Raw genomic sequence first — 55,025 nt, forward strand, 5'->3', positions numbered from 1 at the left:
CACTCGATCAAGGAAGCAAGCTCCCTCTCTCTCGTTCGACTTGCATGTGTTAGGCGCGCCGCCAGCGTTCGTCCTGAGCCAGGATCAAACTCTTTATAAATGATATTTAATCACTTTAAAGTGCTTAAATCTTGTTCGCTCAGCACGCAATCGCTTGCGTCCTGTGTGAATTACTTTGTTTGGAATTGTTTAAAGTGTTTTTCCAACACTCAATAGGTTCCGTTACAAGTTTTTCGATATTGTTCAATTTTCAAGGTCCTGTCAGCGCCTCAGCCGACCGGCTGACGACTTGATTATTTTACCACAGAAGTGATTTTTTGTCAAGCTCTTTTTTAGAAGCTTTTGAACGTTCTGAACTTGGATGTTTCAAAATCTCTCAAATCTCTTTGGGATTTCTTAACGTCTATTGGTTCTTTTCAAGGGCTTCTCGCTGAGGCTTTGGAAGTCATTCTTTTGCCTCAGCACTTGGCGCTCAAGTATAATACCACACACCCGCACCTTTGTCAACACTTTTCTGCTGCTTTTTTCATATTTCTTTTCAACTCTTCTTTTTATGAAAAGAGAACCAGCCCTCTGCCCGTGCAACACAGGCCGGAGGACTGGTTTTCCGCTCTATATTCCCTTATTTACTGTTTCTTGGTGTAGACCTCTTTCAGGTGTTCCGACAACTTCATATTCTCACTGTAGTCCACAGGCACCACAATGACACTGGGCACATCCTGCCGGAACGCTTCTTCCAGCGTCGGAATCAGGTCTTCTGCTTTCTCCACACGGTAGCCCTTGCAGTGCATGGCCTCTGCCAACATCTTGAAATCGGGGTTCGTGAAGTCCACATAGCAGTGCTCGCCGCCAAACTGTTCCTGTTCTTTCCATTTGATGAGACCATAGCTGGAGTCCTCCCAGATGAGGGTCACAAACGGCACTTTCTCCCGGACGGCCGTTTCCAGCTCCTGACTGTTCATCATAAAGCCGCCGTCACCGCAGACCGCCAGCACCTTTTTATCCGGGTAGAGGAGCTTTGCGGCAAAGGCACCCGGGATGGAGAAGCCCATGCTGGCAAAGCCGTTGGAGATCAGACAGGTGTTGGGCTCATAGCAGTCGTAGTGGCGGGCGATCCACATTTTGTGGGCACCCACATCACTAACAAGAATATCGCTGCGGCCCATGACCTTGCGCACATCGGCAAGGATGCGGGCAGGCTTCATGGGACAGCTGTCGTCGTTGGCCATGGCTCGTGCTCCGCTTCCATGGTACGGCGCAGCTCCAGTGCGAACTCCGGCTCGGTGCCGCGGCGAGCACAGCGGAGGATCTCGTACACGCTCTCAGAGATATCGCCTACCACTTCCACAGCAGGCTGATACCGCTTGTTGACATCCGCCGGGGCGTTGTCGATGTGGACAATCGTCATATCCGGACGGGCACCCCACTTGGCCGGAGCGCACTCCACAATATCATAGCCGATGGCAATGACCACATCCGCCCGGTCGAACACCTGGTTGACATAGTCTTTCTGGGGGATGCCGATGGTCCACAGGCTGTACCGATCGTCCTTGGGAACAACACCCTTGGCCATCATGGTGTTGACCACCGGGATGTGCAAGCGGTCGGCCATTTCGGTGATGGCGGCCGCCGCATGGGCGCGCACCGCGCCAGTGCCCACCAGAATGACCGGATTTTCAGCTTCACTGATGATCTTGCCTGCCGCCGCGATATGGGTCGGGTCCGCATAGAGGTCATGCACCTGCTGGCGCTTGAGGGGCACTGCATCGGCGGGCATCTTGGCAATGTTCTGGGGCAGGTCGATGTGGGTGGCACCCGGCTTGCCTTTTTCGGCGTGCTTGAACGCCAGCCGGACGATCTCGCCTACCGTGTCCGGACGGATGATCTGTTTGGAACGCTTGGTGATGGGCTCAAACATGGCGGTCAAATCCAGATACTGGTGGCTGGTCAGCTGCATCCGGTCGGTGCCCACCTGCCCCGTGATGGCCACCAGCGGCGCACCATCCAAATAAGCATCTGCCACGCCCGTGACCAGGTTAGTGGCACCGGGGCCCAGCGTGGACAGGCAGACACCGGCTCGCCCGGTCAGACGGCCATAGACATCCGCCATAAAGGCCGCGCCCTGCTCATGACGCACCGGAATAAAACGAATTTTGCTGTCCCGGATGGCGAACATCAGGTCCAGTGTCTCCTCGCCCGGGATGCCGAAGATCACATCGACTCCCTCGGCTTCCAGACAGTCTACCAGCACCTGGGCTGTCGTTCTCATCTTAGTTTCCTCTTTCATCAATACTTCCCCCGATTCAATTCGATCCAAACGCAAAAGGCAGTGCAGCCCTCATCGGGCCACACTGCCTTTTTCTGCGTCCATTGTACTGAATTTTTCCGATTTCCACAAGAGCTATTTTGACCAAAAAGAATCCGCATTTCCGCTTTTTGCCTCGTCAGGCTTGACAAGGGCCGCATATTCCATTTATCATGAGCATGGAGGTAGATCAAAATGCCGAATCTTACATTGCGCGGCTGCTGCATCGGCACTGGCCGCCCCAAAGTCATCATCCCCATTGTCGAGCGCACCGAATCGGCGATTTTGGAAAAGGCCGCCGCATTTTCCACATTGAAAGCGGATTGTGTGGAATGGCGGGCCGACTGGTTCGACGCCGTTTCCGATGTGAATGCTCTGGCGCATTGCCTGCATGGGCTCCGGACTGCCCTGGGCGAAAAGCTGTTGCTGGTCACATTCCGCACCCAGGCTGAGGGCGGCAAAAAGCCGTTGGCCCAAGAAGAATACGCGACATTCTGCACGACGGTCTGCGCTTCTGGCTGTGCCGACCTGCTGGACATTGAGTTCTTCCCGAACCGAGAGGCACTGCCCGCCCTCATTGCGCAGGCCCACGCCGCCGGGATAGCCGTCGTCTGCTCCAGCCACGATTTTGAGAAGACGCCGCCCAAAGAGGAGCTTATCCGCCGGATGACCGCCATGCAGCAGGCCGGAGCTGACCTGCCCAAACTGGCCGTTATGCCCCGCAGCCGCACCGATGTGTTGGAACTGCTGGCCGCCACCGCTGAGATGACCGACCTGCACCCGGAAACGCCCGTCATCACCATGAGCATGGGGGCCTTGGGCGGGGTGAGCCGCCTGTGCGGCGAGGCCTTTGGCTCCGCCATGACCTTTGCCAACCCCGGCACGGCCAGCGCCCCCGGCCAGGTGCCGCTGGACGTGGTCAACGCCGTGCTGGACAGCTTGGCACTCTAATCTGATAGAAAGGAATCAGCAAAAACGCCTGCGGGCTTCACAGTGTTGTGAACAGCCCGCAGGGCGTTGTATGTTATAAAGTCAGAGATCAGCCGCCGCAGCTCTCACAGTGGTCACAATCCTCTTCGATCTTGCCCACGATGGGTTCCGGATCGATGCCCTGACGACGATAGTAGTCGGACAGGGCGGCCTTGACCGCCTGCTCCGCCAGAACAGAGCAGTGGACCTTGATGGGAGGCAGACCTTCCAGAGCCTCGACAACGGCCTTGTTGGTCAGCTTCAGGGCCTCATCCACGGTCTTGCCCTTGATCAGGTCGGTCGCCATGCTGCTGGTTGCGATGGCAGCGCCGCAGCCAAACGTCAGGAACTTGACGTCCACGATGACATTATTCTCAATTTTCAGGTACATGCGCATGATGTCGCCGCACTTGGGGTTGCCCACTTCACCCACGCCGTTGGCGTCGGGCAGCTCGCCGACATTGTGCGGATTTGCGAAATGCTCCATGACCTTTGCACTATACATACTTGCCATTTTTACTGTTCTCCCTTCAGGCTGAACTGACGGGCCGTGTTCTGGCCCTGTAACCACATGCAGCTCATCGCGCGGCGGCGGGGGATGACCTCCTCCAGCACGTCGCACAGATATTTTGCTTCTTCCATCGTGTTCTGCGGGCCAAACGTAAACCGCATGGAGCCGTGGCCGATCTCTTCCGGCACACCGATGCTCAGCAGGACGTGGCTCGGGTCGAGGCTGTCCGAGTTGCAGGCGGAGCCAGTGGAAGCGCAGATGTTGTGCATATCCAGATCCAGCAGGATGGTCTCACCCTCCAGGCCCGGGAAACTGATGTTGACATTGCCGGGCAGGCGGGGGGCGCGGCCGCCGTTCAGGCGGGCCTCGGGGATGTTCTTGAGCACACGGTCAATGACGTAATCGCGCAGCTCCTGCTCGTGGGCCATCCGGGCGTCGAGGTTGGCCGTAGCCATCTCCAGGGCCTTGCCCATGCCGGCGATGCCAGCCACATTCTCAGTGCCTGCGCGGTGGCGGGCTTCCTGGCTGCCGCCGTCGATGAGGTTCTGGGGCCAGATGCCCTTGCGGCAGTACAGAGCGCCCATGCCCTTGGGGCCGTTGAACTTGTGAGCGCTCATGGACAGCATATCCACGCCCAGCTCCTTGACGTCCACCGGGATGGCACCCACAGCCTGGACCGCGTCGGTGTGCATCCAGACGCCATGCTTGTGAGCGACCTCAGCGATTTCCTGAATGGGCTGGATGGTGCCGATCTCGTTGTTGGCCATCATGATGCTGACGAGGGCGGTATCGGGGCGGATGGCAGCCTCCACGTCCTCCGGGCGGATATAGCCCTCCGAGGTGGGCTTGATATAGGTGACTTCAAAGCCCAGGCGCTCCAGAGAAGCCATGCTGTGCATGATGGCGTGGTGCTCAAACGCACTGGTGATGAGGTGCTTCTTGTTCTGGCGTGCCTTGGTAAAGGCAGTGCCCTTGACCGCCCAGTTGTCAGCCTCAGAGCCGCAGCCGGTGAAGAAGATCTCCGCCGGGGAAGCATTGATGGCCTTGGCCACCTGCGCGCGGCCGGTGTCCACAAACTCCTTGGCCTCGTAGCCCACGCTGTAGTGGCTGCTGGGGTTACCGCAGGCACCGCTCAGGGCCTCGACCATGACAGCCAGCACCTCGGGTGCGCAGGCAGTCGTGGCGGCATTGTCGAGATAGACGACCTTTTCAGACGGCTGCACGCCGCCGGAGGTTTTATTTTCCATTTGAAACCCATCCTTTCGTCGGATAAAATCCGGGCCAAACGCCCGGGATACTCTCTTTTGACACTCTCCTGCCGCGGCTGCCAGCCACATGCACACAGAGCGACACTATATTTATACCCTAGTATTCCCACCGTGTCAATATGAATTGCAAAAATTGCGGCATTTCCGGCCCAATTTTGCCGGTCTGTGCAAAAAGTGTGGGCCGCGGCGTGCCGTTTTATTCGGCTTTGCCTTTACCCAGCAGCTTGCCCAGCACCACTTTCCAGCGGGGGTAGCCCCAGCGCGGATCCTCGGCAAAATCGTCCGCCAGCTTCCACGGGAACGGCGAGCCGTCAAAATAGAGGTTGCCTGCCTCATCCACCCGGTCCAGCTTTTGGGGCAGATAGTCCTCATCGTAGTAGCTCTTGCGGCGGTCGGGCAGGTTCCAGTGGAGGGTACCGTCCGGGTCCATTCCGGACGCCCACACGCCAAAGACGAATGTTGCGGCCTCACCGTAGCAGTGCTGCTCCATCCGGATGGCACCATCATAGTAGAACTTGATGACCTCCAGCGTGCCGGACTCTTTTTTGCCGTCCCTGCCCAGAGTGGGACGGTAGTCCTGCTGGTAGCGGCAGCCGCAGTGGCTGCCGCGAACGCTTTTGCCTTGAATGCCATGTTGCCCGACCTCGTTTCTTTTTATTTTTCTGATTTAAAAGTGTCCTTCAAAGTCTCCCTCGATCTCATAGGGCCAGCTCAGGATGCCGCCCAGATCATACAGGTTGCTGTAGCCCAGCGCGTCCAGCTTCTGCACCGCCTCCGCGCTGCGGCGGCCCGTGCGGCAGTAGACCAGCCAGGTCGCTTCTTTCTCCAGCAGCACCTCAGCCGCCCGGCTGTTGACCTCGCCCAGCGGGAGCAGCTTTGCTCCCGGGATGTGTCCCACCGCGTACTCGTCCGGCTCCCGGACGTCCACCGCCACCGCCTTGCCCGCATCCAGCAGGCGGATGGCCGTGCCGGCATCGATCTTCTCGATCATTGTTTCATCTCCTTAATGTCATACTTCCTCTATTATATGATAACAGACATTTTTTGTTTGTACAAGAGAAAACGTGCTTTTCGCTTTTCAAATCCAAACCCTCGTGTTATACTAGGCTAAGACAACCAAGGAGAGAGCACTTATGAAATTTTCCACCAAAAGTCGTTATGCCCTGCGTCTGATGGCCGAGCTGGCACGCTACGCCCCCGGCACCACCGTTTCCCTGAAAGAGATCAGCGAGCGTCAGAACCTGAGCCTGAAATATCTGGAGCAGATCGTCACCCCGCTGGCCCGGATGGGCCTTGTCAAGAGCGAGCGTGGCAGCCAGGGCGGCTACCGCCTGACCAAAACTCCTGCCGATTACACCGCCGGGGAGATCCTGCGCGCCATCGAGGGCAGTGTAGCCCCCATCCCCTGCCTGGGCAGCGAGACCAACGAGTGCCCCATGTCCGAGCAGTGCTTCACCCTGCCTTTCTGGTCCGGCCTGGACGATGTCATCAACCAGTACATCGACAGCGTCACCCTGGAGCAGCTGGCCCAGAGCCTGCCCTCCGCCAACGAGGGCTGCGGCGGCTGCGGCACCAAGGGCTGAGGCCGCACAAAAAATCCCCCGCCGGGATTGACGAACCCCGCAAAAAAAGGTATACTATTGTGGTATTCCCGCCGGGGTGTTGCGCAGTTGGTAGCGCGCCTGCTTTGGGAGCAGGAGGCCGCGAGTTCGAGTCTCGCCACTCCGATATGAATAAAACCCACGATGTAACGCTTGAAATTCAGCGTTTGCCGTGGGTCTTTTTGTTCGATATGAGGGGCAAAATTGCCCGCTTGTGCGTTATTTGTGCGTTATTGCCTTAAAAACTGCCCTGCGCGGCGCTCTGGTCGCCCTGAACACAGGACACAAGAGCGGCATATCTGGCCTTGAAAATGTCCATGAGGACTTGCACCGCTCGGCCCTGCTGCACCGCGTTCCCCTCCTCGGTCGCGTCGTCCACCATCTTGATGCACACAGCAACATCTCCCATTGCAATAACAGCGCTTTCAACATCTACTCGGTTCATTGTGAAAATCTCCCTTCAAAACAAATCCCGGCGGGCTTTCTCTGCGCCGCCGGGTCAGCGGTTCAATATCAGGCGTTCAGGGGCTTCACTTGGGAGGCTCCAAAGAACGATGCTCGGTAGGTCTGGCCGTCGCCCTTGCTGCTGTGGATGAGAACCACTTGGAACAAAGCCTTTGTGCCGTGCAGGACTTCATAGCCTGCGGCTTTCCAACCTGCCCATGTGTTCACCTGCTCGGCCACGCCTGCGGCCTGCTGGGCTTTCTCAATGCGCTGGGCGTTGATAGGTTCGGCCTTTGCGCTGTTCCATGCCCGGTGCAGGCACTCGCCAAAGGCGGCAACGCCTTTCCGGTACAGCTTCCACGCCTTGTGCATGATCTCCGAAAGATTGTATTTTTTCATACTGTCCTCGCTTTACATTGCGGGCCAGCCCTGCTATACTGGGCTTGACCCTGTTGTTGGGTTTGGCTCGGTGTTTCGTTGGTAGCGGTCACCGGGTCATTTTTCATATACAGCGGCGGGAGTGGGTTACTGTCTTAGCTGGCGTTCTGCTCTTGCGCTCCCGGTACATCCTTCGCCCCTTGCCTTCCGGTCGTGCTCCCTTGCTGTGATTATAGTATACTACGGTTTACTGTATATGTCTATTGGCGCATTGTATAAGGTTTACCGTATGTTTCTGGTCAATTTTATACTGTAAACCGTTTTGCTTTTATGGTATACTGTTTACAGAAAAGGAGGAAATACAATGGTTTCTGATGCACAGAAAAAGGCAAGTGCCAAATGGGACAAAGAAAACATGGTCGTTCTGGCCTGCAAGGTCAAGCGGGAGACGGCGGAACAGTTCAAGGCCGCTTGTGCTGCACAGGGAACAACGTCCAATGCGGTCTTGCAGCAGGCCGTGAAAGCCTATTTGGAAGAACACCCCGCGCCGGAACAACCCCACACCGCCGGGAATGCCCCGGACGATGACACAGAGGCCCGGCGGGCCGCACTGCTGGAAAGTATCAAAGGGCTGTAAGGCTGGGAAGGATGTTGAACGATGCCAGACCACGCCAAACAGGTAGGCGTACTGTGCCAGCGCGTAATTGATCTTCTGGGGCTGTCCATGACAGAGGGGCAGAGTATTCTACTCGGTGAATCTAATATAGCCCACATGGTTAGCCGCCACCCGGCGGATTTTGCCCTCTATGGGGAATATATCCCGCTGATTCTGGCCGCGCCGGACTATGTGGCCCTGAATGCAAAGGACGGCTCCATTGAGTACGTCAAGGAAGTACAGGTGAACAGCGTCTTTGTCAAGGTCGCCGTCCGGGTCTCCGCGCGGGGACAGCTCTTTGCCCGGTCGGTCTACCGCCTGAACACGAACCGCGTTCTAAACTTCATCGAAAAAGGCACATTGAAACGATACTAAACGAACCAACATGAATTGACATTTTTTCGTGTTCTGGTATAATAGACTTGCAAAGAGAACCAGAGGGCAGAACAGGCAGCTGCCGCCCATTGTTAGGAGATGCGGGAAACGTCACCCCGCCTGATTCTCGAACAGAAAGAGGCCGTTGCAGAGATGCAGCGGCCTTTTGCTATCACTATGGGGTGAGCCAGACGCACCCCACCGGCAAGGAGGCGGCATTGTATGAGAATCGTGAAAGTTGGAGAAAGCTATATCTGCCCGGTCTGCGGTAAGTACACGTTTGAGTATGCCGGGGATTTTGATATTTGCCCGGTGTGCAACTGGGAGGATGATCTTTGCCAGCTCGAAAACCCGGATGAAGAAGACTGTGCCAACCACATGAGCTTAAATCAGGCCCGCGAGGCGTGGGCGCATGGTCGGCGGGTCGATGAATGGGAAGACGAATGACCCGCCGGGCGGGTACAGTATGGAGGTCGTAACGCTGCGGCCTCCTTTTTGTTTTGCCTGTGCATACTCTCGCAACGTCTGGCAAGCGCCTAGAACAGGCGACATACTGCCCGGTGGGAAAGTTGATGCAGACATAAAGAAAAGCCCTCACGCCTCTGTTTCTGAGGCCGTGGGGGCTTCGTGGGTCATGCGGCGAGTAGGTTACTCACCCACAACGCCGTTGTTGCTGGTTTCGCTGTCTTCGGGCCGTTCCTCTTCCGGGACATACTGCACAACAAGCTGCGGCTTGCCAGCTGCATCAATGACCGGGCTGATGTGGATAGCGTCACCGTGGTTTGAGCCGGTGTTGTCCGTCCAGCCCTCAAAGAATAAGCACAGCCCTTCCCCTGCATCGTTGACGATGTAGCGGACAGCCTTGCCCTTGAGGGTGTTTTCCAGTTCGCGGGTACTGATTTCGGTGAATACGTTCATGTTTTTATTCTCCTTTGCGGTTGAGGTGTATCTTCAGAGATGCCGGATTGCATCCCTTGAACCTGTTTTGTGGGGGCTGTCCGCCGGACGGTCCCGGCGGCTGGTGCACACCCCTGCTTCTTCTGCAAAGCGCTTTTGCAGGAAGTATTTCAGCAGGGTCAGGAAAGTTTTCTCTCTCGTCTCGTCGAATGCCTGCACGGTGTCATAGACGGCGAAAAAGCCGGCTTGCACAAGGTCTTCCGCGGTCGTCATGCCTGCTGTGTGGTTCTTCGCATAGTAAACAGCCTTTTTCTTGACAAAGCCTTTCACCGCGTTCCATAAGTCCAAAAGCGTTTCCTCGTTGCCGTCTCTGGCACGGACAGCAAGCGCATTCAATTCTGCTTTCTTCAGATTATCGCCTCTTTTTTCGGTTATACGCGTCCATGATGGCGTTAAATTCTTCATCGCTCAGGTCTTCCATAAGGTGAACAGCGCCGCGCAACTCCTCATCACTCCAGCCGTCAAACTCATGCCCTGCACCGCTCTGATCGCTGTTTTCTTTCCGGGTACGTTCTACTATCAGCGCCTTTGAAAGAAGTTCGGAGGCTTTCAGGCGGTCAGCCGGTTTTGATGCCTGATCTCTCATTGTGACCGTCCAAAAGCTGTATATCTCCTCAAGGGTGGCCGTGTTCTCGGCGATGATCTGAGCGTTACGCTGGGCCAGATATTCCCGAATGTCAGCAAATGTCAACAACCGCTGGCCGATGCTGCGGGCGCTTTTGGGGCTGTACCCGGCTTTTATTGCCGCCTCCGCTGCGTTCCCACACTTGAGGTAGGCTTCACAAAATGCCCGTTGTCTTTGGTTCATGGTCTGGCTTCCTGTTCTCCGCCCTCGGCTCCTCCCGGCGGTCTTGTGGTGGTGTTCACTGCTTCGCCCTCCCTTCCTGCTTTACAAGTGATCTGTCCCCTTGGCCGCTCGTGTGCTCGCTGCACCGGGCGACTTTTTTCACATTGGCTTCAAGTTCCATCCAGTCAAGAGATATTTTTGCGGCCCGTAAGATTTCAGGCTCGGCATACTGTTCACCCAACAGGCTTCTTATAACGCCAGTCCCAAATCGTCCAGCCCCCACACGTCCACGGGAGGCACATTTCTCTTTGTTGGCGTTTATTAGAGCCGCTGCACGCTTTGCAACGTCTTCTTCATCAGACGTTCCAGCAGGTCTAGTTGATATAAGTCTAGTATCAGTATAGCTAGTATTAGTATAGATGGGGTTCAATTTTTGTACCTTGTTGGGTTCACTTTCTGAACCTAAAAGGTTCAATTTTTGTACCTTGTTGGGTTCACTTTCTGAACCTAAAAGGTTCAATTTTTGTACCTTACTGGGTTCACTTTCTGAACCTAAAGAAGATTCAGAAAGATAGATACTTGATGGTTGCCGGTGCTTCTTCTTCCGCACAATAAGGCCGATTCCTTCTAGCTTGTCGAGTGCCTTTATTGCTGTTGCCTTCTCACACCCGATTGCAAGCATGATAGATTTTATTGTAAAAACAGCAAACGGCTTTCCGTCTTCATCACATTTTCCGGTCGACTTTGAAAGTTCACACCGATCTGCAATAAGTGAATATAAGATTTTTTCGTTTCCTGATAGCCCGGACAAATAAGGTTCTTCCAGCAACCAACGCGGGAACTTTACGAAACCTGTTCCCATATCGGTTTACCCGTGACGGCTTTCCAGTTCCGCCGGGTCGTCGCCCTCGTTGAAGTAGGCGGCAAGGCTGTCCAAATTGACCAACCAGCGGTTGCCAACACAGACAAAGCGCACCTTGCCAGCGCGGCAGAGATTCCGCAAGAAGTATTCAGAGATGCCGAACTTGGCGGCAGCGTCCTTCACCGTTGCCATAGTCGGATATTGCACCGTATTACTCATTGCGTTCACCTCCGTTTAGCTGCTTTTTGCTTTCTCGGTCAAGTTCTTCATTCAGAAGCGGAACATTGACCAAAAATTTCTTTCCGCACCAAATGCCGGGAAGCTTTCCCTGTTTGTGCATTTTTCTCAGCCTCGACTCTGTCAAGAAACCACTCTCGGCTAGTTTTCGTATCGGCACAAACTTTTCTGCTTCAGTCAATTTTTATCATCTCCTGTTGTTGATTTTTGTTTTGTGCTATGCTATTATTGTGTCACAAAATGTGAATTTTGTAAATTGCATCTTTTTTGCAATGTTATCGCAATTAACATAGTTCGAGCTTGCATAGTTGGTCTGAAAGTGGTCGAAAATGAATAAAAAATCTAAAACAGCCGAAAAACCAGATGAATTGTTGTCAAAGAAGCGCGGCAGGCGGGTGAAAATTGCAATAGGCCGCACCGGAAAAAATCAAAAAGATTTTGCTCTTGAAGTTCTCCATACATCACAACAACACCTTTCTTGTATCGTCACCGGAAAGCACAATCTTACAAGGGACAACGCGGAACGCATAGCCACGGCAGCGGATGTTCGCGTTGAATGGTTATGGTGTGAAGATGATTTTATGACCACAGAAGAAATTGAAGAAACCGTAAGAAAAGCTCAGGAAAAGGCAGAATGGAGTGCTTTTGATTTTTCGTCAAAAGTTCTCGCCGTCAATTATGCGCTCGAAACGGCAACATTTCAAAAGCTGGATTTTGAAGCAGGCTGTGCAAGCGTTACTATTTCCTCCGAAAAGCGTTTGTTACTGAAAAAAGAGGTTCAGGACTATGCCGATTATCTGATAAGAAAGCTTATTGAGGAGGCGCTAAAGAATGGCTCAGATCGTGAAGCGAAAGAATAAAAACGGCTCCACTTCCTACCTGTTCCGGGTGTCTACCGGGTATGATCGGAACGGCAAGCAGGTCACAACGTCCCGCACCTTCACCCCTCCGCCCACCTTGACCGGGCGCAAGCTGGAAAAGGAAGTGCGCCGCCGGGCAGATGAGTTTGAACGGGAAGTGCATAACGGTCTTGCTCTCGATGCAGATATGAAGCTGGATGACCTGATAGACCGCTGGTTTTCGGAGTACATCGACAAAAAGTGTAAGCCCAAAACCGGGGTAGAATATCGGTATCTTAGGCCGCGTATCTCTGCGGCGCTGGGTCACATGAGGGTAAACCAGATAAGACCCTCGCACCTGATGGCCTTTTATTCCAGTTTGGAAGAGGCGGGAGCGCGGCGGGATTCTGTATATCTGGCTACGCCTGCCCTCCTCAAAGAGCTGCCACGCGGCAAGCGGCAGGATACCGCAAAGGCTGCGGGTGTAGGTGGGCGCACAATAACCTGTGTTTGCAACGGAACGCCGGTAAGCCGGGCCTCAGCTGAGAAGGTAGCCCGCGCCGCCGGGGTGATCTTCTCCAAAGCATTCACCGAACAGACAAAAGAAGGCGGCAAGCTGAACGGGAACACAGTGCAGCACTATCACCGGATGTTGTCCAGCGTCTTCACAAAGGCTGTGCAATGGGGCATTGTGGAGGATAACCCGGTAAAGCGGGCAGAACCGCCAAAGGGAGAAGCTGTTGAAGTGTCCTATCTGGAAGAGGCCGACGCCGCGCGGCTGCTGGCTGCGCTGCATGATGTTCCGCCACAGTACAGCGCTATGGTGCAGCTTGGCTTGTTCACAGGGATGCGCCGGGGCGAGATTTGCGGCCTGCGCTGGTCTGATATTGATTTCAATGCCTCCACCATCTCCGTAAACCGCACAGTGGAATATATCCCGCATGAGGGGCTTATCTTCACCGCACCAAAAACCAAAGCGTCAAACCGCACGTTCAAGGTGGGCGCAAATTGTATGGATATGCTGCGAGAATACCAGCTCTATCAAAAGGCGGAACGGCTGCGCGTTGGGTCGATGTGGGCGCGTACTGTGCAGGTGGAGAACGGAAAGACGGTGCAAAATGACCTGTTGTTTACCAGCTGGGACGGAACACCCTTTGATCTGGAAAGATTGACAACATGGTTCCCGCACTTCCTGCGGGCGCATGATCTCCCGGCGGTGCACTTCCACAGCCTGCGGCACACTTACGCAAGCCTGATGATAGCCGCCCACGTTCCCATCACAACGGTTTCGGGCCGTCTGGGCCACGCTCAGACCTCCACCACCACGGATATTTACGCGGGGTTCATCCGCACAGCAGACGCGGCAGCGTCGGACGCAATGGAAATTGTTTTTGACAACATCCGCGAAAAGAGCCGGGCATAAAAAGAGCGGGCAAAAGCCGCTGTATAATACCTCTGTCCGCTTTATCGCACTGCTGTTTTGTGCGTTATTTGTGCGTTATTCATCCAAAATGAAACAAAATCAAAGAGAATCGCTTTGAATAAATATGACGGTGATTCAACATAAAATAAGACGATTTGCAACCATTCAATCCGATTTTGGGCATATTTGGGAGCAGGAGGCCGCGAGTTCGAGTCTCGCCACTCCGATAAAGAAAAGTGAGAACCAGAGGACGGAACAGGCAGCCGTCGCCCATTGTCAGGAGATGTGGGGAGTGTCATCCCACCTGATTCTCAGCCAGAAAGGGGCCGCTGTGGTAACGCAGCGGCCCCTTTTTTGATAACACCGGGACAGAGAGCAAAAGCCCCGCGGAATCCCGCAGGGCTTTTGCTCTCTGTTTTGTTATTTTGATATTTTTACTTGGGCTGCTTGCCGATGTAAGCCAGGATGCCGCCGTCGGCGTAGAGGATCTGGCCATTGACGAAGTCAGAAGCATGGGAGGCCAGGAAGACGCAGGGGCCCACCATGTCCTCCGGGTCGCCCCAGCGGCCTGCGGGGGTCTTGGCGCAGATGAACGTATCGAACGGGTGGCGGCTGCCATCGGGCTGGATCTCACGCAGGGGAGCGGTCTGGGCGGTCGCAATGTAGCCGGGGCCCATGCCGTTGCACTGGATGTTGTACTCGCCGTACTCCGAAGCGATGTTCTTGGTGAGCATCTTCAGGGCACCCTTGGCGGCAGCGTAGGCGGAGACCGTCTCACGGCCCAGCTCGCTCATCATGGAGCAGATGTTGATGATCTTGCCCTCGCGCTTTGCGATCATATCCGGCAGCACCGCCTTGGAGCAGTTGAACGCGCCGCCGACGTGGACATCGATGACCCGCAGGAAATCGGTGTGGCTCATCTCGATCATGGGCACCCGCTTCATCAGGCCGGCATTGTTGACCAGGATGTCCACAGGGCCGACCTCTTCCTTGATCTTGGCCACCATGGCGTTCACAGCGGCCTCATCGGTCACGTCAGCCACATAGCCGTGGGCGTCCACGCCAGCCTCTTTGTACGCGGCCAGGCCTTTTTCCAGGCTGCCCTCGTTGGAGCAGTTGAAGCAGACAGTCGCGCCGCAGGAGGCCATGCCCACCGCGATGGAGAAGCCGATGCCGTGGGCACCGCCGGTGATGAGGGCAACTTTGCCTTTCAGATCAAATGCAGAAAGATCCATGTTCAAGTTCTCCTTTCGTGTTTACAGGTCGTTTTTGAAAAAAGCCCCGTACCGAGCTTTCCTTGGTACAGGGCCTTAAAAGGTGCTTTTAGCGCAGGTCGGTGGTAGCGATGTTGTCCATGTCGTCAAACTCCATGTTCTCGCCGCCCATTGCCCAGATGAACGTGTAGTTGGAGGTGCCCACACCGCTGTGGATGCTCCAGGAGGGCTGATGACAGCATCTTCGTTGTGCATCACGATGTGGCGGGTCTGGGTAGGCTCGCCGCACATGTGGAACACGACCTGTCCCTCGGGCAGTTCAAAGTAGGTGTAGATCTCCATCCGGCGCTCATGGGTGTGGCTGGGCATCGTGTTCCAGTTGGAACCCGGCTCCAGCTCGGTCATACCCATGCTCAGCTGGCAGGTCTTCAGCACATCCGGGTGGATGAACTGATTGATGGTGCGCTTATTGCAGGTCTCGACACTGCCCAGAGGACGATGGTTCGCATCGGCCATCTTGATGAGGCGGGTCTCGTAAGAGCAATGTGCCGGAGCGGACACCATGTAGAACTTGGCGGGGTGCTCGGGGTCCGCGGAAGCAAAGGTGACTTCCTTGGTGCCCTTGGTGATGTAGAGGCAGTCCTTGTAGCCCAGCTCGTACTTCACACCGTCGGCCACCACGATGCCCGTGGAGTCCTTGCCAATGTTGAACATGCCGATCTCGCGGCGCTCGAGGAAATAATGGGTGCCAAAGTTGGCCCAGACGTCAATGCCCTTGTCGATGGACACGGTCTCGTGCACCGGCATACAGCCCAGCGTGACCATCCGGTCCACATGGCTGTAAACGGCCACGACCTCATCGGCCTTGTACAGGCCGGTGATGAGCATCTCATCCCGCATTTCCTCGGTGGTGTAGCGCTTGAAGTCCTTCTGGTTGCAGGAGTAGCGGATATCCATGAGGAGGCCCTCCCTTTCCCAGTTTCTTAGCGCTGGATACGGCCGGAACCGTCGCCGCCGGCCAGCTTCTCGACTTCAGAAACGGTCATCATGTTGTAGTCACCCTCGATGGAGTGCTTCAGAGCGGAAGCAGCCACAGCGAACTCAACAGCATCCTGGGTGCTCTTGCCGGTCAGCAGAGCGTAGATCAGGCCGCCGCCGAAAGAGTCACCGCCGCCAACGCGGTCGATGATCTTCAGCTCGTACTTCTTGGAGAAGCAGTACTCGTTGGAAGCAACATCGTACAGCATTGCGCTCCAGCCGTTCTCGGAAGCGTTGTGGCTCTCACGCAGGGTGATCGCGACCTTCTCGAAGTGGAACTTGTCAGCCAGCTGCTTTGCAACGCTCTTGTAGCCCTCAGCGTTCAGCTTGCCGCCGTAGATGTCGGTAGCCTCAGCCTCGATGCCGAAGACGTCCTTTGCGTCCTCCTCGTTGGAGATGCAGACGTCAACGTACTCGCACAGCTTGGTCATGGCCTCACGAGCCTGGTCGCGGGTCCACAGCTTGCCGCGGTAGTTCAGGTCGCAGCTGATCTTCACGCCGCGAGCCTTAGCAGCCTTGCAGGCCTCCAGGCAGATCTCAACGACATTTGCGCCCAGAGCCGGGGTAATGCCGGTGAAGTGGAACCAATCCACACCCTCAAAGATCTTGTCCCAGTTGAAGTCAGCGGGCTGAGCCAGCTGGATGGCGCTGTTGGCACGGTCATAGATGCAGACGGAACCGCGCTGAGAAGCGCCCTTCTCGTTGTAGTAGATGCCAACGCGGTCGCCGCCACGGACGATCATGCTGGTGTCAACGCCATAGCGGCGCAGGCTGTTGATGGCTGCCTGGCCGATCGCGTGTGCGGGGAGCTTGGTGACGAAAGCTGCATCCAGGCCGTAGTTAGCCAGAGAAACAGCAACGTTGGCCTCGCCGCCGCCAAAGGTGAACTCCAGGCTGTTAGCCTGAACGAAACGCTCGTAGTTGAACGGCTGCAGACGGACCATCAGCTCGCCAAAAGTAACAACTTTCATTGTAGTATCTCCTTTTAATTTGAGGGTGTTTTATATGACCCGCCGCAGGGCGCTCCCAGGGCGGCAGGACGTGACAAATTTAAACTCAGGCCTGAACGAGGTGGAATGCGAAGCCGCCGATCTCGTCTGCAAAGTAGCAGGCAATGGTCTTGCCATTCTTGACGACCTTGCTGTCCAGATCGAACTTGGCGCCGCGCTGGGTCAGGTGATAGATGGCGCGGTCCACATTGTTGCAGCCGATGGCGATGTGGCCGTTGGTGCCGCGGCCCGGCTTCTTCATGATCTCGAACTCCTTGTTGCCCACGAAGATGCTGGAGTTGCCCGGGGCGACCTTCATGTTCAGCAGGCTGCCGATGAGGTTGGCGATCTTCATGGCCTCTTCCTCGTTGCCGGTGTTGACGCCGACATGGTGCAGCTTCAGGCCCAGCATGGTGTCAACGGCTTCCTTGCTCTGCGCGGTGATCTTAGCCCAGTCGCCAGCCTTGATGACATCGCTCTTGCACATCCAGGTGCCACCCACAGCGAAGATCTGGTCATAGCCCAGGTAGTCGTTGACGTTCTTGGCATTGACACCGCCGGTGCACATCCAGCGCGCGCCCTTGAGGGCAGCGCCGATGTTCTTCAGCATGCCCACGCCGCCGTTTGCCTCAGCGGGGAAGAACTTCAGAGCCTCGCAGCCCAGGTTCATTGCCTGCTGCATCTCGCCTGCGGAGCAGGTGCCGGGCATCATGATGCCGCCCTTGCTGATGACGTGCTTGCAGACCTCGGGGTCAAAGCCGGGAGCAACGATGAAAGAAGCGCCAGCAGCCATAGCGCGGTCAGCCTGCTCACAGGTCAGGACCGTGCCGGCGCCCAGCAGCATCTCGGGCATCTCCTCGTGGATCTTGCGGATGCACTCCTCAGCACAAGCCGTGCGGAAAGTGACCTCGGCTGCGGGCAGACCGCCCTCGGCCAGAGCCTTGCACAGGGGCAGGGCCTCGTCCACGCTGTTAAAGGCGATAACAGGGATAATGCCGATCTGATAGACCTTTTCTACGATGGGATTCATAACGCATTTCTCCTTTTATTTTAACTCTCTGGGAATGGGGCGCAGGCCTCACAGGCACACTTCGCCCCACCATACGTTCGTATTATTAGTATAAACGACGGCGGGGCGTTTGGTAATGCTCAACAAGCACAATGTTTTGCATAAGACCTTGTATACATTGCACAAAAATGCCGAAGAGCTCCTGTCCTGGTGCTCTCCGGCGGGGAACTTGCTGTTATTTTTGCATTTTCGGACGCTGTTCAGACCGAAAGCCGGGCAAAGATCTCGGCCACGCCGTCATGGTCACAGTCGTTTTCGCTGACCAGGTCCGCCAGCTGTTTCACATGCTCCATCCCATTGGCCATCACAGCGGCCACGCCTGCCTTTTCCAGCATGGCGCGGTCATTGTCGCTGTCGCCCACGGCCAATGTGCATTCATGGGGGATGCCCAGCCGGTCGGCCAGGGCCAGCAGGGCGCTGCCCTTGTCCACTCCTTTGGCCGTGACCTCAATGTTGTCCGGGGAGCCCTGCACCACTTCCACGCCTTCCAGCGCATAGAACCGCGGCAGGGCCGCCTCGGCCGCTTCCGCGTTCTCAAAGAACATGCAGAATTTCTCGATCTCATGGGCGTGGCGGCTCATCCACTCCGCCGTGTCCCGCACGATGTGGAACCGGCCGTCGTTGGGCTGCTTTGCCTCCGTGGAAAGGCTCAGCAGTCTGCGCTGACGCTCTCCCATCCGCTCCTGGGCCAGGTGGTCCCGGATGACCCGGCCATCGCTGAACACGCTCAGGGAGCCCTCAAACTCCTGATACAGGGCAAACACCTCCCGGGCCTTTTCCACCGGGAAGAGCCGCCGGACAAGGCAGGCGGGCTCACAGGTCCGGCGGACCGCAGCATCAGAATAGCGGCTGTACACCGCCGCCAGCGGGTCGGTACCCAGGTCCCAGACGGCAGCCCCGTTGGAGGTGATGGCATAGCGGACACCGGGCAGTTGGGCCACCAGCGGCGGCAGGTTGGCCAGGGCACGGCCTGTGGCGGGCAGCACCACAACGCCCCGGGCCGCGGCCTCTGCAATGGCCTGCCGGGTGGCGGGGGTAACGGTGTTCTCACGGCTCAGCAGGGTGCCGTCCAGATCCAGGGCGGCAATACGAATCTCAGGCATAGAATCTCCTTTTAAGTGAATGCTCTTCTCTTTTCCCCCCTATTCTATAACAGGAAATGGATTTGCGCAAGCCGACGCTTTGTGGTAAAATAAAGCGTCCATTCATAAAAATTATAGGAGAAAACACATGCGATCCAACCTTTTGCGCACAAAACTGAAGCCGCACCTCTGGTTCCAGCTCTACTGGGTGGTTTACCTGGTCTGGTTTTTCTGGCTCGATCTGACCATCAAAAATCCCAAATACATCATCCACGCCCCGCTGGACGACCTCATCCCGTTCTGCGAGTGGTTTGTCTTCCCCTACTGCAGCTGGTTCTTCCTGCTGGCGGGCGTCACGGCCCTGCTCTGGTGGTACGACACCGCCAGCTATGACAAGCTCTGCCTGATGATGTTCTCGGGCATGACGTTCTGCCTCATTTTATATATGGTGTTGCCCAACGGCCTGGACATCCGCCCCACGGCGGAGGCCATTGGCCGGGACAACATCGCCATGCGGATCATGCAGCTGCTCTGGAACGCGGACGCTTCCGTCAACGTCTGCCCCTCCATCCACTGCCAGAGCTCCGGCTGCATGGCGCTGGCGTTCTCCCGCAGCAAGCTGGCCCAAGACCGCCCCGGCCTGAAAGTGCTGGCCTGGGGCTGGGCGCTGCTCATCTGCGCCTCCACGGTCTTCACAAAACAGCATTCCATCGTGGACGTGGTCTGCGGTCTGGCGCTGGTGGCCGTGTGGGTACCGGTACTGTACCGGAAGCCCAAAAAAGGAATGTAAAGACTGTGCAACTTTTCCCTGCATTCCTCTTGACGAAGCGTTTCCGCCCGGGTACAATTGAAAAAAGCAAACTGATATATTACCGAGGGGAGAGAAACGCCATGGCAGTACGGAGTGCACGCGAAGTGGCTTACGAGACCATCCGGGGCCGGATCATTACAATGGAGCTCAAACCCGGCGACGAGCTGAACGACCGGGAGCTGGCCCAGGAGCTGGGCATCAGCCGCACCCCCATGCGGGAGGCGCTCATCATGCTCAACATCGCGCACATGGTCACGATCAAACCCCAGAGCGGCACCCATGTGGCCCCCATCGACCTCAAGCTGATGGAGATGGAGCAGTTTTCCCGCTTCACGCTGGAAAAAGAGATGCTCAACCGCATCCGCGGCACCCTGACCCCGGAACAGGAGGAGGCCTACCGCTTTAATATCGAGAGCTACCGCCAGCTGGAGCGGGAGCCCGGGGCCGAGCTCCGGGAGACCCGGATGCTGGATCTGGACAACGCGTTCCACCGGATGGCTTTTACTCTGTGCGGCATGGAGGAACATTTTGACCACATGCTCTCCACGTTCCAGCACATTGAGCGGCTGCGCAAGTTCAGCCTCCAGACCGACGAGAACAAATCCGTCTGCGCCGCCCACACCCGCATCCTGGAAGCCGTGCTCCACGGCTCGGAGGAGGATGTGAGCCGGGCTCTGTCCGACCACCTCAACCGCTACAAGCTCAGTGTGGAGCAGGCCCGTCAGCGCCACCCGGATTACTTCACGGAAGAGTAAAATAACGTTAAAATTTACACAAAGACGACTGAAAATGGATGCAAAATCCATTTCAGTCGTCTTTTTTGTCTAAAGTATACAAGAAAAAACTCTAAAAAAAGTCAAAATGTCAATTGTCAAGTCTCAACTGATATATTAGAATATTGATGAGAATGCACCATGGCGTTCCGCCAAGGGTGTGAGAAAGCAAAGCAACACCGCATAGCCACACAAGGAGGATTCCACTATGCCTATGAAAATGGGTTGGCGCTGGTATGGTGAGGGCAACGATCCCATCACCCTCAGCGACATCAAGCAGATCCCTGGCGTGACCAGCATCGTCTGGGCGCTGCACAACAAGATGCCCGGCGAGATCTGGGAGATCGACGAGATCCAGAAAGTCGCCGATCAGATCCACGCTTACGGCTTTGATATGGACGTTGTTGAGTCTGTCAACGTCCACGACGACATCAAGATCGGCCTGCCCACCCGCGACAAGTACATCGAGAACTACAAGCAGTGCATCCGCAACCTGTCCAAGTTCGGTGTCAAGGTCATCTGCTACAACTTTATGCCCATCTTTGACTGGACCCGTACCGACCTGTTCCACCCCATCGGGGATGGTTCTACGGCCCTGTTCTACCAGAAAGACATGATCCAGGATGACTACAAGGCCATGGCCGATTACATCCTCGGCTTCACCGAGAAGTACCACATGACGTTCCCCGGCTGGGAGCCGGAGCGTATGGCCAAGCTGGACGATCTGTTCAAGGCTTACGCTCCTGTCACCAAGGAGAAGCTGTGGGAGAACCTGAAGTACTTCCTGGAAGCACTGATGCCCACCTGCCGCGAGTGCGACATCAAAATGGCCATCCACATGGACGATCCCCCTTGGGATATCTTCGGCCTGCCCCGCCTGCTGGTGGATGCTGAGAGCATCGACCGCTTCCTGAGCATGGTGGACGACGAGTACAACTGCCTGACCCTGTGCTCCGGCAGCCTGAACGCCAACCCCAACAACAACGTGGCGGAGATCGTGCGCAAGCACTGCGACCGCATCGCGTTTGCTCACATCCGCAACATCCACCACTTCCCCAACGGCGATTTCTCCGAGGCTGCTCACCGCGACTGCTGCGGCGAGACCGGCATCATCGAGATCCTGCGCGCCTACCATGACTGCGGCTTTGAGGGCTACATCCGCCCCGACCACGGCCGTCAGCTGTGGGAAGAGGGCCCCGGCAACTGCCGCCCCGGCTACGGCAAGTATGACCGTGCCCTGGGCATCCAGTACATGCTGGGCGTCTGGGATCTGCTGGACCGTCTGGATGAAGAGAAAAAGAAAGGCTGATTACAATGAAGCTGTCTGATATTAAGAACGGCAATCTGTCCGCTGAGTGGGCGGAAAAAGGCTACGAGCTGCCCAAGTTTGATGTCGAGGCTGTCAAGGCCAAGACCCATGCAGAACCCACCTGGGTGCACTTTGGTGCCGGCAACATCTTCCGCGCTTTCCCGGCTGCCATCCTCAACGAGGCTCTGAACAGCGGCAAGTATGACCGCGGCGTCATCGTGGCCGAGAGCTTTGACTACGAGATCATCGACAAGGCTTACCAGCCCTACGATAACCTCAGCCTGCTGGTCTGCCTGAAGTCTACCGGCGACATCGAGAAGAAAGTCATCGCTTCCGTCACCGAGAGCCTGAAAGCCGATTACTCTTTCGGCGCTGACTGGGCGCGTCTGGTGGAGATCTTCCAGAACCCCAGCCTGCAGATGATCTCTTTCACCATCACCGAAAAGGGCTACGGCGTTGCTCCGGCTGACCTGGAGCGCGGCCTGACCCCCGTGCTGGCCATGGGCAAGGTCACCGCTCTGCTGTATGAGCGCTTCAAGGCTGGCAAGCTGCCCCTGACCGTCCAGAGCATGGACAACTGCTCTCACAACGGCGACAAGGTCAAGAACGCGGTTCTGGCTTACGCTTCCAAGTGGGCAGAGCAGGGCCTGGTGCCCGCTGAGTTCCTGGCTTATGTGCAGGACGAGACCAAGATCACGTTCCCCTGGAGCATGATCGATAAGATCACCCCGCGCCCGGATGCCAAGGTGCAGAAGATGCTGGCAGACGACGGCTTTGAGGACAACTACACCATCGTCACCGAGAAGCACACCTTTACCGCTCCCTTTGTCAACGCCGAGGAGACCCAGTACCTCTGCATCGAGGATCACTACACCAATGGTCGTCCCCCGCTGGAGCTGGGCGGCGTGCTGTACTGCGACCGTGAGACGGTGGACAAGATCGAGAAGATGAAAGTCTGCACCTGCCTCAACCCGCTGCACACTGCCATGTCCATCTATGGCTGCATGCTGGATTACACCCTCATCTCTGCTGAGATGGCGGACGAGGACCTGCGCAGCTTCATCCAGAAGATCGGCTACATCGAGGCAATGCCCGTCGTCGTCGATCCGGGTGTCCTGAACCCCTATGAGTTCATCGGCGCTGTCATCAACCGCCGTCTGCCCAACCCGTTCATGCCGGACGCTCCCCAGCGTATCGCAACCGATACCTCTCAGAAGCTGGCCATCCGCTTTGGCGAGACCATCAAGGCTTACGAGGCCCGCGGTCTGGACAAGAGCAATCTGGTGCTGATCCCGCTGGTGCTGGCTGGTTACGCCCGCTACCTCAAGGGTGTGGACGACAACGGCAAGCCGTTTGAGATCTCTCCCGATCCGCTGCTGGCAGAGCTGCAGGCCATCGTCGCTCCTCTGGAAGTCAAAGAGGGCGAGCAGGACTTCAGCTGCCTGAAGAAGCTGTACAGCCGTGCCGATGTCTTCGGCGTGGACCTGTACGCTGTCGGCCTGGGCGAGAAGATCGAGGGCATGGTCAAGGAGCTGTACGCTGGCAACGGCGCAGTCCGCAAGACCCTGCACAAGTATGTGGTCGCCCGCTAAAATTTAAAACGCTATCCACGTTCCCGCGCTGCGCTTTGCTTTGCCGCAGTGCGGGCTTTTTATTTGTTGACCTTTTCCCCTTTTTCTGCCATAATGGAATCAACATCAGATTGGGGGCAGCAGATATGAAAGTTATGGTCTTTGATGTAGGCGGTACCGAGATCAAATACTCCGTCATGGATGAGCAGTTCCACCGGGAAGACGCGGGCAGCGTCCCCACCCCGGACGACACGCAGGAGCACTTTCTCGCCACGCTGGAGGCGCTCTATCGCCCCCACGCGGCGGAGGTGGACGGCATTGCCATGAGCCTGCCCGGCTTCATTGATGCCGAGCATGGCGTCGTGCGGGGCGGCGGGGCACCCTCCCTTCTCTACAACATCGGCACTCCTGTAGGGCCCCGGCTGGCCCAGCGCTGCGGCTGCCGTGTCTTCCTGGAAAACGACGGCAAGGCTGCCGCCATTGCAGAACTGCAGCAGGGCGCCCTGAAAGGCTGCACCAACGGGGCGGTTTTCATCATCGGCACCGGCGTGGGCGGCGGCCTGGTCATCAACGGTCAGCTGGTGCGGGGCATCCACTGCACGGCTGGAGAGTACAGCTACCTCCACACCAATGCAGATGACTGGCGCAACGGCGATAAGACAGTGGCGCTGCAGTGCAGCGTGACCAACCTGCTGCGTTGGTACCGCGCCCGTAAAAATTTGCCGGAGGACGCCCCGCTCAACGGCCGGATCTTTTTTGAAGCCGCCAACGCCGGGGAACCGGAGGCACTGGAAGTGCTCCACCGCCTCTGCAAAGCCATTGATATCCAGATCTACAATCTGACCGTCCTGCTGGATCTGGAAGTAGTCGCCATCGGCGGCGGCATCAGCCGCCAGCCCCTGCTGCTCCGGATGCTGAACGACATCTACGAGCAGGAAATTATCATCGGCCACCCCTACAGCGAGGAGCAGGCCCGCAGCCTGCCCCGCCCGGCCATCGTCCCCTGCCGCTTCCACAACGAAGCCAATCAGGTGGGAGCGCTGCTGGGTTATCGAAAGAGTTGCTAAACAACAACCCCCTTTCGAGGTTAACTCGAAAGGGGGTTGTTGTTTTATTTATTTTTTCAGCCGGGGTACTTGCTTACTTCCAGCAGTTCCTCTGCCCGCTTGACCTGTTCCGCTGTGGGCGGGACCGCATCGGGCAGGGGGTACGGGATGCCGAGCTTTTCCCATTTGAAAAGCCCCAGCGTGTGGTAGGGCAGCACCTCCACCCGCTGCACGGTCTTGAGGGACGCGATGAAGTCCGCGGTCCTGCGCAGACCCTCTTCGTCGTCGGTCAGGCCGGGCACCAGCACATGGCGGATCCAGAGCGGGACGCCCAAGTCCGAGACATGCCTTGCCATGGCAAGGATGTTGGCATTGTCTTTGCCCGTGAGCTGGCGGTGCTTTTCGGGGTCGATCTCTTTCAGGTCTAATATCACCAGACTGGTGGAGGCCATCAGGGTGTCGAACGCGGCGAGATACTCCGGGTCCTCGGGGCGGAACGGCTGCCCGGCGGTGTCCAGCGCGGTGTGGACGCCCTTTTTGCGGGCCAGCTGAAAGAACGCGGTCAGAAACTCCATCTGGCGCAGCGGCTCGCCGCCGCTGACGGTCACGCCGCCTTTTTTGCCCCAGTAGTTCCGGTAGCGGTATACTTTCTGGAATAATTCTTCCGGAGTATACTCTTCGCCTCCCTCACAGGCCCAGGTCTCGGGGTTGTGGCAGTATTTGCAGCGGAGCGCGCAGCCCTGCAAAAACACCACGAACCGCACACCAGGCCCGTCCACCGAGCCGAAAGACTCCAGCGAGTGGACGTGGCCGATCAGGTTACAGAGCGGCATGGCAGGTACGAGAGATGACGTCCATCTGCTGCTCACGGGTCAGGTCAATGAACTTGACCGCATAGCCGGAGACGCGGATGGTGAAGTTTGCATACTCCTCTTTCTCGGGGTGCTCCATGGCGTCCAGCAGCTTCTCCTTGCCAAAGACGTTGACGTTGAGGTGGTGCGCGCCCTGATCGAAGTAGCCGTCCATGACCTGCACCAGGTTCTCCACACGCTCGCCCTCGCTGTGGCCCAGCGCATCGGGGTTGATGGTCTGGGTGTTGGAGATGCCGTCCAGTGCCCAGTGGTAGGGCAGCTTGGCCACGGAGTTCAGAGAGGCCAGCAGGCCGTTCTGCTCCGCACCGTAGCTGGGGTTGGCACCCGGTGCAAACGGGGTAAAGGCGGCACGGCCATCGGGCAGAGCGCCGGTGTACTTGCCGTAGACCACGTTGGAAGTGATGGTCAGGATGGAGGTGGTCGCCTCGGAGTTGCGGTAGGTGTGGCGCTTCTTGATCATCTCGAGGAAAGTCTTCAGCAGCCAGACACCGATTTCGTCCGCACGGTCATCGTCGTTGCCGTACTTGGGGAAGTCGCCTTCCACTTCAAAGCCGGTGGCCAGACCGTTCTCATCACGCACCACCTTGACCTTGGCGTACTTGATGGCGCTCAGAGAGTCGATGACATGGGAGAAGCCCGCAATGCCGGTGGCAAAGGTGCGGCGGACATCGGTGTCGATGAGCGCCATCTCGGCTTCCTCATAGTAATATTTATCGTGCATATACTGGATCAGGTTCAGCACGTTGACGTACAGGCCGGCCAGCCAGTCCAGCATCTGGACATACTTGGGCAGCACCTCGTCATAGTTCAGATACTCGCCGGTGATGGGGGCGTAGTTGGGGCCGCACTGCTCGTGGCTCTTCTCATCCACACCGCCGTTGATGGCGTACAGCAGGCACTTTGCCAGGTTGGCGCGTGCACCAAAGAACTGCATCTCCTTGCCGGTCTGGGTGGCGGACACGCAGCAGCAGATGGAGTAGTCATCGCCCCAGACGGGCTTCATGACGTCGTCGTTCTCGTACTGGACCGAGCTGGTGTTGATGGACACCTTGGCGGCGTACTTCTTGAAGTTCTCCGGCAGGGCGGAGGAGTACAGCACGGTCAGGTTGGGCTCCGGAGCGGGGCCCATGTTCTCCAGCGTGTGGAGGAAGCGGTAGCAGTTCTTGGTGACCATGCTGCGGCCATCCATACCGATGCCGCCCACTTCCAGCGTTGCCCAGACGGGGTCGCCGGAGAACAGCTGGTTGTAGCTGGGGATACGGGCAAACTTGACCATCCGGAACTTCATGACCATGTGGTCGATGAGCTCCTGTGCCTGGCTCTCGGTCAGGGTGCCGTTGTCCAGATCGCGCTGGATATAGATATCCAGGAACGTGGAGATGCGGCCCACGCTCATAGCTGCGCCGTTCTGAGTCTTAATGGCGGCCAGGTAGCCGAAGTACAGCCACTGGCAGGCCTCTTTTGCGTTCTTGGCGGGCTGGGAGATGTCGTAGCCGTAGGCTCGGCCATCTTCTTCATCCCCTTGAGGGCGCTGATCTGGCGGGCGATCTCCTCCCGCAGGCGGATGACGTCATCGGTCATGGTGCCGTCGCCGCAGTTGTCAAAATCTTCCTGCTTGAACCGGATCAGGGCGTCGATGCCATACAGGGCCACACGGCGGTAGTCGCCCACGATACGGCGCGGCCGTAGGTGTCGGGCAGGCCGGTGATGATGTGGGTGTGGCGTGCTTTCTTCATCTCCGGGGTGTAAGCGTCAAAGACAGCCTGGTTGTGGGTGCGGGTGTAATCGGTAAAGATCTTGTGCAGCTCCTCGCTGGGCTGGTAGCCGTAGGTGGTGCAGGCCTGCTCTGCCATCTTGATGCCGCCGTAGGGCATAAAGGCGCGCTTCAGAGGCTTGTCGGTCTGCAGGCCGACGATCTGCTCCAGGTCTTTCAGGCTCTCATCGATGTAGCCAGGGCCGTAAGCGGTCAGGCTGCTGACCACTTCCGTCTCCATATCCAGCACGCCGCCCTTGGCGCGCTCTTCTTTTTGCAGCTTCTGCAGGGTACCCCACAGCTTATTGGTAGCCTCCGTGGGGCCAGCTAGGAAAGACTCGTCGCCATCGTACGGGGTGTAGTTCTTCTGGATAAAGTCGCGGACGTTGACTTCCTCTTTCCAGATACGGCCCTCAAAGCCTTCCCACTCTTCAAAATTGATCATTGGAACCTCCTTGCTCCTTCCATTGGTTAGCATCATCTAACTATTCTGCCTTGAAAAAACCGCACTTTCTCTGCGGCTTTCGGGGGCATGTTCTGGGGGAGGCGCCCATCTTCTGCGGCGCCTTTTGTGTGGCTGTCAAAACGCAGGACAATGCGTCTGCTCCCGGCAGCCTGGTACTATAATAGCAAGCATTCTTATAAAAAGCAAGAGGAAAATCGAGGATTTTCTGCCCTCAAAAATTTTCCGAAAAAATTTCAAATCAGGGGTTGACAGTCATGACAAACTATGATATCCTTTTGTCACGGCAAGGTTAGTTAAATCTAACCAAGGCTGCGGTGGCCCCCTGCAAGGCCCCCGAAAAGGAAGCAAATTCCTCCATTCCATTCTCTCTTTTTCTGGATGCATACAGCTTTTATGGTTTGCTCTGTATGCTCCGCGCGGCGAGGTGCGCTTTTGGTACGGCGCTCTTTGCAAAAGCAAGAAAACAAAAACGGGACACATCGCTTGACCACCGATGCGTCCCGCTTTTTGTTTTACCCAGTTTTACAGCAAAAGAGCAACAATTCTTGGCGGATATTACCGTTGCACCTCCCTGGATTTTACGCTATACTCTTACCTTAGTTACTGCTGCCGCATGGGCAGCGGCCCAAATTGCACCAAGACCCAAAGGGGGATTTTGTTACGAAGTATCTGTTTCAATTTGCACGCATCCTTGCATTTTGTTTTCTGGGCGAGATCCTGTACGCCGTTCTGCCGCTGCCCATCCCGGCCAGCGTCTACGGCCTGATCTTACTGCTGCTGGCCCTGCGGCTTGGCATCGTCAAGCTGGAGCAGGTCAAGGAAGTGGGCCTGTTCCTCACGGGCATCTTCCCGCTGCTCTTCGTTCCCGCCGCGGCCGGTGTCATGGAGCTCTGGGCAGAGATGGGCAACATGCTGCTGCCTATCATCATTGCCATCGTGCCCGTCACGGTGCTGGTGCTGGCCTCTGCCGGCCGCACCACCCAGGCTCTGACCAGCCGCCGCAAAAATAAGGAGGCCGCCCATGACTGAGCTTTTAAACGGATTTCTTTCCGGCTCGGCCGCCTGGGGTGTAATGCTCACGCTGGCCGCCTTTGCGCTGGGGACTCTTATCAATAGGGCAACGGGCAAGGCCATTTTCAACCCGCTGCTGCTGGGCAGCATCTTTGTTATCATCCTGCTCAGCGTGCTGAACATCCCTTATGCGGATTACAAGGCCAGCGCTTCCCCGGTCAACTACCTGCTGTTGCCTGCCACCATCAGCCTGGCCATTCCCCTCTATGAAAAGTGGGATCTGCTCAAGGAGAACGCCGCCGCCATCATTGCGGGCATCTCGGTGGGCACGCTGGTCAGCCTGGGCAGTGCACTGGCCCTGGCGCTGGCGCTGGGCTTGACCCGGGAGCAGTACGCCACCCTCCTGCCCAAATCCGTCACCACGGCCATCAGCATGGACGTGGCGGCTGAGCTTGGCGGCATTGCAGCCCTGACGGGTGCCATCGTGATCCTGACGGGCATTGCAGGCAACCTACTGGCCGAGTCCGTCTGCAAGTGGTTCCATATCACCGACCCCATCGCCAAGGGCGTGGGCATCGGCACCTCAGCCCATGCCGTGGGCACCAGCAAGGCCCTCCAGATGGGCGAAGTGGAGGGCGCCATGAGCGGCCTTTCCATCGCCGTGGCCGGTGTCCTCACTGCCGTCCTCTGCCCGCTCTTTGTAGCTGATCCACTAAACCCGGATCGGATCACAGCACATCACCGCGCGTGATGTGCTGTTTGTTGTATAACGCAAACGCCCTCTGTCCATCCAGACAGGGGGCGTTTGCGTTTTGGTTCAGCATCGTTTCATCCGGCGGATGATGTCCGCGGCTTCCTTGGACAGCGGCGGCGGGATCGCTGCCGGGCGGGCCAGACAGTAGCCCTGCAGCAGGTCCACGCCCAGCTCCAGCACCTTGCGCAGCTCGGCCGTGGTCTCCACACCCTCGGCCAGCACCAGAATGTTCCGGGGCCGCGCGTAGTCCACCAGGCTGGTGAGGAACTGCTGCTTGTCCGTGTTGGTATCAATGCTGCGGATAATGGAGATATCCACCTTGACATAGCGGGGGGCTATGGTCAGCAGGCTGCTGCCGTTGCTGTAGCCGCTGCCGTAATCGTCCAGCGCAAAGGTCCCGGACGCCCCGAGTACCGTGCGCTTCCGTTCCAGCTGGGCAGTGTCCAGTTCCTCTTCCTCGGTGATCTCCACCACCAGCTTCCGGGCCAGTTCCGAGAAACGGCCGCGGTAATCCCGCCAGTCGGTGTCGTTCAGGCTGACACTGGCAATGGAGTTGATAAAGAGCAGGCTGTCTTCCCGGATGAGGCCGCGCTCTTTCAGCTTTTCAAAGGCGCTGGAGGCCTTGAACAGGGTAATGTGCTCGATGTCGTACAGGCGGTTCAGCTCCCGCGCCAGCTTCATCACGGTAAGGGGCGAGCGCAGGGTGGGCATCTCCGGCCGCATCAGGGCCTCATAGGCGATGGCCCGGCCATTGCGGGCCGAGAAAATCGGCTGGAAATGGTAGCTCACCGCCTGATCCCGCAGCATCTGCTCAAACTCGTTGCGGGTCTGCATGGCGTAGGCTTCCTGATTGTACATGCCGATGTCAAACTCTTTCATCTCGCCCTTGCGGGAATGCTTGACCTGATACATGGCAAAATCAGCGTACTTTTTCAGGGTATTGAAATCCGTGCTGTCCTCCGGGTACCAGGCCACACCGCCCGAGATGCTGATATGCAGCTCGCTGCCGCTGGGCAGGATGGAAGCGCTGTCCTGCAGGGCCGCGCGCAGCTTTTCCAGCTCTTCCCGCACGGCGTCCCGGCTGTCGTATCCGTAGAGCAGCAGCATGAACTCATCGCCCGAGAGGCGGGCAGAGAGGGTGCCCGGCGGGGTACTGGCCGCCAGGCAGCGGCCCGTCTGGCGGAGGTACTGGTCGCCCCAGTCGTGGCCATAGGTGTCGTTGATGGTTTTCAGGTTGTCCAGGTCGGTCATAAGCAGGGCGGCGTGGCCCAGCGTTTCCGGCTTGGCAAACAGGTTCTCGCACACCCGCTGGAATGCCTGACGGTTGTACAGGCCCGTCAGGATATCGTAATCGCGCTCGTGCTTGATGCGGCGGCGCTCCAGCGCCGTCACCTCCTCGTTTTCCCGGCTCAGCTGGACGATGGCGCTTGCAAACTGGTCCAGCTCCCGGATGCCCGTGCGGGAGAACTCCGGCACGCTGACATGGTCATTCTGGGCCCGGGCCAGCTCATTGGAGAGCTGCGCCACCGGTTTTGCCAGCTGGCGTGCCACCGCAACACTGCACCCCAGGCCCACCACCGCGGTCAGGAGCGCCGCCATGACCAGCAGGTTGCGGACGGAATGAGAGAACAGATAGAGGTCATTTTGGGCCACGGTCCCGATCAGCAGCCACGCCTCGCCGGAGAACGGTGCGTTCCGGCTGTAAAGCTCCAGCTGCTGGAGCGTCGCGTACTGCTCCTCTCCATCCAGCCAGAACTTCCAGTCCATTCCATCCCGGTGCAGCGTAAGGGTCTGGGGCATATTCTTGTCGGCATCCTCCCCCGTGAGGAATGCGGTTCGGACGTTGATGACGTCATCCCGTTTTAAGTCTGCATCGGTCGTCGCCAGCAGATAGGTGCCGTGATCCATGTTCTGCAGCTCATTGCTGGGCAGCTGGGTGGTCAGGTAGCTGGTCAGCAGCTCCACGCCCACCACACCGTACACGGTGCCGTCGTCCAGGATGAGGGGCTGCACATAGGCCAGCGCGTCCCGGTCGTCCCCTTTCAGGCGGAACGTTGCAGGAGTCCAGCGGCCATAGTCATCCGCAGAAAGCTTGCTCTCGGAGGTATAGGCGATCTGGAACGATTCCTTGTAAAAGCTGGTTTTCCCGCCCGGCTGGTATGGCATGGCCGGAGACCAGCCCTTATCCGTGGAGATGCCCAGCGGGGTAAACGCTGTTGCGGGGCCCCGTTCTGCCAGCAGGTCGGCGTTCCGGTCGGTGGAAAGAGCACTGGGGTCCAGGTCGCGGATGTAAAGGCCGGGCAGATAGCTGTCATCGGCCCGGTAGTTCAGGTCGTGAGTGCTCAGAATGACAAAGATGCCATTGACAGGCTTTGTCCGCAGGGTGCTCACCAGCTCCGGGACAATGGCCTGGAGCAGCGGCAGGGCTTCCTCACTGGAGGTATCCAGCGTGTTCAGAGCCACGATGCCCTGGTCCACCAGTCCCGCGTCACGCGGTCAATGGTACCGCTGATGGCATTGAGGTCCTGCGCCTGGATCAGGTTCTGGCGCAGGTAATTGGCGCGGTTCTCCACCTGCTTGTCGAGAATATCCTCGGCGTTCTCATTCAGCTGGCTGGTCACCCGGCTGGTGCTGATGGCAAAGATCAGCAGCAGCATTTCTGCCAGAAGCACCAGCAGCAGGGAGCGCAGGATCTTGCAAAAGATCGAGCAGCCCCGCCTTTGATACGCTGTCTCTTTTTTCACCCCTGTTTTCCCCTCCTTTCCGCTCCATGATCGGGCATCAGCCTCGTAAGCACTCAGTTCGGTGCAGAGAGATTGATACCAGTTCTCAAAATACTCGTCAGTCAAGTAGAGAGCCTCGGCTTCGGCAGCGCTCACCCCGGCTGCGATCTGCTCTTCCACCGCCGCGCGGTCCGCGCTGGCCAGGTCCGACATGCTGTATTCCAGCACCTTGCGGGCATCCGTGCCGCCCTCAAAGGGCTTGGGGGTGTAGAGCTCGTGGTTTTCCACCGCGTCAATGGCGTTTGCCAGGATGTCTTTCATGGAGTCGGTCAGATCCAGGCCGCTGTTCTCGATAGCGGTCATGTCGTCGGCCGCGTGGGTCACGGGCAGGTAACCGGAGCCCACGGCAAACTGGATGTTATTTTCCGGCTGGGTGAACCACTTGAGGAATGTGACACAGGCGGCTTCTTCCTCCGGGGTGCTCTTGGTCACCACCATGCCGGCGCCCTGCTGGACAGCCACCTCTTCGCTTCCGGCAAACGCGGGGTTGGGCAGCACTTTCAGGCTGATATCGTGGCTCTCGGTGTCGCTCACCTGCACCTGCTTGGGGAAAAAGGTGGCGCTGGAGTTGGAGCCCACATAGGCCAGCACATTGCCGGTCTTGATGTCGTCACTGCGGAAACGGCCCTCGCCCGCAAACCAGCCCTTGACAAAGGGGACATAGTAGTTCTCCCACAGCTTCCGGGCCACATCCTCGGTCAGGTTCACGGTCATCTTGCCGTTTTCCACGGTAAAGATGGTGCTGCCCAGTTCCTTGGCACCAATGAGCATGTAGTTTGCCATGGCGTCGCGGCCAAACAACGCCTTGCCGTCGTCCGGGACTTCCGTCCGGGCGTCGGTCCAGTCGTAGTATTTTCCGGCGGTGGCTACAAGGCCCTCCATGGTGGAAAGGTCCTCATACTTTGCCCCTGTGGCCGCCGCAAAGGCCTGCCAATCGGTGTCATTGAGGAACAGCAGCTCGGTGGATTTTGCCACCGGGAAAATTTGATGGTGCCGTTGTCGTCAAAGTCGCCCTCGGTGAGATAGCTCTCCGGGAACGCCGCCTTTTCCTCGTCGGTCAGGTAGCCGCTCAGGTCAGCCACAAGGCCCATCTGGTCCACGGCATAGCAGGTGTCGGCATAAGCGGAGAAGATATTGGGCATTTCTGCAGCCCCCACCTTGCCCTCGCTGCGGCCAGCACATTGGTCTCCAGATCGTTGACGCTGCCCTGGCTGGAAGCTTCCACCGTGATGTTCTGCTCCTTGCCCACCGTGGCGTTGAACTCATCCACCAGCTTGCTGAATGTTTCCAGCTGGTCGCCGTTGTAGTAGCTCCATACCGTAATGGTCACCGGCTTGGCGTTCGTCGGTGCCGTGTTCTTCGGTCCGGACACCGCGCTGCCCCCGCAGGCAGCCAGGCTCAACGTCAGTGCCGCGGCGCTGGCCAGTGCAGTGATTCGTTTGAAAAAACGCTTCATTCTGATTTTCTCACAATCTCCCGCGGATTCCATGCGCGGGCTCCTCTGTATCCATAGATATTTTTTATTATACGCCTCTTTGCCGCCAAAAGTAAACAAATTTTCCCAAAATCCGCGGCTTTCCATTATTTTTCCACTTTGTGGCAGGTTCGTCCAGTCTTTCCCACAAAAAGACCCGCTGGCGGGAAAATCAGCGGGTCAGAGAAAAATTGTTCTTCTTTTTCTTACAGTTTGGACAGCTGCGGGCCCTGTGCGGTATCCTTGACCGCCCAGCCCATCTCGGTCAGCCGTGCACGGATGGCGTCAGCGGTCGCCCAGTCCTTGGCTTTCTTGGCGGCAGCACGCTGTTCCACCAGCTCGGTCACCTCTGCGGGCACCTCGTCCTTTTTGCGGTTGTACATCAGGCCCAGCACACCGGTGATCTCATCAAAGGCAGCGGCAGCAGCTTCCAATGCCTTTTTGCTGGAGGCTGCGGACAGGGTGTTGATCTCCTTGACCAGATCAAACACAGCAGCCAGTGCATCGGGAGTGTTCAGGTCGTCGTCCATCGCGGTGCAGAACTTCTTGCGGGCCTCTTCCGCCTTGACAGTCAGGGTCTCGTCGGTACCGAACTCGCTCTTGCTCAGGGCAAAATCCAGATTCTCACGGCAGGTGTACAGGCGCTCCAGGCTGTTCTTGCAGCTCTCAATGAGGTCCACGGTGTAGTTCAGCGGCATCCGGTAGCCGGCCGTCAGCATGAAGTAACGGATGGGCTCGTAGCCATAGAGGTTGGCCACATCCCGCACGGTGAAGAAGTTGTGCAGGCTCTTGGACATCTTCTGGTTGTCCACATTGATGAAGCCATTGTGCATCCAGTAGCGGGCAAAGGTGCAGCCGTTGGCGCACTCGCTCTGGGCGATCTCGTTCTCGTGGTGGGGGAAAATCAGGTCCTGACCGCCGCAGTGGAGGTCAATGGTCTTGCCCAGGTGGGTGCGGCTCATGGCGCTGCACTCAATGTGCCAGCCGGACGGCCCATGCCGTAGGGGCTCTCCCAGGCAGGCTCACCGGGCTTGGCTGCTTTCCAGACGGCAAAGTCCGCCGGGTCTTCTTTCAGGTCATCGTCCATCTGGCTGCGCAGCTCCCGGTTACCGCTCTCCAGATCGTCCAGCTTCAGGTGGCTCAGTTTGCCGTACTCGGGGTCGCTCTTGACGCGGAAATAGACATCGCCGTTCTTGGCAATGTAAGCGTGGCCGGAGTCGATCAGGTCCTTGACGATATCGAGGATCTGCTGGATGTGCTCGGTGGCGCGGGGCTGGACGGTGGGCTTTTTGCAGTTGAGGCCGGCGGCGTCCTTGAGGTACTCGGCCTCAAAGCGCTGGGCCACTTCTTTCATGGAAGTGCCCTCTTCCTGGCCCTTTTTGATGAGCTTGTCGTCGATATCCGTAATGTTGGAAACGTAGAGGACCTTGTTGCCTCGGTACTCCAGGTAGCGGCGCAGGGTGTCAAACACGATCAGCGGGCGGGCATTGCCGATGTGGATATAGTTGTAAACGGTGGGGCCGCAGACATAGATGCGGTACTCGCCCGGCACCTGCGGCACGAACTCTTCTTTCTGGCGGGTCAGGGTGTTAAAGATCTGCATGATGACATACTCCTTTTTGTGGGACAACCCAGAGCCGCGGAAAAACAAAAGCCCCTGCTGCCGTGCCCTACAGCACAGCAACAGAGGCGGTTCGTTTCTGAATCGCGGTTCCACTCCGGTTTGTCGCTCAAAGCCGGTAACGGCGGCCTGCCGCGCTGTGATACTGCATTTTCCCACAGCGTGCTGCCCGGGCGCACTTTACACAGCGGCCTGCAAACAGGCTCCCAGCCAATGGCCTGTTCTCTCTGCACAGACGGATGCCGCGCTACTCTGCCCGGGTAAACGCATTTGTCCTTTTACAGGTTTTATTATAGCGGGGAGCCAAGTGGAAGTCAAGGCGGCAGGGTTTTTTCGCCCATTCCCCTTTACATCGTCTGCAACTTGTGCCATAATTTACTTTATTAAAGGGAAAGCTGCTGCCCGGGCGGCACTCGGCTGCCGGGAGCGCAAAAAGAGGGGGTTCCTTATGAGCAAAACGATCATTCCCGCAAACTACACGCCCGCGCTGAACCTGTACGACACCCAGCGCGCCATTGGCACGGTGAAGCGGCTGTTTGCCGACACCCTGTGCGCCACGCTGAATCTCTACCGCGTGTCCGCGCCGCTCTTCGTGGAGGCCTCTACCGGCCTGAACGACGACCTGAACGGCGTCGAGCGGAAAGTCACCTTCGATATGAAAGACGGTGGCATTGAAGCACAGGTGGTCCAGTCGCTGGCAAAGTGGAAGCGCAAGGCCCTCAAGGATTATGGTTTCCGGGTGGGCAAGGGCCTGTACTGTGATATGAACGCCATCCGCCGGGACGAGGACCTGGACAACCTCCACTCCGTCTATGTGGACCAGTGGGACTGGGAAAAGGTCATCCGGGAGGAGGACCGCACCGAGGCGTATCTGAAAAACGTGGTTCGCTCCATCGTGTCCGCTGTCTGCGCCACCGAGATGAACCTCCACGCCATGTTCCCCCAGCTGCAGGACCTGCCCCTGCACACCCCCAATGTCATGTTCATCACCACCCAGGAGCTGGAAGACAAGTACCCGGACCTGACCCCGAAAGAGCGGGAGAACGCGTTTGTCAAGGAAAACGGCACCACGTTCCTCATGAAGATCGGTGCCCCGCTCAAGAGCGGCAAGCCCCATGATGGCCGTGCCCCCGACTATGACGACTGGGATCTGAACGGCGACCTGCTGTTCTGGAACGAGCCGCTGCAGTGCAGCTATGAGCTGAGCAGCATGGGCATTCGCGTCAGCCCCGAGAGCATGGACCGTCAGCTGACCATGGCTGGCTGCGATGACCGCCGGGCCCTGCCGTTCCACAAGGCAGTGCTGGCAGGCGAGCTGCCCTACACCATCGGCGGCGGCATCGGCCAGAGCCGCCTGTGCATGCTGCTGCTGGGCAGCGTCCATATCGGCGAAGTCCAGGCCAGCGTCTGGGACGCGGAGACCCGTTCCGCCTGCGAAAAGGCCGGTATCCCGCTCCTCTGATTTCCGGATACAAAAAGCGAGTGCATCTTGCGATGCACCCGCTTTTTTGTTACATAGAGTAATTTTCAGCCCACAAATTCCAGTTTCGGGCCTTTTTTGCGGTGTTTTTTGCCGTTTCCGCCCAGCCACCAGAGCACAAAGGCATACAGGAGGTTGGTGCCCAGGATGATGGCAAACCACATCAGGCTCTCCTGAATGGTTTGGTCGTATACCCGCATAAAGGGGTAGGGCCCGTCGATGCGGCCCGTGATGTTGCCCCACAGGTCGTAGACGCCATAGACGATGGTAGGCACCAGCGCCAGCGGCACACTGGCCAGCGGCAGCCGGGGCTCCCGCTCAAACAGCAGGAACGACACCATGGCCACCACCGGGTTGAGGAAGTGGTGGTAGAGCATGGAGCCCGTAAACAGCATGATGTACCAGCCATTTCCGTCCTCATACATGGGGGCCAGAATGAACACCACCGTCAGGAACGTCATAGCCAGGCAGCTGGTGGACCAGAACTTGAGCTGTTTGACCCAGCGGGGCAGCTCCCGCCCGGTGAAAAGATCGAGCAGCTGGCACAGGGCCACCAGCGCACAGACCGCCATGTTGAACATATTGGACAGCTCCGTGTACATGGTAAAGACCAGCTCATGGCCATAATCCCAGCTGATGGGCATGGCAATGGTCTCCATGTAGATGATGGAAAGGTTCAGCGCCAGCGAGATGAGCTTGCGGCAGAACGCCCAGAGCTTTTCTTTCATCTTATTTTGCCGTGTTGATGAAGCTGCGGTTGTCCCACAGGTACTTGATGCCGGAAACGGCCGTGACCACTGCCACCAGCCAGCACAGCCAGTGGGCAATGGAAGCGCAGGTCTGGCCCAGCACATTCCCGGTCAGGGCGACCGTGAAGTAATAGAAGATGATGGTGATCATCTGGAGCACGGTCTTCACCTTGCCCCACATGTTGGCGGCGATCACCTTGCCGTCCTTGGCACCGGCCGCCACCATCCGCAGGCCGGAGACGGCAAACTCCCGGGCCAGGATGATGCAGAGCACCACAGGGCTGCACACGCCGTCCCGCATCATGTAGAGGAACGCCACGGTGGTCAGCAGCTTGTCGGCCAGCGGGTCGGCAAACTTGCCAAAGTCGGTCACCATGTGCACTTGCGGGCCAGATGGCCGTCCAGGTAATCGGTGAAGCTGGCCACCGCAAAAATGATGCCTGCAATGAGATACCACCGCGGATTATAGCTCGGGGTCATGTACTGACTCAGCGAGACAAAAATCATGAAAACCGGGACCAGAATAATGCGGGTCAGGGTCAGTTTGTTGGGCAGATTCATAAAAAAATCCTCCAATTCATTATTTTACGACAGTGCCATACAGATCGTAAAGATCACTGTCCTCTACAAGGATATCATAAAACTCGCCCGGATACAACGGCTCCTCGCTGGAGACGCAGACATTGCCGTCCACCTCGGGGGCATCGCCTGCCGTGCGGCAGAGGTAGAGGCCGTTTTCCTCGTCGATGCCATCACAGAGGACGTGGACGGTCTGGCCCACTTTCTCGGCCTGCTTCTGGGCCATGATGCCGGTCTGGATCTGCATGACGAGCTCGGCCCGGCGCTCCTTGACCTCCTGCTCGATCTGGTTCTCCATCCTGGCGGCCACGGTGTTCTCCTCTGCCGAGTAGGCAAAGCAGCCCAGACGGTCGAAGCGGACCTCTTTGACGAAGTTGCACAGATCCTCAAACTGCTCCTCCGTCTCGCCGGGGAAGCCCGCGATCAGGGTGGTGCGCAGGGTGATGCCGGGGATCTCGCGGCGCAGTTTTCCAATGACCTCCAGCAGCTCTGCCCGGTTGGAGCGGCGGTTCATGTTCTTGAGGATGACATCGTTGCAGTGCTGGATGGGCAGGTCGAGGTAGGGTAGTACTTTCTCATTCCGCTTCATGGCGGCGATGAAGTCATCGGTGATCCGCTCCGGGTAAGCGTACATAATGCGGATCCACTCAATGCCGTTGATCTTGTTCAGCTTGTCCAGCAGCTCACAGATGCTGCCCGGCTTGCCCCAGTCCTCACCGTAGGCAGTGGGGTCCTGGGCCACGATGATGAGTTCTTTCACGCCCTCACCGGCCAGCCAGCGGGCCTCGGCCACACAGTCGGCCATGTCACGGCTGCGCAGCGGGCCGCGGATGGCGGGGATGGCGCAGTAGTGGCAGCGGTTGTTGCAGCCCTCGGCGATCTTTAAGTACGCATAGTGGGCAGGCGTGCCGATGACGCGCTTGCCGCCCAGCGGGAAATCTTTCTTGAGGCCGTAGCTTTCCAGATGATCCTCACCGTTGAAAAGCCGTGCCACGATGGAATCAATGGCCTTGTTGGAGGCACAGCCCACCACGGCGTCCACCTCAGGGATCTCCTCCTCGATCTGGCTGCGGTAGCGCTCCGCCAGGCAGCCGGTCACAATGACTTTCAGGTTGGGGTTTGCCTGCTTGTAGGAACAGGCCTCGAGGATATTCTCGATGGCTTCGGTCTTGGCGCTCTCAATGAAGCCGCAGGTGTTGACCAGGATCACATCGGCCTCGCCCAGGTCGGCCACCGTCTCGTGGCCCGCCGACAGCAGGATATGCACCATGCCGTCCAGATCGACCTGGTTTTGGGGCAGCCAAGGGAAATACACGCAATTTTCATAGGGGATAATACTCTCTTTCCTAGTTGGGGGTTATTCTTCTTCTACTCTCTTGATGGCTTCTTTCACGACCGCATACGCAAAACCGCGCCGCTGCAGGGCCGCCACGACCAAGTCGCGCCGGCCCATGGCAAGCTTCGGGCGGTAGCGGCTCTCCACCAGCGCCACGGCGGCGGAAAGTTCCGGGTCTTCGCCCTCTTCATCCGGGGCGTAGACCGCCTCCAGCGCTGCTGCTACCTGCTGGGCGCTCAGGCCTTTCTGGCGCAGGTTCCGGGCCGCGGCCCGGCGGCTCTTGCGGGCGGCCAGCAGGCTGTGGGCCCGGGCCTCCGCGTAGCGTTCGTCGTTGACATACTCCCGCTGGACCATCTCGCCACCACCTCGGCGGCGGCCTGCTCGGTAAAGCGGCGGCAGAGCCGCTCATACAGCTGGCCGGAGGAGACTTCCTGCGCGGCCAGCGTTTCCAGTGCCGGGCACGGGCCTTGGCCACATCGGAGGATTTTTCCTCCTCCGTCAGCGGACGGCGCTTTTGATAGCCAAAAGACATCAGTCTTCCACCATGATATCCAGCTCACTCTCGCTGCTGCGGGTGGGAGCCTTGACCACCGGCTCCTTGGCCGGTGCGGCTTCGCCAGCCTTTTCGGCGGGAGCAGCGGCAGGGGCCGGTTTGCTCACCGGGCGGCGGGTGGCATAGAGCTTATCGGCATTGGCACGGATCTGGCCCTCGATGTCGTTGGCGATCTCAGGGTTGTCCTTGAGGAACTGCTTTGCGTTGTCGCGGCCCTGGCCCAGGCGGATGTCGCCATAGTTGAACCATGCGCCGCTCTTCTGCACGATGCCCAGCTTGACACCCACATCGATCAGCTCGCTCATCTTGGAGATTCCCTCGCCGAACATGATGTCGAACTCGGCCTCACGGAACGGAGGGGCCACCTTGTTCTTGACGATCTTGGCGCGGGTGTGGTTGCCGATGAACTGGCCGGAGGAATCTTTCAGGCCCTCCACACGGCGGATATCGATCCGGACAGAGGAATAATATTTCAGCGCGCGGCCGCCCGTGGTGACTTCGGGGTTGCCGTAGACGATGCCCACTTTTTCACGCAGCTGGTTGATGAAGACGCAAACCGTGTTGGTCTTGCCGATGACGCTGGTCAGCTTGCGCATGGCCTGGCTCATCAGGCGGGCCTGCAGGCCCACATGGCTGTCGCCCATCTCGCCCTCGATCTCGGCACGGGGGACCATAGCGGCCACCGAGTCCACCACAATGGCGTCGATGGCACCGGAGCGCACCAGTGCCTCACAGATCTCCATGGCCTGCTCGCCGGTATCCGGCTGGCTGACCAGCAGCTCGTTGATGTTCACGCCCAGTGCCTCGGCATAGGCCGGGTCCAGTGCGTGCTCGACGTCGATAAAGGCCACTTCGCCGCCCTTTTTCTGGGCTTCGGCCAGGATGTGGAGGGCCAGCGTGGTCTTACCACTGGATTCCGGTCCAAACACCTCGATGATACGGCCGCGGGGCACACCGCCCACGCCCAGCGCCAGGTCCAGGCCCAGGCTGCCCGTGGAGATGGCATCCACCTGCATGGCGGTGTTGTCGCCCAGCTTCATGATGGCGCCCTTGCCAAACTGCTTTTCGATCTGGGCCAGGGCAGTGGCCAGCGCGTCTTTCTTTGCGCCCGGCTCGATCTTCTGGGTGGCCGAAGCGACCGCGGTGTTCTGATTTTTCGCCATAGATTTGCTCCTTTGCTCTCAAAGCCCGTCGGACACGGGCGCTTCTTCTCATTTCTCTCTTAGTATACCACAAATCCAGGATATTACAACAAGAAGTTGTTCTCTTTTTGCAATTTTATGGGTACGATCTCCGGGCCAGAATGCACCGGTCGTTGCCGCCGTAGTCTTTGCGGCATGCGATGTCCACCCAGCCGTTTGCCGCCAGCAGGGCAGTTACCGCTTCCCGCTGCTGCCAGCCGATCTCCAGCGCCAGCGCTCCGCCGGGCCGCAGGGCGTTCTGGTAGTGTTCCGCAAGGGCGCGGTAAAATACCAGCCCGTCCTCCCCGGCTTCCAATGCCATGGCCGGTTCCCGGGCCACCTCGGGCTGCAATTGCTGCATCTCGGCGGCGGTCAGGTAGGGCGGGTTGGAAACGATGAGGTCCAGCTCCCCCTCCGGCAGGCCTTGCCAGTAGTGGAACAAGTCCCCCTCCACGGCCCGCGCCGTCCCCTGTTTCAGCGCCGAGACGGCATTCTTCTTTAAGTATCGGAACGCCTCCGGGCTCTTTTCCACGCAGGTGACGTCCGCTTCCGGGCAGAAGCGTTTGACCCCCAGCCCCAGACAGCCGGTGCCGGCACAGAGGTCCAGCACTTTGGGCGCTTGTACCCCTGCCAGCATCTGAGCGGCAGCTTCCGCCACTACCTCCGTGTCGGCCCGGGGGCAGAGCACGCCGGGGCCCACCGCCAGCTCAAAATCCAGGAACGGCCAGCTGCCGCAAAGGTATTGCAGCGGCTCCCGCTGCTCCCGCCGGGCCGTCAGGGCTTCCAGCTTTGCGGCTTGTTCCGCGGTCAGGGGCCTGTCCGCCAGCCGGGCGTCCTGCCCTGTCACCAGCCGGAACAGCTCCCCGGCGTCAAAATCCGCATCCGGGCAGCCTGCGGCGGTCAGGCGGGCTTCCACCTCCCGCAGGGCCTCCCGGGGCTGCATTCCCGCGTTTACCATTTGCCGTCCTCCGGGTTCTCGGGCAGAACGGGCGTCACGGCTGCAATGGCCACTTCGATCATGCTGTCGTCCGGCTCAAACACGGTCAGGTGCTGCACCCAGATACCCGGCTGTCGGATGATCCGGGTGGCGATGTTGTCCGAGCGGCCACACCACTTGAGCAGCTCATAGCTGATGCCCATGACCACCGGGAGGAGCAGCAGCTTGAACACCACCCGCAGCCCGGTGCTGGACCAGGGCAGCACACTGTACAGAAACACGCTGACGATGACCACCAGGATCAAGAAACTGGTGCCGCAGCGGGGGTGGAACCGGGTGTACTTGCGCACATTCTCCACAGTGAGCGGGTCGCCCGCCTCATAGCAGGCGATGGTCTTGTGCTCGGCCCCGTGGTACTCAAACACCCGGTGGATCTCTTTCATCTTGGAGATGGCCACCATATAGGTCAGAAAGATGCCCACCTTGAGCACCGCTTCGAGGATGACTTTGCCCCAGCGGCCCAGCGGGATAAGATGGTTCAGCCCGCCGACCAGCACCGTGGGCAGCACGGTAAAGAGCAGGATGGCAAACAGGCCGCCCACCACGGCAGCCGCCGCCAGCAGAAAGTCCTCGGCCTTTTTGCCAGATGGTCGCCCACCCATTTTTCAAAGGCAGATTCCTCGGCCTCGGCGTCATAGTCGTCGCCCATGCTCACCTGTGCCGAGTACATCATGTAGCGGTAGCCCATGATGAGGCTTTCGACCATCGAGATGGCGCCCCGCACGAGAGGAATTTTTGTCCAGATGCCGTGGGTAGGGGTATCTTCCAGCTTGGTCTCAATGGTGCCGTCCGGCTTGCGCACGGCGCAGCAGATCTTCTTGGGCCCCGCATCATGATGCCTTCCATCAGTGCCTGCCCGCCCACACTTGTTTTAAAGCGTTCCTTGTTGGGTCGATTCATGGAGTTCTCCTGTAAGATTTATTTTTGATAGAGCGGCAGCCCCAGTGTGACCACGGTGCCGCGGCCCAGGGTGCTCTTGATGTCCAGCGTGCCGTCCAGCGCCGTCATGATGGAATCCACCAGCGCCAGCCCAATGCCGCTGCCCCGTACCGAGTTGCTGCCCTTGTAAAACTTGGTCTTGACATTTTCCAGGTCTTCCGGCGGGATGCCACGGCCCTGGTCAATGATCTCAATAAACGCCTTGTACTGGCCTTTCCAGAGCTTGACGGTGATCCGCCCGCCGGGGGCCGAATACTTGATGGCGTTGTCCAATATGTTGATAAAGACCTGCCGCAGGCGGTCCGGGTCGGCATAGACCGGGATCATTTCCTCCGGTTCGGTATAGGAGAGGATCATCCCCTCCTGCCGGATGCGTGCCTCGCAGAAGAGGACGGCATCGGTCAGCTCGGCCACCAGATCCAGCGGGTGGTTGTTCATCTGGATGCGGCCGTTCTGCAGACGGCTGAAATCCAGCAGCTCCTCCACCATGTTGTACAGGCGGACCGTCTCGTTGTTGATGATCTCCAAGCCCTTGCGGTAATTCTCGTCGGCAGGGTCATTCAGGGCGCGCAGGGTCTCCACCCAGCCCCGGATCGAGGTGAGCGGCGTGCGCAGCTCATGGGAGACCGAGCTGATGAACTCGTTTTTCATCTTCTCGGTCTCTTCCAGCCCCTCGGCCATCTGGTTGATGGTCCCGCGCAGCCGGTCCACCTCGTCCCGCTGGTCGCCGGTCACGGGCAGGCGGACATCCAGCTCCCCCCGGGCGATGGAGGCGGCCGTCCGTTCCACCTGGCCCAGCGGCACCACGATGCTCCGCACAAAGTACAGGCCCGACATCACCGTAAACACCAGGATCGCCAGCACGATGACCGCACTGACGGCAATGGCATTCTTGAGCTGCCGTGTCACCAGCGTCATACTGGTCACCAGCCGCATGGCCGCCACGTCCTCCGCCGCGTAGGGCACCAGATAGCAGACGGACATGACCTGTTCCCCGCTCTGGGTCTTGTAGAGGGCCACCCCCATGCCGTCCACGGCATCCTGTGCCTGCTCAAAATCGCTCTGGGTCACGATGCCGTCAGCGTCCGTGCCGCTGGAGGACGCAATGACGCCGCCGTAGCTGTCCAGCAGCATAAACTCGTATTTGTCCTTATCGGAAAACTGCTCCACCATCCGGCGGAGAGCCACACTGCGGCTGGCGGAAGCTTTCTGAGCCGTGTCGCCCGTATACATCTTGAGCTGTCCCGTGATGGAAGAAAACCGCCGCACCATGGTCTGCTGCACGCCGTTGTAGTAGCTGCGGGTGTAGCTGTAGAGGAACATTCCCTCCACCAGCACCAGCAGCAGCACCGTCAGCAGCAGGTTGCCCCGCAGCCACCGGCGGGTGATCCCGCTTCGCATTGGCATTTTCCTCCTTTCCAGTTTGCCACCCTTGATTGCAGGGCCCGGCATTTTACGTTTTAAAAAAACTTTTTTGGTTTCGTATCCGTTTCCCGACCTGCCAATGGCTCCCCTGTCAGGAAAGACTCCCCCGGTCGGGGGAGGTGGCACGAAAGTGCCGAAAGGGGAGTGGCTGGCACGCGAAGCGTGACTGAGAGGTTTACTCCTCCCACCGGTAGCCATAGCCCCACACCGTCAGGATATGGGTGGGGTGGCTGGGCTCGTCCTCCACTTTCATCCGGAGGCGGCGGATGTTCACATCCACGATCTTCACATCGCCGAAGTAGTTTTCTCCCCAGACACCTTTCAGGATGCGTTCCCGCACCAGCGCCACGCCGGGGTTGCGGAAGAACAGCTCCATGATCTGGAACTCCACCTGAGTCAGCTCAATGGGCTTGCCTGCCTTGAGCAGCACACGGCGATTCTCGTCCAGCACAAAGCTGCCGCTGACGAGCGAGGACGGGGCATTCTCCCCGGCATCGTTCCCAGCCGAGCGGCCCACACGGCGGCAGAGCGCCTCCACCCGGGCCAGCAGCTCACTGACGCTGAACGGTTTGGTCATATAGTCATCGGCACCGATGGACAGGCCGCGGATCTTATCCTGCTCCTGCCCCTTGGCGCTCAGAATGATAATGCCGATCTTCTGATCGGTGCGGCGGATGGTCTCGCAGAGCGAGAAGCCATTCATCCCCGGCAGCATCACATCCAGGATGGCCGCGTCGCAGCCGGGCCGCTGTTCCAGCAGAGGAAGTGCCGCTTCAGCGCTGTCGGCCTCTACTGCTTCCATTCCGGCCAGCCGCAGGTTCAGTGCGATCATCTCGCGGATGCTGGCTTCGTCCTCTACAACAAGTACTTTTACCATCATATCCTCCGTTTTGTTGACAAATTTCCGTTTGATTCCGCCTTTTTCGTTCTGCGCAATGCTGCCCCTTTTGCCAAGGGCTCTCCCTCTGGGAGAGCGGACAGAACCGATCAGGCTTTGGCCGGGAGGGCTAGTTCAAGCGATACAGCGAGCGGGACAACCGGTAGGTCTCGTCCGCAATGGTCACGTCGGGGCCAAATTTGGCCTGCATCTGGCGGGACGCCACCATGCCCAGCCGGGTCCAGCCCGCCGCATTGGCGCTGTTGGAAGCCAGCCGCACCGTCAACACCAGCTTGTTCTCGTCCACGGTGCGCAGCTCTACGGCTCCCTCTACCTCGGTGCTGTCGGTCAGCATCAGGTTGCCCTCCCATTCCATGGGCAGCTCGATATAGCAGTTGGTCTCCTCGTCCAGCAGACCAAAACTCTTTTTGGGGTCCGGGCTGGTGTAGTCCATCCAGACGATAAAATCCATCCGGCGGCTCTGGCTCATATTCAGCAGGCCCGCCTCATCCGGCTGGGTGGGGATCTCCACCGTGCCGTCGCCATCCAGATCCCGGCTCACCAGAGTGGACACGTTGCGCAGGGATTCGTTGTACAGCTCCTGCGTGCTGATCTGGTCGGCGGGGATCATCTGCTGGCTCTCCTCATCAAAGTGGAGGAGGACCGTGGCCAGATTGTTGCCGGAAATACCGGTCCAGCCGTCCAGCACCAGATAGCGCTTTCCATCCGCTCCGACGCCGGCCGCCACCGAAGCACAGCCGGAGAATTTATCCGCCGAGAGGCCCATGACCGCCACCTGCTGGAACGAACCATCCCGGTCCACGGTCAGCAGCTCGATCTGCACCCCTCCATCTTCCAGCGTGGACATCAGAATCAGGTCCTGATTGCCTCCGCCCGTGATATCTTCCACAAGGTACTGCTCATAGGATTGTTCGAGGATGGCGGAGAGCTCCCCATCCTCATAGGAGTAAACCGCCAGATAGTTGTCTCCCCGGGAGGCCACATAGCCCACCACCAGCTGGGTGGAGCCTCCTGCCTGTAACCGCGCCAGCCGGACGGTATCTACCGTATCAGCCAGGCCCTCCAGATTCTGCCGCACTTCCCAGTTGCCCCCGGCATCTTTCTGCAAAATTGCGATGCAGACATTGGTGCTCTGGGCTGTGGTGTAAAACACGGCGGCATCCTGCACCCCGTCGCCATCCAGATCCTGCAAAACGAACGGAGAGAGCAGCTCGCCCTGTAGCGGGTACTTGAGCTGTGCGCTCTCCCCAAGCCAGTCGTTCAGCGCGGACTGCAGGGCACCGTAATCGCCCGCCAGCTGCGCGCGCGGAGCAGGTCTTCCACCTGCCGGTTTTCCTCCAGCGGCATGTTGCAGCCCGTCAGCAGCAGGCCCAGCAGTGCACAGACCGCCAGCAGTCGGCCAAGCTTTTTCAACAGTCCTCTCCTCCCTCCGTGGAAAATTTCCCGAATCATACAGTATTCAGTATAGCACGCGGCGGGGGTAAATCCAAGAGCCATTCCGTGAACTTTCCGGGAACAGCCTCCTCCCTTTGCCGCCGCTGAGACACAAAAACGCCCCCTCCAACTGGGAGAGAGCGTTTTGTACACTGTTTAAACAGTCAGAGTCGATCAGACGAGCTCCAGAACTGCCATCTCAGCTGCGTCGCCGCGGCGAGCGCCGATCTTGATGATGCGGGTGTAGCCGCCGTTGCGGTCAGCGTACTTGGGGCTGATCTCATCAAACAGCTTCTTTGCAACATCTTCCTTGGTGATGTAGGCGTAGACCTGACGCTTGGTGTGCAGGTCGCTGGCCTTACCCAGGGTGATCATCTTCTCGGCCATGGAACGAACGTCCTTAGCGCGAGTGACAGTGGTCTCAATCTTGCCATTCTCTAACAGGTAGGTAACCATAGCGCGCATCATAGCGTTGCGGCTGTCGCTGGTTCTACCGAGCTTTCTGGTACCGGGCATCCCGTTTCACTCCTTAATTATTTTAGTTACTCATCATCTGTGTTCAGCTTAAAGCCCAGGGAGTCCAGCTTTGCCATGACTTCCTCGAGGCTCTTGCGGCCGAGGTTACGGACTTTCATCATCTCGTCCTCGCTCTTGCTGACCAGATCCTCCACCGTGTTGATACCGGCACGCTTCAGGCAGTTGAACGAACGGACGCTCAGATCCAGCTCTTCAATGGTCATCTCCAGAGCCTTTTCCTTGTCGTCGTTGGTCTTCTCCACCATGATTTCGGTGCCAGCGGCCTCATCGGACAGGTTGACAAACAGGTTCAGGTGCTCGGTCAGCACGCGGGCAGCCAGAGAAACGGCCTCCTGCGCATTGATCGTGCCATCGGTCCAAACCTCAATGGTCAGCTTGTCGTAATCGATCGCCTGGCCAACACGGGTGCTCTCAACGTTGTAATTCACCTTGAGCACGGGGGTGTAAATGCTATCGACGGGAAGAGTGTTGATATCGTTCTTCTCGACGATGGCCTGTTTGTTGCGCTCAGCCGGCACATAGCCGCGGCCTTTGTCGAAAGTGAGCTCCATGACGAGCTTGCCGCCCTCGCCCAGGGTCGCAATGTGCCATTCAGGGTTCAAGATCTCAATATCGTCGCCCTGCTTGATGTTGTCGGCGGTGACCTCACAGGGGCCCACTGCCTCAACACGCACTGTCTTCGGACCATCGGTGTACAGCTTTGCAGCAATACCTTTCAGGTTCAGGACAATTTCGGTAACGTCTTCCTTGACGCCCTCAATGGTGGAGAACTCGTGAACAACGCCGTCGATCTTGACGCTGGTCACGGCGACACCGGGCAGAGAGGAAAGAAGCACACGACGCAGGCTGTTGCCCAGTGTGATGCCAAAGCCACGCTCCAGAGGTTCTGCCACGAACTTGCCATAGCGGCCGTCCGGAGACAGGCTTGCCGTTTCGATTTTGGGACGTTCAATCTCCATCATATCTATGCCCTCCTTGTCAAACCGATGTACTCATCGGCCCATTATTAAATTCTTTCAAAGAAAAGAATGCGAAAGATAGTCCTCCACAAAGGAGGCCCAGCCTTCTTAATGGATTACTTGGAGTACAGCTCGACGATGAGGTGCTCTGCAACTTCGTAGTCGATGTCGCTGCGCTCGGGGAGCTTGGTGACGACGCCCTTCAGGGAGCCGGTCTCGCGGTTCAGCCAGGAGGGCAGAGCCACAACGGGAGCCTCGGGGCCAGTCAGCTTTGCAAACTTTGCAGAGGAGCGGCTGGACTCACGCACTTCGATCACGTCACCGGCCTTGACCTGGTAAGAGGGGATGTTGACCTTCTTGCCATTGACGGTGAAGTGAGCGTGGCTCACCAGCTGGCGAGCGTCGCGGCGGGTCTGAGCAAAGCCCAGGCGGAACACGACGTTGTCCAGGCGGCACTCCATGATCTGGAGCAGGTTCTCACCGGTCTTGCCGGGGCGAGCCTCAGCGCGCTGGTAAGCATTGTGGAACTGCTTCTCCAGAACGCCGTAGATGAACTTGACCTTCTGCTTCTCTTTCAGCTGAGATGCGTACTCAGACTGCTTCTTGCGCATGTTGCCATTGGAGTTGCGGGTAGTATTCTTCTTTGCATAGCCCATGACCGCAGGAGAAATGCCCAGGGCCTTGCAACGCTTTGCGATAGGCTGCGTATTCTTTGCCATAATTCAATTTCCTCCTTCGATCAGACACGACGGCGCTCGGGGACGGCAGCCGTTGTGGGGGATAGGAGTCACGTCCTTGATCAGGGTGACTTCCAGGCCGGTAGCCTGCAGCGCGCGGATAGCGGACTCACGGCCAGCGCCGGGGCCCTTGACGTAGACTTCAACAGTCTTCATGCCATGCTCGATAGCAACCTTAGCTGCGGTCTCAGCAGCAGACTGGGCTGCAAACGGGGTGCTCTTGCGGCTGCCACGGAAGTTCAGGGAGCCAGAGGAGCACCAGGACACTGCATTACCCTGCAGGTCGGTGATGGTAACAACAGTATTGTTGAAGGTAGACTGGATATGAGCCTGACCAGCAGCAATGTTCTTGCGCTCTTTCCGCTTCATGCGGACATTTGCGCCCTTTTTGGCGTTATTTGCACTTGCCATTTCTCAAATCCTCCTTACTTCTTCTTGTTAGCGACAGTGCGCTTCGGGCCCTTGCAGGTACGTGCATTGGTCTTGGTGCGCTGGCCGCGGCAGGGCAGATTCTTGCGATGGCGAGTGCCACGGAAAGACTGGATCTCAACCAGGCGCTTGATGTCCAGAGCAACGTTGCGGCGCAGGTCGCCCTCAACGATGATGTTCGCCTGATCGATGTAGTCACGGATCTTAGCCTCTTCTTCCAGAGTCAGGTCCTTGACGCGGGTATCGGGGTTGATGCCAGTTGCTTCCAGGATCTTGTTAGCAGTGGTCTGACCGATACCGTAAACGTAGGTGAGACCCACCTGAACGCGCTTCTCGCGGGGCAGGTCAACGCCGGCAATACGTGCCATAGTAGTTTCCTCCAAAAATCATCCCATGTCCGTGTCGGGGTCTGCGCCGGGACTCTACGCACTTGACCCCCAGGCGCCCGAATTAGCCCTGGCGCTGCTTATGCTTGGGGTTCTGGCAAATGACCATCACGCGGCCTTTGCGGCGGATGACCTTGCACTTTTCGCAGATGGGTTTCACGGAAGGCTTGACCTTCATGATGTTGAACCTCCTTTTGGTTGATACCCTGGTGCTTATTTGGAGCGCCAGGTGATGCGGCCCTTTGAAAGATCATAGGGCGACATTTCGACGGTGACCTTGTCCCCGGGCAGGATTCGGATGAAATTGGTCCGGAGCTTGCCGGAGATGTGCGCTAAGAGGACGTGCCCACTGGGTGTGAGCTTCCCGGTGTTCTTATCCTCGCTCAACATTTCCACCTTGAAGATGGCGTTGGGCATGGCTTCACGCACGATGCCTTCGATTTCGATGACGTCTTCTTTAGACAAGCTATTTGCCTCCTCATTTGGATCTGCTCAGTTTGTCGTGTAGGGACGGACAGGCGGCGATGAAAGCCACATACTTCTTCTCCTGCGGCACAAAATCCGCAAAGTGGGCAGAAAATCCCTGTCCACCGAGAAAGCATCTGGCTGTCACGGCCATTTATAGATTATACACCTCTCGCCGCCATTTTGCAAGTACTTTTTTCCGTATTTCCGATAAAAATTTCCGCCTCGTTTCGGAGGCGGAAATTTCGGCTCTGTTTTGCGCGCTTGCACCGCGTAAAACAAATTTTTTCACAAAAACTTGGCAGATTTGCACAAAGTCAGACTCTTTTGCTGCCTGCAAAGCTTATTTCAAGGAGAACTTCTCCGGGTCGAAATCCGGATCATCCCAGAAACGGGTCATGATCTCGGTGTGGTCTTTCAGGATGGCGATGGAGTGCTCAAAGTGGGCAGCCAGGCCGCCGTCCTTGGTCTTGACCGTCCAGCCATCGCTCAGCTGCTTGATCTTGCAGTCATACTGGCAGATCATGGGCTCAATGGCAATGGTCATGCCCGGCACCAGACGCGGGCCGCGGCCTGCGTGGCCATAGTTGGGCACTTCGGGGTCCTCGTGCAGCTCACGGCCGGTGCCGTGGCCCACGAACTCCCGCACCACCGAGAAACCGGCGTCCTCGCAGTAGGTCTGGACAGCCTGGCCGATGTCGCCAATGCGGTTGCCCGCAATGGCCTGCTCAATGCCTTTATAAAGAGAGGCCTTGGTCACATCCATCAGGCGCTGTGCTTCGAGATCGACTTTGCCCACCGCATAGGTGCAGGCATTGTCGCCGTTGAAGCCGTCGATCTTGGCGCCGGTGTCAATGCTGACGATGTCGCCCGGGCGAATGACCTGGTCGTGAGACGGGATACCATGAATAATGGTATCGTTCAGGCTGATGCAAGCCGTGCCGGGGAAGCCGTACAAACCCTTGAAGTTGGGCTTGCCGCCGTGCTTGATGATAAAATCATAGATGATCTTATCCAGTTCCCAGGTGGTCATACCAGCCTCGATGTGCTCTCCGCCATATTTCAGGGCGGCCGCGCTCAGGGCGTTGGCCCGGCGCATTCCGTCCAGTTCTTTCGCATTCTTGATCTGAATCACTTTTATGCCTCCAAAGCCTTCATCACTTCTGCCGTGGTGGCCTCGATGGACGGGCTGAACGGGATGACCGCCAGCTTGTTGCGCTCCTTGTAGAATGCCACCAGCGGCTCGGTCTGCTCGTGATAGGCTTTCAGACGGTCGAGCACGGTGGCGGGCTCGTCATCCTTACGGGTGACCAGCTTGCCGCCGCAGCAGTCGCACACGCCCTCCACTTTGCTCTTCTTGTTGATGATGTGGTAGCTTGCGCCGCACTTCTCGCAGACGCGGCGGCCGCCCATGCGCTCCACGATGACTTCATCGGCCACGGACAGCTCCACAGCCTTGTCGATCTGGATGCCCATTTTCTCAATGGCCTCTGCCTGTGCGATGGTGCGGGGCACACCGTCCAGGATAAAACCGTTTGCGCAGTCCGGCTGAGCCAGACGCTCTTTCAGGATGCCGATGATGACTTCATCGGGCACCAGAGCACCGGCGTCCATAAAGCTCTTGGCTTTCAGGCCCATCTCGGTGCCATCCTTGACAGCAGCGCGGAGGATATTGCCCGTGCTGATGGAGGGGATGTTCAGCTTTGCGCAGAGGATCTCGGCCTGCGTGCCCTTACCGGCGCCGGGAGCGCCCAACAGAATCAGATTCATAGGATCTCTCCTTTCCTTGGTTCAAGGATATGTTGTTTGAGCCAACTAACGGTTCACCAAAGCAAAAAAGCACTGAAAAGTCCGAGCGTACTCTCCTTTCCAGTGCTTTCTCACATCAGTGCTTTAATTGTTTGGGATCAGCCCAGGAAGCCCTTGTGGTTGCGCATCGTCATAAAGCTGTCGAGGCTGCGGGTGGTGTCAAGCGCCACACCAACAACGATCAGCAGGCTGGTACCACCCAGCTGGATGCTCATACCGGTCAGGTTGCCCAGAATGATCGGCAGTACAGCCACCGCAGCCAGGAAGATCGCGCCCAGGAGGGTGATCTTGTTCAGGGTGCGGGTGATGAAATCGCTGGTCGCTTGCCGGGACGGAAGCCGGGGATCGAGCCGTTGTTGCGGCGCAGATTGTTGGCGATCTCAACGGGGTTGTACTGGATGGCCACATAGAAGTAGTTAAAGGCCAGGATCAGCAGCAGGTAGATGACGACGTACAGCGGCGACGTGTAGTTAAAGGTATGGAAAAATGCATACCAGAACGGATGCGCTGCCTGGTCGATCTGCAAAAAGCTGCCGATCGTGCCCGGGATCGAAACCAGAGCGGAAGCGAAGATGATCGGCATGACACCGCTCATGTTCAGCTTCAGCGGCAGGTAGCTGTTCTGCCCGCCCATCTGCTTGCGGCCCACCACGCGCTTGGCGTACTGGATGGTGATACGGCGCTCAGCGTTCGTCATAATGACGATGAACACGATCACGACCAGTGCCAGAACGACCAGCAGGGGCAGCAGAATGTAGAACTGGGTCTCACCAGCGGCGGCGCGGGTCAGCAGACCGGCAACCGTCGTGTACAGGGAAGACCAGTTGGAAACGATCGAAGAGAAGATCAGGAGGGAAATGCCATTGCCAATTCCCTTGTCATCGATCTGCTCGCCGCACCAGGTGATCAGCTGAGCACCCGCGGTGAACGTTGCAATGATGACCACGGCGGTAAAGATACCGGCCGTGCCGCTCGTATACTTCAGTGCGCCCATATTGCGGATCACGAAATAGTAGCCAATGCTCATCACCAGACCGATGATGCCGCCGGCGTACCGGGTGATCTGCTGCAGCTTGGTCTGTCCGTCGGGTTCCTTTGCCAGGTTCTCCAGCGAGGGGATCGCAACGGTCAGCAGCTGCACAATGATGGAGGCGTTGATATAGGGTGTCACACCTAACGCGAAGAGCGTGCACCGGGACAGCGCACCGCCGCTCATCATATCCAGATAAGCGAGCATGTTGCCGTTGGAGAACATCTGCGTCAGTGCAGAGCTCGTGATAAACGGCACCGGGATCGCACTGCCCAGACGATACACCACGAGGATCGCCAGCGTGAACAGGAGACGATTTTTAAGCTCGGGGATCTTCCATGCGTTACGGAATGTCTGGAACACCTTACATCACCTCAGCCTTTCCGCCTGCCTTCTCGATTTTCTCTTTGGCAGAAGCGGAATAGGCTGCGGCTTTCACGGTCAGAGCCTTGGTCAGCTCGCCGTTGCCCAGGACCTTAACGCCGTCCAGGGTCTTCTTGACCAGACCCTTTGCCTTCAGAGCCTCGGTGTCAACGACAGCGCCAGCCTCGAAAGCTGCCTCCAGGTCCGCCACGTTAACAATGGCGTACTGGGTAGCAAAGATGTTGTTAAAGCCAACCTTCGGCAGGCGGCGTGCCAGAGGCATCTGGCCGCCCTCGAAACCAGCGTGCTTCACGCCGGAACGGGCCTTCTGGCCCTTGCTGCCGAAACCGGCAGTCTTGCCATTGCCGGAGCCAATGCCGCGGCCCTTACGGGTCACAGCCTTGTTTGCGCCGGGAATCGCGTGCAGTTCATGAAGTTTCATTATGCGTATACCCCCTGCTATTAGGCTTCGGTGACGCTGAGCAGGAAGCCGATCTTCTTGATCTTGCCCTGCGTAGCGGCATTGTCAGGCTGAACGGTAACGTCGCCCGGCTTCTTCAGGCCCAGGGCCTCAGCGGTAGCGATCTGCTTGTCGCCGCGGCCGATCAGGCTCTTCTTCAGCTCGATCTTGAGCATCTTATCTGCCATGGTTTGTTACCTCCTTAACCCAGAATTTCTTTCACGGTCTTGCCGCGCTTCTCAGCGACGGACTCCGCGCTGACCAGGCCGCACAGACCTGCGAAGGTAGCAGAAACAACGTTGATGGGGTTGTTGGAACGCATAGACTTCGCACGGATGTCCTTGATGCCAGCAGCCTCAATGACGGCACGCACCGGGCCGCCGGCGATCATGCCGGTACCGGGAGCAGCCGGCTTGAGCAGAACAGCGCCTGCGCCGTACTTGCCGACGATCTCGTGGGGGATGGTGGTGCCCTTCATGGCAACCTTGTGCATATTCTTCTTGGCAGCAGCCTCACCCTTGCGGATTGCCTCAGGCACTTCGCCGGACTTGCCGATGCCGTAGCCGATGTTGCCCTTGCCGTCGCCCACAACGACCAGAGCGGCAAACTTCATGATGCGGCCGCCCTTGACCGTCTTGGAAACGCGGTTGATGGAGACAACCTTGGTGATCATGCCGTCGTCTTCACGGTTTCTCATAGCCATAATGTGTTTCCTCCTCTCATTACAGCTTCAGGCCGCCCTCACGGGCGCCCTCAGCCAGGGCCTTAACACGGCCATGATAAACGTAACCGCCACGGTCGAACACGACCTCGGTGATGCCCTTTTCCAGAGCCTTTGCTGCGACCTTCTTACCGATCTCAGCAGCGGCCTCGACGTTGCCGCCGAAACCGTTGAAGTCCTTGTCCATAGTGGAAGCCGACACCAGAGTCACGCCCTGCTCATCATCGATGATCTGAGCGTAAATGTGCTTGGCGGAGCGGAAAACATCCAGGCGAGGACGTGCTGCGGTGCCGCTGATCTTGTTACGAACG

56 protein-coding genes, 1 tRNA gene, 1 rRNA gene and 8 pseudogenes (1 of these 66 running past the window's edge) are annotated in these 55,025 nt (G+C 58.1%); 16 read left to right on the plus strand and 50 right to left on the minus strand.

Annotation, left to right across the window (positions count from 1 at the left end):
- A 16S ribosomal RNA gene (locus DXA70_RS03530) occupies nucleotides 1–100 on the minus strand; the annotation flags it as partial.
- Nucleotides 101–626: 526 nt separating this feature from the next.
- Nucleotides 627–2,287: pseudogene (locus DXA70_RS03535) on the minus strand (acetolactate synthase large subunit).
- A gap of 213 nt (nucleotides 2,288–2,500) precedes the next feature.
- Here DXA70_RS03535 and aroD point away from each other — a divergent pair.
- Nucleotides 2,501–3,256, plus strand: coding sequence for a type I 3-dehydroquinate dehydratase (aroD, locus tag DXA70_RS03540; RefSeq protein WP_128117638.1), 756 nt, complete (start codon nucleotides 2,501–2,503; stop codon nucleotides 3,254–3,256).
- Nucleotides 3,257–3,344: 88 nt separating this feature from the next.
- Here the strand turns inward: aroD and nifU are convergent, their stop codons facing one another.
- The 4 genes from nifU to DXA70_RS03560 form a co-directional block, all read right to left on the minus strand.
- A complete protein-coding gene (gene nifU / locus DXA70_RS03545) occupies nucleotides 3,345–3,788 on the minus strand; it encodes a Fe-S cluster assembly scaffold protein NifU (RefSeq protein WP_022256154.1) in 444 nt (147 codons plus the stop codon).
- A gap of 2 nt (nucleotides 3,789–3,790) precedes the next feature.
- Nucleotides 3,791–5,008 carry a cysteine desulfurase family protein gene (locus tag DXA70_RS03550; protein WP_128117699.1) on the minus strand — a complete coding sequence of 406 codons (1,218 nt, stop codon included), beginning with the start codon at nucleotides 5,006–5,008 and terminating at the stop codon, nucleotides 3,791–3,793.
- 241 nt (nucleotides 5,009–5,249) lie between these two features.
- Nucleotides 5,250–5,543, minus strand: coding sequence for a hypothetical protein (locus DXA70_RS03555; protein ID WP_243001058.1), 294 nt, complete (start codon nucleotides 5,541–5,543; stop codon nucleotides 5,250–5,252).
- A 177-nt stretch (nucleotides 5,544–5,720) separates the two neighbouring features.
- A complete protein-coding gene (locus DXA70_RS03560; protein WP_128117640.1) occupies nucleotides 5,721–6,044 on the minus strand; it encodes a rhodanese-like domain-containing protein in 324 nt (107 codons plus the stop codon).
- 142 nt (nucleotides 6,045–6,186) lie between these two features.
- Between DXA70_RS03560 and DXA70_RS03565 the strand changes: the two genes are divergently transcribed.
- Nucleotides 6,187–6,636 carry an Rrf2 family transcriptional regulator gene (locus DXA70_RS03565; RefSeq protein ID WP_022256158.1) on the plus strand — a complete coding sequence of 150 codons (450 nt, stop codon included), beginning with the start codon at nucleotides 6,187–6,189 and terminating at the stop codon, nucleotides 6,634–6,636.
- 72 nt (nucleotides 6,637–6,708) lie between these two features.
- A tRNA-Pro gene (locus DXA70_RS03570) sits at nucleotides 6,709–6,781 on the plus strand.
- A 111-nt stretch (nucleotides 6,782–6,892) separates the two neighbouring features.
- Here DXA70_RS03570 and DXA70_RS03575 read toward each other — a convergent pair.
- On the minus strand, nucleotides 6,893–7,099 hold the full coding sequence (locus tag DXA70_RS03575; RefSeq protein ID WP_097839809.1) for a hypothetical protein: 207 nt from the start codon (nucleotides 7,097–7,099) through the stop codon (nucleotides 6,893–6,895).
- A gap of 68 nt (nucleotides 7,100–7,167) precedes the next feature.
- Nucleotides 7,168–7,497 (minus strand): hypothetical protein, encoded by a 330-nt coding sequence (locus DXA70_RS03580; RefSeq protein WP_128117641.1) that lies wholly within the window; start codon nucleotides 7,495–7,497, stop codon nucleotides 7,168–7,170.
- Between the two features lie 343 nt (nucleotides 7,498–7,840).
- On the opposite strand from DXA70_RS03580, the gene DXA70_RS03585 reads away from it, so the two are divergent.
- The 3 genes from DXA70_RS03585 to DXA70_RS03595 all read left to right on the plus strand — a co-directional run bounded on the left by DXA70_RS03585 (nucleotide 7,841) and on the right by DXA70_RS03595 (nucleotide 8,953).
- Nucleotides 7,841–8,113, plus strand: coding sequence for a plasmid partition protein ParG (locus DXA70_RS03585; protein ID WP_128117642.1), 273 nt, complete (start codon nucleotides 7,841–7,843; stop codon nucleotides 8,111–8,113).
- Nucleotides 8,114–8,134: 21 nt separating this feature from the next.
- Nucleotides 8,135–8,506, plus strand: coding sequence for a PBECR2 nuclease fold domain-containing protein (locus DXA70_RS03590; protein WP_128117643.1), 372 nt, complete (start codon nucleotides 8,135–8,137; stop codon nucleotides 8,504–8,506).
- Nucleotides 8,507–8,728: 222 nt separating this feature from the next.
- The gene (locus tag DXA70_RS03595) at nucleotides 8,729–8,953 is read left to right on the plus strand and encodes a CPCC family cysteine-rich protein (RefSeq protein ID WP_097839813.1); all 225 of its coding nucleotides are present in this window, start codon (nucleotides 8,729–8,731) and stop codon (nucleotides 8,951–8,953) included.
- 201 nt (nucleotides 8,954–9,154) lie between these two features.
- Here DXA70_RS03595 and DXA70_RS03600 read toward each other — a convergent pair whose 3' ends face one another.
- The 6 genes from DXA70_RS03600 to DXA70_RS03625 form a co-directional block, all read right to left on the minus strand.
- Entirely contained in the window at nucleotides 9,155–9,424 is a 270-nt protein-coding gene (locus tag DXA70_RS03600; RefSeq protein ID WP_128117644.1) for a hypothetical protein, read from the minus strand.
- 33 nt (nucleotides 9,425–9,457) lie between these two features.
- On the minus strand, nucleotides 9,458–9,751 hold the full coding sequence (locus tag DXA70_RS03605) for a sigma factor (protein WP_158565129.1): 294 nt from the start codon (nucleotides 9,749–9,751) through the stop codon (nucleotides 9,458–9,460).
- Between the two features lie 64 nt (nucleotides 9,752–9,815).
- Complete coding sequence (locus tag DXA70_RS03610) at nucleotides 9,816–10,271, minus strand: terminase small subunit (RefSeq protein ID WP_128117646.1); 456 nt, start codon at nucleotides 10,269–10,271, stop codon at nucleotides 9,816–9,818.
- Nucleotides 10,272–10,326: 55 nt separating this feature from the next.
- Nucleotides 10,327–11,112 carry a replication initiator protein A gene (locus DXA70_RS03615; protein ID WP_128117647.1) on the minus strand — a complete coding sequence of 262 codons (786 nt, stop codon included), beginning with the start codon at nucleotides 11,110–11,112 and terminating at the stop codon, nucleotides 10,327–10,329.
- A 6-nt stretch (nucleotides 11,113–11,118) separates the two neighbouring features.
- On the minus strand, nucleotides 11,119–11,331 hold the full coding sequence (locus DXA70_RS03620) for a helix-turn-helix domain-containing protein (protein ID WP_128117648.1): 213 nt from the start codon (nucleotides 11,329–11,331) through the stop codon (nucleotides 11,119–11,121).
- Entirely contained in the window at nucleotides 11,324–11,530 is a 207-nt protein-coding gene (locus tag DXA70_RS03625; RefSeq protein ID WP_128117649.1) for a hypothetical protein, read from the minus strand. Before DXA70_RS03625 ends, DXA70_RS03620 begins: the two co-directional genes overlap by 8 nt.
- Before the next feature lie 148 nt (nucleotides 11,531–11,678).
- Here DXA70_RS03625 and DXA70_RS03630 point away from each other — a divergent pair, with 148 nt between their 5' ends.
- Nucleotides 11,679–12,209: a helix-turn-helix transcriptional regulator gene (locus DXA70_RS03630; RefSeq protein ID WP_128117650.1), complete on the plus strand. Its 531-nt coding sequence runs from the start codon at nucleotides 11,679–11,681 to the stop codon at nucleotides 12,207–12,209.
- Entirely contained in the window at nucleotides 12,181–13,611 is a 1,431-nt protein-coding gene (locus tag DXA70_RS03635; RefSeq protein WP_128117651.1) for a site-specific integrase, read from the plus strand. Before DXA70_RS03630 ends, DXA70_RS03635 begins: the two co-directional genes overlap by 29 nt.
- Before the next feature lie 434 nt (nucleotides 13,612–14,045).
- On the opposite strand, the gene DXA70_RS03640 is transcribed toward DXA70_RS03635, so the two are convergent.
- The 5 genes and pseudogenes from DXA70_RS03640 to DXA70_RS03660 all read right to left on the minus strand — a co-directional run bounded on the left by DXA70_RS03640 (nucleotide 14,046) and on the right by DXA70_RS03660 (nucleotide 19,024).
- A complete protein-coding gene (locus DXA70_RS03640; RefSeq protein WP_128117652.1) occupies nucleotides 14,046–14,846 on the minus strand; it encodes a gluconate 5-dehydrogenase in 801 nt (266 codons plus the stop codon).
- A gap of 88 nt (nucleotides 14,847–14,934) precedes the next feature.
- A pseudogene (gene kduI, locus DXA70_RS03645) lies at nucleotides 14,935–15,782 on the minus strand (5-dehydro-4-deoxy-D-glucuronate isomerase).
- Nucleotides 15,783–15,808: 26 nt separating this feature from the next.
- Nucleotides 15,809–16,834 (minus strand): sugar kinase, encoded by a 1,026-nt coding sequence (locus DXA70_RS03650; RefSeq protein ID WP_112115437.1) that lies wholly within the window; start codon nucleotides 16,832–16,834, stop codon nucleotides 15,809–15,811.
- Between the two features lie 85 nt (nucleotides 16,835–16,919).
- Nucleotides 16,920–17,882, minus strand: a complete 963-nt coding sequence (eda, locus tag DXA70_RS03655; RefSeq protein ID WP_128117653.1) for a bifunctional 4-hydroxy-2-oxoglutarate aldolase/2-dehydro-3-deoxy-phosphogluconate aldolase — start codon at nucleotides 17,880–17,882, stop codon at nucleotides 16,920–16,922.
- A gap of 239 nt (nucleotides 17,883–18,121) precedes the next feature.
- A complete protein-coding gene (locus DXA70_RS03660; RefSeq protein WP_128117654.1) occupies nucleotides 18,122–19,024 on the minus strand; it encodes an HAD-IIB family hydrolase in 903 nt (300 codons plus the stop codon).
- A 127-nt stretch (nucleotides 19,025–19,151) separates the two neighbouring features.
- Here DXA70_RS03660 and DXA70_RS03665 point away from each other — a divergent pair, with 127 nt between their 5' ends.
- The 5 genes from DXA70_RS03665 (at nucleotide 19,152) to DXA70_RS03685 (ending at nucleotide 24,534) form a co-directional block, all read left to right on the plus strand.
- On the plus strand, nucleotides 19,152–19,793 hold the full coding sequence (locus DXA70_RS03665) for a phosphatase PAP2 family protein (protein WP_128117655.1): 642 nt from the start codon (nucleotides 19,152–19,154) through the stop codon (nucleotides 19,791–19,793).
- Nucleotides 19,794–19,894: 101 nt separating this feature from the next.
- Nucleotides 19,895–20,569, plus strand: coding sequence for a GntR family transcriptional regulator (locus DXA70_RS03670; protein WP_128117656.1), 675 nt, complete (start codon nucleotides 19,895–19,897; stop codon nucleotides 20,567–20,569).
- 226 nt (nucleotides 20,570–20,795) lie between these two features.
- Complete coding sequence (gene uxuA / locus DXA70_RS03675) at nucleotides 20,796–21,896, plus strand: mannonate dehydratase (protein ID WP_128117657.1); 1,101 nt, start codon at nucleotides 20,796–20,798, stop codon at nucleotides 21,894–21,896.
- 5 nt (nucleotides 21,897–21,901) lie between these two features.
- The gene (locus DXA70_RS03680) at nucleotides 21,902–23,488 is read left to right on the plus strand and encodes a mannitol dehydrogenase family protein (protein ID WP_128117658.1); all 1,587 of its coding nucleotides are present in this window, start codon (nucleotides 21,902–21,904) and stop codon (nucleotides 23,486–23,488) included.
- A gap of 125 nt (nucleotides 23,489–23,613) precedes the next feature.
- A complete protein-coding gene (locus DXA70_RS03685) occupies nucleotides 23,614–24,534 on the plus strand; it encodes an ROK family protein (protein WP_128117659.1) in 921 nt (306 codons plus the stop codon).
- A gap of 56 nt (nucleotides 24,535–24,590) precedes the next feature.
- Here DXA70_RS03685 and pflA read toward each other — a convergent pair whose 3' ends face one another.
- Together pflA and pflB are read right to left on the minus strand one after the other, a co-directional pair.
- On the minus strand, nucleotides 24,591–25,346 hold the full coding sequence (pflA, locus tag DXA70_RS03690; RefSeq protein ID WP_128117660.1) for a pyruvate formate-lyase-activating protein: 756 nt from the start codon (nucleotides 25,344–25,346) through the stop codon (nucleotides 24,591–24,593).
- Nucleotides 25,333–27,583, minus strand: a pseudogene (gene pflB / locus DXA70_RS03695) (formate C-acetyltransferase). The gene pflA and the pseudogene pflB overlap by 14 nt, the downstream one beginning before the upstream one ends.
- A 651-nt stretch (nucleotides 27,584–28,234) precedes the next feature.
- Here pflB and DXA70_RS03700 point away from each other — a divergent pair.
- Both DXA70_RS03700 and DXA70_RS03705 read left to right on the plus strand, forming a co-directional pair.
- Nucleotides 28,235–28,633 carry a CidA/LrgA family protein gene (locus DXA70_RS03700; protein WP_128117661.1) on the plus strand — a complete coding sequence of 133 codons (399 nt, stop codon included), beginning with the start codon at nucleotides 28,235–28,237 and terminating at the stop codon, nucleotides 28,631–28,633.
- A complete protein-coding gene (locus DXA70_RS03705; protein WP_128117662.1) occupies nucleotides 28,626–29,366 on the plus strand; it encodes an LrgB family protein in 741 nt (246 codons plus the stop codon). Before DXA70_RS03700 ends, DXA70_RS03705 begins: the two co-directional genes overlap by 8 nt.
- A 66-nt stretch (nucleotides 29,367–29,432) precedes the next feature.
- On the opposite strand, the gene DXA70_RS03710 is transcribed toward DXA70_RS03705, so the two are convergent.
- From DXA70_RS03710 to cysS, 4 genes and pseudogenes are all read right to left on the minus strand, one after another.
- The gene (locus DXA70_RS03710) at nucleotides 29,433–31,847 is read right to left on the minus strand and encodes an EAL domain-containing protein (protein ID WP_243001060.1); all 2,415 of its coding nucleotides are present in this window, start codon (nucleotides 31,845–31,847) and stop codon (nucleotides 29,433–29,435) included.
- Nucleotides 31,823–33,127, minus strand: a complete 1,305-nt coding sequence (locus DXA70_RS14080; RefSeq protein WP_243001062.1) for an extracellular solute-binding protein — start codon at nucleotides 33,125–33,127, stop codon at nucleotides 31,823–31,825. Before DXA70_RS14080 ends, DXA70_RS03710 begins: the two co-directional genes overlap by 25 nt.
- Before the next feature lie 94 nt (nucleotides 33,128–33,221).
- Nucleotides 33,222–33,608: a hypothetical protein gene (locus tag DXA70_RS14085; protein WP_243001064.1), complete on the minus strand. Its 387-nt coding sequence runs from the start codon at nucleotides 33,606–33,608 to the stop codon at nucleotides 33,222–33,224.
- A gap of 224 nt (nucleotides 33,609–33,832) precedes the next feature.
- Nucleotides 33,833–35,229: pseudogene (cysS, locus tag DXA70_RS03720) on the minus strand (cysteine--tRNA ligase).
- Nucleotides 35,230–35,695: 466 nt separating this feature from the next.
- Here cysS and asnA point away from each other — a divergent pair.
- Nucleotides 35,696–36,709, plus strand: a complete 1,014-nt coding sequence (gene asnA / locus DXA70_RS03725) for an aspartate--ammonia ligase (protein WP_128117663.1) — start codon at nucleotides 35,696–35,698, stop codon at nucleotides 36,707–36,709.
- Between the two features lie 65 nt (nucleotides 36,710–36,774).
- Here the strand turns inward: asnA and DXA70_RS03730 are convergent, their stop codons facing one another.
- The 25 genes and pseudogenes from DXA70_RS03730 to rplR all read right to left on the minus strand — a co-directional run.
- Complete coding sequence (locus DXA70_RS03730) at nucleotides 36,775–37,455, minus strand: hypothetical protein (RefSeq protein ID WP_128117664.1); 681 nt, start codon at nucleotides 37,453–37,455, stop codon at nucleotides 36,775–36,777.
- Between the two features lies 1 nt (nucleotide 37,456).
- Nucleotides 37,457–38,037, minus strand: a pseudogene (gene pgsA / locus DXA70_RS03735) (CDP-diacylglycerol--glycerol-3-phosphate 3-phosphatidyltransferase).
- 19 nt (nucleotides 38,038–38,056) lie between these two features.
- Nucleotides 38,057–39,381: pseudogene (rimO, locus tag DXA70_RS03740) on the minus strand (30S ribosomal protein S12 methylthiotransferase RimO).
- Between the two features lie 31 nt (nucleotides 39,382–39,412).
- Nucleotides 39,413–39,745, minus strand: a complete 333-nt coding sequence (locus DXA70_RS03745; protein ID WP_243001065.1) for a RecX family transcriptional regulator — start codon at nucleotides 39,743–39,745, stop codon at nucleotides 39,413–39,415.
- Nucleotides 39,746–39,922: 177 nt separating this feature from the next.
- Entirely contained in the window at nucleotides 39,923–41,107 is a 1,185-nt protein-coding gene (gene recA / locus DXA70_RS03750; RefSeq protein ID WP_022257054.1) for a recombinase RecA, read from the minus strand.
- 115 nt (nucleotides 41,108–41,222) lie between these two features.
- Nucleotides 41,223–42,083 carry a peptide chain release factor N(5)-glutamine methyltransferase gene (gene prmC / locus DXA70_RS03755; RefSeq protein WP_128117665.1) on the minus strand — a complete coding sequence of 287 codons (861 nt, stop codon included), beginning with the start codon at nucleotides 42,081–42,083 and terminating at the stop codon, nucleotides 41,223–41,225.
- Nucleotides 42,077–43,022, minus strand: a pseudogene (locus DXA70_RS03760) (DUF1385 domain-containing protein). The gene prmC and the pseudogene DXA70_RS03760 overlap by 7 nt, the downstream one beginning before the upstream one ends.
- A gap of 18 nt (nucleotides 43,023–43,040) precedes the next feature.
- Nucleotides 43,041–44,462, minus strand: coding sequence for a HAMP domain-containing sensor histidine kinase (locus DXA70_RS03765; protein WP_112115455.1), 1,422 nt, complete (start codon nucleotides 44,460–44,462; stop codon nucleotides 43,041–43,043).
- A 199-nt stretch (nucleotides 44,463–44,661) separates the two neighbouring features.
- A complete protein-coding gene (locus DXA70_RS03770; protein ID WP_022257058.1) occupies nucleotides 44,662–45,363 on the minus strand; it encodes a response regulator transcription factor in 702 nt (233 codons plus the stop codon).
- A 130-nt stretch (nucleotides 45,364–45,493) separates the two neighbouring features.
- Nucleotides 45,494–46,537 (minus strand): hypothetical protein, encoded by a 1,044-nt coding sequence (locus DXA70_RS03775; RefSeq protein WP_243001067.1) that lies wholly within the window; start codon nucleotides 46,535–46,537, stop codon nucleotides 45,494–45,496.
- Between the two features lie 107 nt (nucleotides 46,538–46,644).
- On the minus strand, nucleotides 46,645–46,797 hold the full coding sequence (locus DXA70_RS14090; RefSeq protein ID WP_243001068.1) for a hypothetical protein: 153 nt from the start codon (nucleotides 46,795–46,797) through the stop codon (nucleotides 46,645–46,647).
- A gap of 195 nt (nucleotides 46,798–46,992) precedes the next feature.
- Entirely contained in the window at nucleotides 46,993–47,334 is a 342-nt protein-coding gene (gene rplQ, locus DXA70_RS03780) for a 50S ribosomal protein L17 (RefSeq protein ID WP_005934891.1), read from the minus strand.
- A gap of 26 nt (nucleotides 47,335–47,360) precedes the next feature.
- Nucleotides 47,361–48,317, minus strand: a complete 957-nt coding sequence (locus tag DXA70_RS03785) for a DNA-directed RNA polymerase subunit alpha (RefSeq protein WP_112115457.1) — start codon at nucleotides 48,315–48,317, stop codon at nucleotides 47,361–47,363.
- 113 nt (nucleotides 48,318–48,430) lie between these two features.
- Nucleotides 48,431–49,033: a 30S ribosomal protein S4 gene (gene rpsD / locus DXA70_RS03790; RefSeq protein WP_112115458.1), complete on the minus strand. Its 603-nt coding sequence runs from the start codon at nucleotides 49,031–49,033 to the stop codon at nucleotides 48,431–48,433.
- A 3-nt stretch (nucleotides 49,034–49,036) separates the two neighbouring features.
- A complete protein-coding gene (gene rpsK / locus DXA70_RS03795) occupies nucleotides 49,037–49,462 on the minus strand; it encodes a 30S ribosomal protein S11 (RefSeq protein ID WP_128117666.1) in 426 nt (141 codons plus the stop codon).
- A 14-nt stretch (nucleotides 49,463–49,476) separates the two neighbouring features.
- Nucleotides 49,477–49,848, minus strand: coding sequence for a 30S ribosomal protein S13 (rpsM, locus tag DXA70_RS03800; RefSeq protein ID WP_005937976.1), 372 nt, complete (start codon nucleotides 49,846–49,848; stop codon nucleotides 49,477–49,479).
- 82 nt (nucleotides 49,849–49,930) lie between these two features.
- Entirely contained in the window at nucleotides 49,931–50,044 is a 114-nt protein-coding gene (gene rpmJ, locus DXA70_RS03805; RefSeq protein ID WP_005921832.1) for a 50S ribosomal protein L36, read from the minus strand.
- Nucleotides 50,045–50,079: 35 nt separating this feature from the next.
- Nucleotides 50,080–50,331, minus strand: coding sequence for a translation initiation factor IF-1 (gene infA, locus DXA70_RS03810; RefSeq protein ID WP_112115459.1), 252 nt, complete (start codon nucleotides 50,329–50,331; stop codon nucleotides 50,080–50,082).
- A 343-nt stretch (nucleotides 50,332–50,674) separates the two neighbouring features.
- Nucleotides 50,675–51,466: a type I methionyl aminopeptidase gene (map, locus tag DXA70_RS03815; protein ID WP_022256985.1), complete on the minus strand. Its 792-nt coding sequence runs from the start codon at nucleotides 51,464–51,466 to the stop codon at nucleotides 50,675–50,677.
- Between the two features lie 2 nt (nucleotides 51,467–51,468).
- Nucleotides 51,469–52,101, minus strand: coding sequence for an adenylate kinase (locus DXA70_RS03820; RefSeq protein WP_022256984.1), 633 nt, complete (start codon nucleotides 52,099–52,101; stop codon nucleotides 51,469–51,471).
- Nucleotides 52,102–52,238: 137 nt separating this feature from the next.
- A pseudogene (gene secY / locus DXA70_RS03825) lies at nucleotides 52,239–53,533 on the minus strand (preprotein translocase subunit SecY).
- A 1-nt stretch (nucleotide 53,534) separates the two neighbouring features.
- Entirely contained in the window at nucleotides 53,535–53,975 is a 441-nt protein-coding gene (rplO, locus tag DXA70_RS03830) for a 50S ribosomal protein L15 (RefSeq protein WP_055190698.1), read from the minus strand.
- A 20-nt stretch (nucleotides 53,976–53,995) separates the two neighbouring features.
- Nucleotides 53,996–54,181: a 50S ribosomal protein L30 gene (rpmD, locus tag DXA70_RS03835; RefSeq protein WP_112115463.1), complete on the minus strand. Its 186-nt coding sequence runs from the start codon at nucleotides 54,179–54,181 to the stop codon at nucleotides 53,996–53,998.
- A gap of 14 nt (nucleotides 54,182–54,195) precedes the next feature.
- Nucleotides 54,196–54,696 carry a 30S ribosomal protein S5 gene (gene rpsE, locus DXA70_RS03840; protein WP_112115464.1) on the minus strand — a complete coding sequence of 167 codons (501 nt, stop codon included), beginning with the start codon at nucleotides 54,694–54,696 and terminating at the stop codon, nucleotides 54,196–54,198.
- Between the two features lie 19 nt (nucleotides 54,697–54,715).
- On the minus strand, nucleotides 54,716–55,025 hold the 3' portion of the coding sequence (rplR, locus tag DXA70_RS03845) for a 50S ribosomal protein L18 (RefSeq protein WP_128117667.1). The gene runs 50 nt beyond the window's last position; 310 of the gene's 360 nt are visible here — the last part of the coding sequence; its start codon lies beyond the right edge, outside the window; it ends in the stop codon at nucleotides 54,716–54,718.

Origin of the sequence: Faecalibacterium sp. OF04-11AC (assembly GCF_003460645.1) — a bacterium.
In the GTDB taxonomy this organism is placed as follows: domain Bacteria; phylum Bacillota; class Clostridia; order Oscillospirales; family Ruminococcaceae; genus Faecalibacterium; species Faecalibacterium prausnitzii_I.

Bases quoted from the DNA above. Each gene is read 5' to 3' on its own strand.
- DXA70_RS03770 (WP_022257058.1), bottom strand. From the start codon at position 45,363: ATGGTAAAAGTACTTGTTGTAGAGGACGAAGCCAGCATCCGCGAGATG.
- DXA70_RS03745 (WP_243001065.1), bottom strand. From the start codon at position 39,745: ATGGTCCAGCGGGAGTATGTCAACGACGAACGCTACGCGGAGGCCCGG.
- DXA70_RS03565 (WP_022256158.1), top strand. From the start codon at position 6,187: ATGAAATTTTCCACCAAAAGTCGTTATGCCCTGCGTCTGATGGCCGAG.
- DXA70_RS14085 (WP_243001064.1), bottom strand. From the start codon at position 33,608: ATGAAGCGTTTTTTCAAACGAATCACTGCACTGGCCAGCGCCGCGGCA.
- rpsD (WP_112115458.1), bottom strand. From the start codon at position 49,033: ATGGCAAAGAATACGCAGCCTATCGCAAAGCGTTGCAAGGCCCTGGGC.
- DXA70_RS03640 (WP_128117652.1), bottom strand. From the start codon at position 14,846: ATGGATCTTTCTGCATTTGATCTGAAAGGCAAAGTTGCCCTCATCACC.
- rplQ (WP_005934891.1), bottom strand. From the start codon at position 47,334: ATGCCCGGTACCAGAAAGCTCGGTAGAACCAGCGACAGCCGCAACGCT.
- DXA70_RS03580 (WP_128117641.1), bottom strand. From the start codon at position 7,497: ATGAAAAAATACAATCTTTCGGAGATCATGCACAAGGCGTGGAAGCTG.
- eda (WP_128117653.1), bottom strand. From the start codon at position 17,882: ATGAATCCCATCGTAGAAAAGGTCTATCAGATCGGCATTATCCCTGTT.
- prmC (WP_128117665.1), bottom strand. From the start codon at position 42,083: ATGGTAAACGCGGGAATGCAGCCCCGGGAGGCCCTGCGGGAGGTGGAA.
- recA (WP_022257054.1), bottom strand. From the start codon at position 41,107: ATGGCGAAAAATCAGAACACCGCGGTCGCTTCGGCCACCCAGAAGATC.
- rpsM (WP_005937976.1), bottom strand. From the start codon at position 49,848: ATGGCACGTATTGCCGGCGTTGACCTGCCCCGCGAGAAGCGCGTTCAG.
- DXA70_RS03765 (WP_112115455.1), bottom strand. From the start codon at position 44,462: ATGCGAAGCGGGATCACCCGCCGGTGGCTGCGGGGCAACCTGCTGCTG.
- DXA70_RS03785 (WP_112115457.1), bottom strand. From the start codon at position 48,317: ATGATGGAGATTGAACGTCCCAAAATCGAAACGGCAAGCCTGTCTCCG.
- DXA70_RS03660 (WP_128117654.1), bottom strand. From the start codon at position 19,024: ATGCCTGAGATTCGTATTGCCGCCCTGGATCTGGACGGCACCCTGCTG.
- DXA70_RS03560 (WP_128117640.1), bottom strand. From the start codon at position 6,044: ATGATCGAGAAGATCGATGCCGGCACGGCCATCCGCCTGCTGGATGCG.
- nifU (WP_022256154.1), bottom strand. From the start codon at position 3,788: ATGGCAAGTATGTATAGTGCAAAGGTCATGGAGCATTTCGCAAATCCG.
- DXA70_RS03600 (WP_128117644.1), bottom strand. From the start codon at position 9,424: ATGAACGTATTCACCGAAATCAGTACCCGCGAACTGGAAAACACCCTC.
- asnA (WP_128117663.1), top strand. From the start codon at position 35,696: ATGAGCAAAACGATCATTCCCGCAAACTACACGCCCGCGCTGAACCTG.
- DXA70_RS03650 (WP_112115437.1), bottom strand. From the start codon at position 16,834: ATGAAAGTTGTTACTTTTGGCGAGCTGATGGTCCGTCTGCAGCCGTTC.
- uxuA (WP_128117657.1), top strand. From the start codon at position 20,796: ATGCCTATGAAAATGGGTTGGCGCTGGTATGGTGAGGGCAACGATCCC.
- DXA70_RS03670 (WP_128117656.1), top strand. From the start codon at position 19,895: ATGGCAGTACGGAGTGCACGCGAAGTGGCTTACGAGACCATCCGGGGC.
- DXA70_RS03575 (WP_097839809.1), bottom strand. From the start codon at position 7,099: ATGAACCGAGTAGATGTTGAAAGCGCTGTTATTGCAATGGGAGATGTT.
- DXA70_RS03615 (WP_128117647.1), bottom strand. From the start codon at position 11,112: ATGGGAACAGGTTTCGTAAAGTTCCCGCGTTGGTTGCTGGAAGAACCT.
- DXA70_RS03630 (WP_128117650.1), top strand. From the start codon at position 11,679: ATGAATAAAAAATCTAAAACAGCCGAAAAACCAGATGAATTGTTGTCA.
- DXA70_RS03620 (WP_128117648.1), bottom strand. From the start codon at position 11,331: ATGAGTAATACGGTGCAATATCCGACTATGGCAACGGTGAAGGACGCT.
- DXA70_RS03730 (WP_128117664.1), bottom strand. From the start codon at position 37,455: ATGAAAGAAAAGCTCTGGGCGTTCTGCCGCAAGCTCATCTCGCTGGCG.
- aroD (WP_128117638.1), top strand. From the start codon at position 2,501: ATGCCGAATCTTACATTGCGCGGCTGCTGCATCGGCACTGGCCGCCCC.
- rpsK (WP_128117666.1), bottom strand. From the start codon at position 49,462: ATGGCAAGTGCAAATAACGCCAAAAAGGGCGCAAATGTCCGCATGAAG.
- rpsE (WP_112115464.1), bottom strand. From the start codon at position 54,696: ATGGCTATGAGAAACCGTGAAGACGACGGCATGATCACCAAGGTTGTC.
- DXA70_RS03680 (WP_128117658.1), top strand. From the start codon at position 21,902: ATGAAGCTGTCTGATATTAAGAACGGCAATCTGTCCGCTGAGTGGGCG.
- DXA70_RS03585 (WP_128117642.1), top strand. From the start codon at position 7,841: ATGGTTTCTGATGCACAGAAAAAGGCAAGTGCCAAATGGGACAAAGAA.
- DXA70_RS03610 (WP_128117646.1), bottom strand. From the start codon at position 10,271: ATGAACCAAAGACAACGGGCATTTTGTGAAGCCTACCTCAAGTGTGGG.
- DXA70_RS03555 (WP_243001058.1), bottom strand. From the start codon at position 5,543: ATGGAGCAGCACTGCTACGGTGAGGCCGCAACATTCGTCTTTGGCGTG.
- DXA70_RS03635 (WP_128117651.1), top strand. From the start codon at position 12,181: ATGGCTCAGATCGTGAAGCGAAAGAATAAAAACGGCTCCACTTCCTAC.
- DXA70_RS03705 (WP_128117662.1), top strand. From the start codon at position 28,626: ATGACTGAGCTTTTAAACGGATTTCTTTCCGGCTCGGCCGCCTGGGGT.
- DXA70_RS03665 (WP_128117655.1), top strand. From the start codon at position 19,152: ATGCGATCCAACCTTTTGCGCACAAAACTGAAGCCGCACCTCTGGTTC.
- DXA70_RS03820 (WP_022256984.1), bottom strand. From the start codon at position 52,101: ATGAATCTGATTCTGTTGGGCGCTCCCGGCGCCGGTAAGGGCACGCAG.
- rplO (WP_055190698.1), bottom strand. From the start codon at position 53,975: ATGAAACTTCATGAACTGCACGCGATTCCCGGCGCAAACAAGGCTGTG.
- DXA70_RS03685 (WP_128117659.1), top strand. From the start codon at position 23,614: ATGAAAGTTATGGTCTTTGATGTAGGCGGTACCGAGATCAAATACTCC.
- pflA (WP_128117660.1), bottom strand. From the start codon at position 25,346: ATGCCGCTCTGTAACCTGATCGGCCACGTCCACTCGCTGGAGTCTTTC.
- rpmD (WP_112115463.1), bottom strand. From the start codon at position 54,181: ATGGCAGATAAGATGCTCAAGATCGAGCTGAAGAAGAGCCTGATCGGC.
- rpmJ (WP_005921832.1), bottom strand. From the start codon at position 50,044: ATGAAGGTCAAGCCTTCCGTGAAACCCATCTGCGAAAAGTGCAAGGTC.
- DXA70_RS03595 (WP_097839813.1), top strand. From the start codon at position 8,729: ATGAGAATCGTGAAAGTTGGAGAAAGCTATATCTGCCCGGTCTGCGGT.
- DXA70_RS03590 (WP_128117643.1), top strand. From the start codon at position 8,135: ATGCCAGACCACGCCAAACAGGTAGGCGTACTGTGCCAGCGCGTAATT.